Source organism: Actinoplanes sp. 13, from assembly GCF_056134165.1.
In genome coordinates this window covers 1-56,906 of the sequence record NZ_JBVYOQ010000025.1, presented here as the reverse complement: position 1 = coordinate 56,906, position 56,906 = coordinate 1, and the positions used below count along the sequence as shown (strand labels likewise).

Genomic DNA, 56,906 nt, shown 5'->3' with positions numbered 1-56,906 from the left:
CGACGGCAGCACCGCGGACATCCCGATCCAGATGAGCGACTGGACGCTCGGCGGCAACGCCGACGGCACCCCGTCGTACGGCAACGTCGTCGTCGCGAAGTCCGAGTACCGGCTGCGCGGCACCGACCGGGACAGCGCGGTGCCGTTCCTGTTCGCCACCGCCCCGTACCGCATCCCGGAAGGAAAGACCCTCGTCTCGGTGACCCTGCCGGCGCAGTCCGGCGACCCCGGTGCGGCGGGCCGCATCCACGTGTTCGCCGTGGCCGACGACGGCACGCCCCGCCCGCCGCTGACGCTGACGGCCGCGCCGGACCGGACGGCCACCGCCGGCCAGGAGATCACCTTCCCCCTGGGTACGACCACCGGCACCGCCGCCCGCGTCCAATGGGGCGACGGCACGGTCCCGCAGGACGCCACGATCTCGCCGGCCGGGGAGATCAGCGGGACGCACACGTACGCCCGGCCGGGCACCTACACCGTGCACGTCACCGCGTGGGACACGCTGTCCAGCCGTACCGCCACCTTCACCGTGACGGTCGGCGGCGGCGCGTCGGCAGCGGCCCGGACGACCACAGTCCCGGCCGCCGAGCAGCCCGCACCGCCGGCATACCAGCCGGAGGTGACCCTCTCGGTCACCGAAGGCCCCCGCGGCACGGCGATCACCGTCGACGGCTCCGGCTTCGCCCCGAACGAAACCGTCACCGGGGCGGTCGGCGCAGGGCCCGCCGTCACCCTGAGGGCCAACGCCGACGGCATCCTCACGGACGCGACCATCAGCGTCCCGGGAACGGCGAAGCCGGGAGCCACCGCGGTGACCGTGACCGGCAGCGACTCGGCGGCCAGGACCGAACAGCCGTTCACCGTGACCGGCTAGAAAATCCGAACCCGCCGGTGAGCGCGACCCGCTCACCGGCGGGCGGTCAGCTGATCGGGCGCGGCGGGTCCTGGAACGCGTCGACCGGGACCGCCGCGCCCACCGGCTCCGTCAGGTCGACCGTCCAATCCCGGACGACGGCCGTGTTCGGCACCGCCTCGCCGGCCGCCGGCGCGCGTTCCCGCACCCAGACCCGCAGTTGCAGCTGCCCGGCGTCGCGGGTCACGTCCACCCTGTCGATCGGCCGGGTGGCGTCGGCCAGCGCCGACACGGCGACCCGCAGGTGCAGCTGCCGGTCGGCCGGTTCCGCCGGCCGGGCCAGCGTCACCCGCATGGCCGGCACGACCCGGACCTGCGGCGGCGTGTCCGCCGACGGGCCGCCGCACGCGGCCAGGGCCACCGCGGTCAGCGCGCTGACCGCGGTGGCGATGCGCACCAGGAGCCGCACTCGTCCTCCGCCTCAGGAGAGGTTTCGTACCGCCTCGTACAGATTATGGACCCCGTCACCGAAGTACGGCCCATAGATCTTGGTGAGGTCGTTCCCCACGTGGTAGCTGTTGACGCTCACCGTGTAGCCCGAGTTTTGATTGAAGTCGGCCAGCCACGCCCCGCCGCTGGCGCCACCCTGCATCGTGCAGGCCAGCTTCAGGTCACTGTTGAAGATCGAACGGCGAGACGTCGCGCCGTCGCAGGTGATCAGGTCCTCGCCGTCGTACGGTGCGTTCAGCGGGAACCCGAAGTGCCACACCGACGGCGTGCCCGGCCCGTTGATCCGGATCCCCTGGCTGCCGGTCACGTCAGCGAGCCGCTGACCCCCGTTGGTGAACATCACGGCGGCGCCGACGTCGTAGCTGTTGTTGCCGTCGTTGATCCAGCCGTTCAGCGCCCACAGCTGCCGCGCCTGCCAGGTGCCGAGCGGCCGGTCGTCGTAGTAGTAGTCCGGGATGAACGTCCAGTTCCGGTCGTGCCAGGCGCCGCCGTTCCCGTCGTGCACACAGTGCCCGGCGGTGAACACCGTGTTGCGGGCCTCGGTCGAGACCACCACGCCGGAACAGTGCCACTCGGCGCCGGCGGCGTCGGTGTAGAGCACCTTGCCGTTGGTCAGCGACACCCAGTCGTGCCGCCGCGGCCAGGAGGTGCCGGTGGCCCCGGCGAGCGTCCGCATCTTCGTGTCGACGCGGGCCGGAGCCGGTTGCCGGGCGCCGACGTCGGTGCGGCCCAGCATCGACGTCTGCGCCGCCTGCCGGACGGCGGCCGGGTCGACGCCCCGGTCGGCGGACTTGGCCCGGGCGATCCGCTCCGGGCTCCAGTACTTGGCCAGCGCGGTCTGCGGGTCCGGCGACAGTGCCGCCGCCTCCGCGCTGAGCCGGACCGTCGTGGAGACGGCCTGGGCGGCCTTCGGCACCGCCGGCGCGGCCTGCGCGGCCGGCGCCGTGACCGCGAGAGCCGCGACCGTGGCACCGGCGGCACAGACCGCGGCGACGGTCCGTCTGGTGGCGTACGAGATGGTGGGCACTGAGCCTCCCCGTGTTCGGCACGTGCGCGCGGCGCTCGCCGCGCCCCCTCAACCTATGGGTATTCATCGATGACAAACGATCGTGTCGGCACCTCGACAGCGTGACGTCTGTCCACAGTGATCGGTGAGCGGGAGGCCCGTACGCCGGCGGACGTAGCGGTGGCTACGGCATACGGGCGACGCGCCCGGGCGGCGGATCGGCGACGGTGAGGACGCCACCCGAAGACTCTCGCTCAGCAAAGGACGCCACACCATGAGAATCTGGATCAGCGGCCTGCTGACCGCCGTCCTCGCCGCCACGCCCGCCACGGCGTCGGCCGCAGCACCCGCTGCCGCGTCGGCCGGCGGTGACGTCCACGCCGTCGTGCGGACCACTGCCGGCGCCGTGCGCGGCCTCGTCACGGCGGACCACCGCATCTTCCACGGCGTGCCGTACGCCGCCGCGCCGGTCGGTGCGCTGCGGCTACGGGCGCCGCGGCCGCATCCGCCGTGGCCCGGCGTCCGGGACGCGGTGCGGCCGGCGTCGATCTGCCCGCAGACGTACGCCTACCCGCCGGGCGCGCCGCCGCGGTACGACGGCTCCGAGGATTGCCTGTACCTCAACGTGCACGTTCCGCGGGGCGCCGCCCGCCCGCTGCCGGTCATGGTCTTCCTGCACGGAGGCAACTCGGGCGCGGGCAGCCACTACGACCCCCGGCCGGTCACCCGGGCCGGAGAGGTGATCGTCGTGACGGTCAACTACCGGCTGGGCGCCCTCGGCTTCCTGCTGCACCACGCCCTCACCGACCCGTACGCCGGCAATTTCGCCCTCGCCGACCAACAGGCCGCGCTGCGCTGGGTGCGCGCCAACATCGCGGCCTTCGGCGGCGATGCGGCCGACGTGACTCTGTGGGGCGAGTCGTTCGGCGGGTTCGGCGTGTGCGCCGACCTCGCCTCACCGCCGGCGCGCGGGCTGTTCGACAAGGCAGTCGTGCAGAGCGCCTCCTGCGGCAACGACGTGGTCACCCGTGCGGAGGCCGCCCGGCGTGGCGACCGCGCGGTGGCGGCGCTCGGCTGCGACCGGGCGCCGGACGTCGCCGCCCGCCTGCGCGCGCTGCCGGCGGAGCGGATCGCCGCCCTGCCCAACACCATTACCCACCAGCGGGACATCGCCGCCGCGCTGCCGTGGTTCTACACCGCCGGCACGCCGGTGTTGCCGCGGCAGCCGCTGCATGCCGCCGGGACCGGCGTGGCGCACCCGGTGCCGCTGATGCACGGGGGCACCCGCCACGAGATGCGCGGGGTCCTCGCCCGGCTGCTGAACCTCGAAGAGACCAGGCTGACCGCCGGCCGGTACCGGAGGATCGTCCACGAGCTGTTCGGCCGGGACGCCGCCGCGGTGCTGAACCGCTATCCGGCCGCGCGGTACGCGACGCCGAGTCTCGCTCTGGCGACGGTGCAGACCGACGAGGGCCGGACGGTGGGCACCTGCAGCCAATGGCCGTTCAACATCGTCCACCGGGCACCGGTGTACGCCTACGAGTTCGCCGAGGACTCCGGCGGCACCCTGGGCGACCTGCCGCTGGGCGCCTCCCACGGCGACGACGTCCGGTACTTCTTCGACTCGTACCTGTCCGGCGTGCCGGCGGCGAAGCTCCACCCGGGGCTCGCGGCCGAGTTGATCGCTCGATGGACGGCGTTCGCGCACACCGGGCGGCCCGGTCCCGGCTGGGCGCCGGACCGCCCGGGAATCGCGCTGTCACTGTCCAGCGACCAGGTCCGGCCGGTGAACGTGTACCGGGACCATCAGTGCCGGTTCTGGGCCGGGCTGGACTCTCGGTGACGGTGCCGGCCCGTACCTGCCTCAGGCTTTGCGGGCGACACCGCCGTAGTGCGGGACCGGTGGGGCGTCCTCGTCACCGGTGCCGGGCCGCCAGCGCGAGCAGCTGACGACGCCGGGCTCGACAAGGTCGAGACCACCGAACAGGCGCCGGACCTGCTCGGCGCTGCGCAGCACCATCTTTGCCGCCGGACCCTCGTTCCACAGCCGCAGCGCCTCGGCCATGGTCTCCCCGTTGATCTCCGTGGTGGGATGCGACATGGCCACGTAGCTGCCCGGGGGAAGCGCGTCGACGAGCCGGGCGACCAGATCGGCGGCCACGTCATCGTCGGGAACGAAGTTCAGGATGCCCAGCAGGGTCAGGGCGATCGGCTGGTCGAAGTCGAGGGTGCGGCGGGCGCCCTCGATGATCGCTTCCGGCTGGCGCAGGTCGGCGTCGAGGTAGTCGGTCCGGCCGTCCGGGTGGCTGGTCAACAGGGCCCGGGCGTGGACGAGCACCAGGGGGTCGTTGTCCACGTAGACCACCCGGCTGCTCGGGGCGATCGCCTGTGCGACCTCGTGAGTGTTGTTCGCGGTCGGGATGCCGGTGCCGACGTCGAGGAACTGCCGGATGCCCACTTCACCGGCCAGGTATCCAATCACCCGGCCCAGGTAGGCGCGGTCGGCGCGGGCCGACTCCACCATCTCGGGAACCATCTCGAGGATCTGATCGGCGACCGCCCGATCGACGGCGAAGTTGTCCTTGCCGCCCAGCCAGTAGTTCCACAGACGCGCGGAGTGCGGCACCCCGCTGTCCAGCTTCGAGATGGTGCTGTCCGACTCGGACATCGGTGCCCTCCGATCCGATACGCGAGGTGCGCGGCCAGAGACTAACCGGTTCGATCGACGCACGTCACCCATCACTCCACTGACTTCGCTACGCCGTCGTTGCGTAGGTTGCGTACGGCGACGGCATCCGCACCGGCGACCGGATCGTCCTGCCCGCCGGTCGCGGCCGGGCCGCCTTCGTCGACACCCGTGACGTCGGCGACGTGGCGGCCACCGTCTTCGCCGCGCCCACGGCGCACCGCCTCCGGGTGTATCCGCTCACCGGCCCGGAGGCACTCGACTTCGACGCGATCGCCGAGCGATCGGGTGGCCAAGACCACGATCTACCGGCGGTGGGCCAGTCAGCCGGCGTTGGTGCTGGACGCGTTCGGCGGCATTCTGCACGTGCCGCCGGACCCGGACGTCGGGACGCTGCGGGAAGACCTGGTGGACCTGCTCGCCGGCCCCGTCCTCCATCGGCGGGCAGTGTCTGCCGGTGCGGTCGGCACCACCTTCGCCGAGCGTGTCGTCGATCGTGTTCTTGCAGCATATCGACAGGCTTATTGACACGAGGCCATTGCATGTAAAGCATGGGGTCATGGACGTCGCCGTATCCGGTTGGCGCGACACCAAGCGCCCGCTGTGGCCCCTGGCCCTCGTGGTCCCCGCCCTCCCGTTCCTCGCCCTGCTCATCAGCTCCGCGACCGGCTCGGAGTGGGCGTGGTGGCTGACGCCGGTCGTCATCCTCGGCGTCATCCCGATCATCGACCTCGCCGTCGGCGACGACCGGGCGAATCCCCCGGAGGAGGCGGTCCCCGCCCTGCAGGCCTCGCCCTACTACCGGTGGATCACCTACCTGTTCCTGCCCGCCCAGTACGCCGCCCTCACGGTCGCCTGCGCGGCGTGGGCACGCGGCCCCGGCATTGTCGGCTCCGTCGGGCTGGTGCTCACCGCCGGGCTGGTCAACGGCATCGCCATCAACACCGCGCACGAGCTCGGCCACAAGCGGGAGAGCGTGGAGCGCTGGCTGTCCAAGGTCGCGCTGGCGCCGACCGGGTACGGCCACTTCTTCGTCGAGCACAACCGGGGGCACCACGTCCGGGTCGCCACCCCGGAGGACCCGGCCAGTTCCCGGCTCGGCGAGTCGTACTGGCGCTTCTGGCCACGGACCGTGCTGGGCAGCCTGCGCTCGGCCTGGCGCCTGGAGACGTCGCGGCATCGCCTGCGGCGGCGCAGCCCATGGACGGTGCGCAACGACATCCTCAATGCCTGGGGGATGACCGTGCTGCTGTTCGCCGGCCTGACCGCGGCCTTCGGCGTGCGGGTGCTGCCCTACCTCATTGCGCAGGCGGTGGTCGGCTTCTCCGTGCTGGAGGCCGTCAACTACCTGGAGCACTACGGATTGCTGCGCCGGCGCAACGCCGCCGGGCGCTACGAGAAGGTCGATCCCCGGCACAGCTGGAACAGCGACCGGCTCACCACCAACGTCTTCCTCTTCCAGCTCCAGCGGCACAGCGACCACCACGCGAACCCGCTGCGCCGTTATCAGACGCTGCGGAGCTTCGACGTCTCCCCGCAGTTGCCGGCCGGGTACGCCACCATGCTGCTGATCGCGTTGATCCCCCCGCTGTGGCGCCGCATCATGGACCGGCGCCTGCTCGCCCACTACGGCGGGGACGCCGGCCTCGCCAATACGGCGGTGGGCTACCAGCCACCTCCTGCGGACAGCGGGCCTCCCCGCTGAGAATCCGCGTGCACCGTCCGGTCCGCCAACCGGATGGGCCCGGCCGGTCGCGTGACCCCCGCGCGGCCGGCCGGGTGCGGAGCTGAGCGGCCCTACCGCGACCACGGGCAAGCTGATCAGGATCGGCGAGGCACGGCGGTGACGACGTGGACTGTCAACGAGGCGACGATCAATACGCCTACCCGGCAGCTGGTGACTAGGGTTGGCTGAGCCACGGGCCGCCGGCGGTGACGCCGGGCAGACAATCCCGGTCCGGTGGGTCCGCGGCCCGGGTTCCTTCTCCCGCATGCCGGGACCGGCCGTCGCGTGACGTGCGCCGAAGCTGTCGCCGCACCACCCACCGCGACCACCGGTGGTGGTCGCCGCCCATCAGCGTGTGCCGAAGGAGGTCCGAGTGGATGCGACGGAGGTCGCCGCCCGTGCGATCGATCTGTACAAGACGTACGGCAGCGGAGAAGCGCAGGTCATCGCCTTGCGCGGGGTGAACGTGGCATTGGAGCGCAGCCGGTTCACCGCCATCATGGGGCCTTCCGGGTCCGGCAAGTCGACGCTCATGCACTGTTTGGCCGGGCTGGACTCGGTCAGCCGCGGCCAGGTCTACATCGGCGAGACCCGGGTCACCGGCCTCGGCGACGCGGGCCTCACCCGATTGCGCCGCGACAAGGTCGGCTTCGTCTTCCAGCAGTTCAACCTGCTGCCCACCCTCACCGCCGCCGAGAACATCCTGCTGCCCCTGTCCATCGCCGGTCGTAAACCGGACCAGCAGTGGTACGACACCGTCATCGACACCGTCGACCTGCGTGACCGCCTCGGCCACCGTCCCGCCCAGCTCTCCGGTGGGCAACAACAACGCGTGGCCTGCGCCCGTGCCCTGGTCTCCCGGCCCGAGGTCGTGTTCGCTGACGAACCCACCGGCAACCTCGACAGTCGCTCCGGCGCCGATATCCTGTCCTTCCTGCGCAGGTCGGTACGCGATCACGGTCAGACCATCGTCATGGTCACCCACGATCCGAACGCCGCGAGCTACGCTGACCGCGTCATCTTTCTGACCGACGGCCAGATCGTCGACGAGATGCGCGACCCCACTGCCGAGGCGGTGCTCGACAGGCTCAAGGGCCTGGACACTCCCGCTGCCGCGGCGGTGACCTCCGGCGCGGTTCCGCCCGTTCCAGGTGAGCGCTGATGCTGCGCGCCAGCCTTCGCGGGCTGTTCTCCCGCAAACTGCGGCTTTCCCTGGCGTTGGTGGCAATCCTGCTGGGAACAGGCTTTCTGTCCGGGGCGTTCGTGCTCACCGACTCTCTGGGCGCGCGCTTCGAGAAGCTCTTCACCTCCATCAACGAGAACGTGGCCGTCCAGATCAGCGCGACCGAGGAGTCCACTGAGGACGGCGATCCGCCGCTACTGACTCAGGAGCAGCTCGACCGGCTACGGGTCCCCGGCGCGGCGACGGTCCAGGGCGACGTGAGCGCTCTGGGCGTGGTCCCGTTCGACGTGCGCGACGGCGACCCGGTCACGACCTCCGGGGCACCGCAGATCGGCGGCGGGGTCACCGGCGACGATCCGTTCGCGCTGGTCGGCATAACCGAGGGACGGTGGCCGGCGCAGGCCGGAGAGACGGCGATCAGCCGCTTCACCGCCGAGCAGACGCATGCCACCGTCGGTGACCGGCTCAAGGTCTACCTGCCGCGGGTCAACGAGGCCCGGGAGTTCTCGGTGGTTGGCGTCGTCACGTACAGCGGCGACCGAGACTCGCTGGCAGGCGAGACGCTCGTGCTGTTTCCGGAGGCACAGGCCCAGCAGATCTTCTACGGCCGGACCGCGGTGTACTCCGGGGCGTTCCTGGCCGCCGAGCAGGGCGTCTCTTCCGAGCAGTTGCGCGACCGGGTGGTCCCGCTGCTGCCCGCGGAGTTCGAAGCCATGACGGGGGAGCAGGCCAACGAGGAGCAGGCGAACGCGGTCAACGAGGGCCTGTCGCAGCTCAGCCGGTACTTCTTCGGCCCGTTCGCGGTCGTCGCGGTGCTCGTCGGCATCTTCCTGATCTTCAACACGTTCAACATCGTGGTCGCCCAGCGGGCCCGGGAGCTGGCCTTGATGCGCGCGATGGGGGCGAGCTGGGCGCAGGTGGCCGGCTCGGTGCTGGTGGAGGCCGTGCTGGTGGGCCTGGTCGGCGCCACCCTGGGCCTGCTGGCCGGCATCGGTCTCGGGTACGCGGGCAGCGCGCTGCTGACCGGCCTGCTCGGTGTCGACCTGCCGGGCGGCGGCGTGAGCGTCGGCGCGACCCCGATCGTGCTGGCGTACCTGGTCGGTGTTCTCGTCACGGTCTTCTCGGCGCTGGTGCCGGCGGTGAAGGCGTCGAGAGTGCCGCCGCTGGCGGCGATGCGCGAGGTCGCCCGGCCGGACAAGCCGCTGCGGACGCTCTCGATCGTGGGCGCCGCACTGGCGATGCCGGGGGCTGCGCTGGTGGGCTTCGGCCTGACCGGTGCGGGCGACCTGACGCTGCCCGCGCTGCTGCTCGGTGTCGGGCTGGTCTTCCTCGGCGTGGCGCTGCTGTCGCCGCTGCTCACCCGGCCGCTGGCCGGTCTCATCGGCCGGGCTGTCGGCTGGGGAGTCAGCGGCAAGCTGGGCGTCCGCAACGCGTTGCGCAATCCGCGGCGTACGGCGGTCACCGCGGCGGCCCTGATGATCGGCGTCACGCTGGTAAGCGCGGCCAGCGTGGTCGGCGCCTCGTTCAAGGCCACCATCGACCAGGAGGTCAACTCGTCCATCGGGGCGGACGTCATCGTGCAGACCAACCAGGCGCAGGGCCCGCCGACCGGCGAGACCGGTTTCTCGGCGGCGGCGATGCAGCAGGTCCGCGAGCTGCCCGAGGTGGAGCGGGCGCTGTCGTTGTTCGTCACCATCGACGCCGAGATCGAGGGGCAGACCAACCAGTCGCTGGGACTCGCGGCCGTCGACCAGGACTTCACGGTGGCAGCCGACATGTTCGGGATGTCGCCGGTCGCCGGCGATCTCGGCGTATTCGGCGAGGGCGAGTTCGTGACCGACGAGAACACCGCCGGCGCACGCGGCTGGCAGGTCGGCGACCAGGTGCCGATCACGCTGAGCAAGGGCGGCGAGCGGCAGTACCGGCTGGTCGGCACCTTCGAGAGCACGCCGATCCTGACCGGCACGCTGTTCCTGCCGCAGTCGTCGGTGGGCGCCTTCGCCGGGCCCCTGGCCAACCAGGGCTACGTCGACCTCGCCGAGAGCGCCGACGCCGCGGCCGTCACCGGGCTGATCGAGCAGATCATGTCGGACTTCCCGCTCGTCACCGTCGGCGACCGGTCCAGCCTCGTGGAACAGTTCAACTCGTTCGTCGACATCGCGCTGACGATCGTCATCGTATTGCTCGGTCTGGCGATCCTCATCGCCCTGCTGGGCATCCTGAACACGCTGCTGCTGAGCATCTACGAGCGGACACGCGAGCTCGGCATGCTGCGGGCGGTCGGGCTCAGCCGCTTCGGCGTCGTGCGCATGGTCGGCACCGAGTCGGTCGTGATGGCCGTTTTCGGCTGCCTGCTGGGGATCGTGGTCGGGCTGGGACTCGGGACCGCTCTGTCCGCGGCCTTGATCGACATCGACTTTCTCAGCACGATCTCCGTGCCATGGGTCAGCCTGGCGGTGTTCGTCCTGCTCGCCGCATTCGCCGGGGTGGCCGCCGCGCTGTGGCCGGCCTGGCGGGCGGCCCGGCTCAACGTGCTGGAGGCCATCGCGTACGAGTGATCCACGTTTCGTCCGCGCCGGCCCGCTGGTGCTTCCTCCCACAGCCGCACCGGTGTCGAACGCCGCCTCGTCCGGCCTGGCTTAACCGGCGTCGGTAAGGGGATAACGGGTTATCCCTGCGTAAGGAGCAACTGATGGAATACCGCACTCTCGGTGGCACCGGCACGATCGTGTCGACCCTCTGTCTGGGCACGATGACGTTCGGCAACGAAAGCAGCGAGGAGGTGTCATACGCCCAGCTCGACCGCTTCGTCGAGGCCGGCGGCAACTTCATCGACACCGCCGACGTGTACTCGCGCGGCGGGTCCGAGGAGGTCATCGGCCGCTGGCTCGCTGCCCGGCCCGGCGCACGCGACCGGCTCGTCATCGCCACCAAGGGCCGCTTCCCCATGGGCGACGACCCGAACTCGGCCGGACTGACCCGCGTGCACCTGTCCCGCGCGCTCGACGCGAGCCTGCGCCGCCTCGGCGTCGAGACCATCGACCTCTACCAGGCGCATGCCTGGGACCCGCTGACCCCGATCGAGGAGACGCTGGCGTTCTTCGACGACGCCGTGCGCGCCGGCAAGATCAGGTACGTGGGGGTCAGCAACTTCCTCGGCTGGCAGCTGCAGAAGGCGGCGATGATCACTCAGTTCCGCGGGCTGGCCCCGATCGTCACCCTGCAGCCGCAGTACAACCTGCTGGTACGGGAGATCGAGTTCGAGCTCGCCGACGTGTGCCGCAACGAGAACATCGGCATCCTGCCCTGGTCGCCGCTGGGCGGCGGCTGGCTCACCGGCAAGTACCGGCGCGACAGCACGCCCACCGGCGCCACCCGCCTCGGCGAGGACCCGGGCCGCGGCATGGAGGCGTACGGCCCGCGCAACTCCGACACCCGCACCTGGCACATCCTCGACGCGGTCCGGCAGGTGGCCGAGGCGCGCGGCGTGTCGATGTCGCAGGTGTCGCTCTCCTGGCTCGCCGACCGGCCGGCCGTCACCTCGGTGATCCTCGGTGCTCGCACCGTCGAGCAGCTCGACGACAACCTCGGCGCCGCGGGCCTGCACCTGTCGGAGAAGGAGACCGAGCTTCTCACCGAGGCCAGCATCCCCGTGGTCGGCGAATACCCGTACGGCCGGCAGGGCATCGCCCAGCGCGACCGCAAGATCTGAGCGGCCCGAACGGGAACGCCGCTAGGGGCGACCCGGCCGGCATCACCGGCCTGGTAGCAACGTGAACCACTACGTCAGCAGCGGTGGTTCACGACGGGCAGGTCCGGTGGTGTGCTCGCGTGGTGCGGTGAATCGGTACGAGAGCCTTGCTAACCGGCGCGGACGTGACGGAGCCTGAGAGCAGGGGGCCTATGGTGCGGATCGTGGACTGGAGCCGGCCGGCTTTTGCGTCGCGCTGGACCGGACACCCCGCCTTCGTGGGCCGGGTCCGGGAGCTGACGGTCATCCGGGAGTCCTGGTCGGCGGCGGCCGGCGGCGCCCGGCAGGCGATCCTCGTGGCGGGGGAGCCCGGCGCCGGGAAGTCGCGGCTGGTCGCGCAGGCGGCCGCGGCCGGGTACGTGGACGGTGCGGCGGTCCTGCTCGGCGCGTGCTCGCCGGACTTGAGCCTGCCGTATCAACCGTTCGTGAGGCCGATCGAGACTCTGTTGCCGGCGGTTTCCGACGAGGTGCCCGAGACCGGCGCGGATCCCGGGTCCGTACCGCCCAGTCACCGCAACCGGCTCATGGTCCTGGCCGGCCGGGTACCTGATCACCAGGTCGAACCCCCGCACCCGGAACGGCGCCGCGAACTGTACGACGCGGCCGTGGACGTGTTCGCCGCAGTCGCCGACCGGCAACCCGTGGTTCTCGTGTTGGAGGACATGCACTGGGCCGGTGAGGCCGCCGTGCAACTGCTGACCTACCTGGTGGAGCAGCTACCGGACGCGCGGATGCTGATCATCCTCACGTGGCGGAACACGTCGCCGGACCGTTCCGATCATCTGTCTCGTAAGCTGGCGCAGTTACGCCGTCTCGACGGCGTACATCAGCTCGAGCTGGGCGGGCTGGAGATCGCCGACATCACCGAGTACCTGCTGGCCGATACGGGAATCACGCCCGGAGAAGCTTCGACACTCGCCGTCGAGCTGCGAACACGTACCGGAGGAAACCCGTTCTTCCTCCGGGAGCTGTGGCGTGAGCTGGCGGCCCGAGGCGGAGCGGCTGCGCTGACCTCCGGGGACACGCCCGTCCCGCAATCGGTGCGCGACGCGTTCCAAGCCCGGCTCGACGCGTTCCCCGAAGCGCAGCGGCGCGTGATCGAGTTCGCCGCGGTCGCCGGCGACGTCATCGATGTCGACACGGTGAGCCGGGCCGCCGGCGCCACGGTCGAGCTGACCCTCGACACTCTGGACCGCGCCGCCGCGGGCTCGTTGACCGAACGGCGCCGGCCCGCCTCGTACCGTTTCGTGCACGCTCTGGCGCGGCAGAGCATCCTGGAGCTGACCACCCCCTCCCGCCTGACTTACGCCCACGCCCGGGTCGCCGCGGTGGTGGAGGGCCGGCAACCGCTCACTGACGGGCAGATCCAGCAGCTGGCCCATCACTACGCCCGCGCGTACGCTCTCGGCTTCCGTGACCAGGCGGTGCACTACCTGACCGAGGCCGCCGCAATCGCCGACCGTGGCCTCGCGCATGCCGATGCCGCGGCGCTTCTGGAGCAGGCGGCCGAGCTGACGGAGAAGCCACCACAGCGCGACGAACTGCTGCTGGAGGCGGCCCGCCGGTATGTCCTCGCCGCGGAGTTCACCCGTGCGCTCGCCCTCTACGAGCAGGTGGCCGCCCGCAGCGACGGCGCCCTCCTCCTGCGCGCCGCGATCGGCCTGGAAGAGGCCAGCTGGTGGATCGGGCGGCACGGGCAGCGAGCCGCCGATCTGCTGACGCAGGCGCTGGCCGGGGCGCCGCATGACGCGGCGTACCCGCGGGCTCTCGGCAGCCTCGGCCGGGCGCTGGCGTTCAGCGGCGCGATCAAGCAGGCCGAGCAGGTCTCGGCGCGGGCCGTGCAGCTGGCCCGGCAGCAGGACAACGACGAGTTGCTGGCGCACGTGCTGCTTTGCAGTCCCGAAATCGTCGCGCTCACCCTCGTCTCACCGTTGGTGTCCGCCGACTCGGAGCTGCGGCGGATGAGGTCGCTCTGGGCGCTGGCGGTGCGGGCCGGCAACGTGTCCTATCTGGCTCCGGGCGCCTACCACCGTGCCGTCCGGGCCTATCTTTACGGCGCGCTGGACGACGTGGAGGCCGCGCTCACGGATCTGGCCCACTATGCCCGGCTCACCGGTCAGCCGGTCCTGGAGTACCAGGCCGCCTGCATCACGTACGGCCGGCAGTTCGTCGAAGGCGCGTTCGCGGCGGCCGAGGACTCCAGCGTCCGAGCGTACGACCTGGGCCGGCGTGTGGGCAGTAGCAACACGGCGGGACCACACGGGCTGCAGATGTACATGCTGCGCCGGGAGACGGGTGGGCTCGACGAGATTCGTGATCTCGTCACCGGCGAGGAGGACCCGTCCCGGCACTGGGCGCCGGGACTGCTGGCCACCTACACCGAACTGGACCGGAAACCCGACGCGGCACGCCTGCTTCGGTGGGTCCTGGACGAGGACCTGCGGGGCTACCAGAGGTCGTCCTCCTGGCCCGGCGTGCTCGCCTTTCTCATCGAGGCCGCGGTGGCGGTCCAGGACGAGGCGGCGGCCCGGCGGTTGCGGCCGCTGATCGCCGAGTACACCGGATGCAACCTGATCTCCGGAGGGTTCGACGCCCTGTTCGGCAGCGCCGACCGCTATCTCGGCATGGTGGACTCGCTGACCGGCGCGCATGATCCTGCGGAGTCGTTCGCCGCGGCGGAGGCGATGGACACCCGGATGGCGGCTCCGGTGCACCGGGCTCATACCCTGGCCGAGCGACTGCGCCACGCCCGGCGCACAGGGCTGCGCGGGCCGCGGCTGCAGGCGCTGGCCGAGCAGGTCCGGCAGGCGGCGCGCCAGGCGGGTTCGACACGGATCCTGCGCGTGGCTGGTCCGCCGGCCGACGCCCGTGGTCGCGCGCCCGGGCCGGATGGGCTCACCCGCCGCGAGCGCGAGGTGCTCGAGTTGCTCGCGCAGGGGCTGAGCAACCGCCAGATCGCCACGAGGCTGTTCATCACTGAGAACACCGCCGCGAACCATGTGCGCAGCATCCTCCTGAAGACCGGCTCGGCCAACCGCACCCAGGCCGCCAGGTACGCGGCCGGCCACGGGCTCGTGTAGGCGCCCGGCTCAGCCGGCCGGGACCACCACACCGTACGGCTGCACCCTTCCGGTGAGTTCCTCGATCTTGTCGGCGGGAATGCCGGCGCGCGCGGCTGCCCGCCTGATGTGCTCCGCGCTCGGCGCCTCGTACAGGCAGAAGGTCTTCCGCAGATCGGCGGAGAGGAAGGAATGGAACCAGCGCACACCCTCCTCGTCGTTGATCCGGTTGACGCGGTCGGCCTCTTCGCTGTTGATCTCGAGTTTCTCGGCGTAGTTGCGTTCGACCATGAAGACGGGCATGACGGTCCTTCTCTCAGTCGGCCTGCCCTCCAGCACACCACCGGACGCCACCCGCCGGTATGACCAGATCTGACTATCCCCGCCCACCGTGGCATCACGGTCACACCTGGTCATGTGGGCGGTCCTCGTGGACTCCTAGCGTCGATGCCATAACGCCGGCCTTCGAGGACAGGAGAACACGATGGCGAGCATGGAAAAGCCGAAGCTGGAGATCACCCTGGAGTCCGACTCCGGGCAGGTCGACATCAAGGCCAGCGTCGATGTGGCGCTCACCGAGTTCGAGCAGCAACTCATCCAGCAGCTGGGGCTCCGGGTCAGGCTGCGGTGCGGGCTGTGGGGTGCCGACCCCGGCGACGACGATCTCCGGCACGTTCTTCCCGCCCAGCGGGTCCGCAACTCCCGGACCTTCACCTTCACCGATCGGATCCCGCGGAGCCGGCTCAACGAGGACGACGGTCAGCTCGGCATCAACGAGGGAGACGAGATCTACGCCCGTTTCCGGCTGCAGAGTCTGGATGGCACGGGGCTGATCAACGTGAACAAGGAGAGCCCTGAGGTGCATGGCCGGTTCTAGGTGCTGAGACGGCAGTCGCAATGAGACGACGGGAGGATCAATCATGAACGACGTTGCGACGGCCGGCACTGTCCCGGCGCCACCGACTGCCGCCCGGGACGCGGTTTTCGGCACGGCGATCTCGATCGTCGGTGCCGTGTGCGGAACGCTGATCACCGCGGTGTTCGACGGCTCACCGAATCAGAAGCTGGTCGGTGCGGTCATCGGCGCCGTGGTGGCCACGCTGTTCTCGGTGACCGGCCCCTACTTGCACCTGCGGGCCACCGTGGGCGTCGTGGTGACCGGCCTCGCGCTCCTGGTGACCTACAGCGGCGCGACGGTGACCGACCGGATCACCGGGGAGACCACCTTCCCCACGATCGAGTTGACGTCCGATCCGGTGCCACCTCCCTTCCCGAGGCCCTCGCGGAGCGCGGAGACCTGTGACGGCGCCCTGTGCATCAACGCGCCCGCCGAGGTGCGGCTCTGCACCGATGTGGGATGCAGGAGCAGCGTCACGGTGACGAACTCCGGCAGCAGACGGCTGAGTCTCACCGAGTTCGAACTGGACGGCCCGGCCGCGGCTGCCATCGGCTACGGCGACGACTGCGTGAATCGCAAGCTCGCTCCCGGCGCCAGCTGTACCTTCCCGGTCAGCTTGGTCGCGCCGCCGCACGGCACTGCCGATCTCGTGATCCACCAGAACCTCCGCGGACCGGCCACGCGGGTGACGCTGAAGCCGGATCCCGACGCCGACAAGCGGCCCAACCTGCGGATGTCGGCCAATGCCGGCTGTGCGGCCTCGCCGGGCGGGCCGGGGTGGATCGAGATCAGGACAGCGGTTCGCAACGATGGTCCCGGTGCCTTCGACGAGGCGGTGCCGGTGCGTGTGACCGAGCCGGGCGGAGCGACCCACGACTTCACGACGACCGTCGGCAAGGTTCTGCTCAACGTGCCGGCGGATAAGGCACAGCCGGGCGGCTCGCGCACCCTCACGGTGACGGTCGACCCGGACGACAACGTCAACGAGACGGACGAGAACAACAACGTTCGGCAGGTCGTGGTCACTTCGGCCGCGGAGGCGAGCGACGTGTCCTGCCGGACGGCGTAGCCGGGTCGATCGGTGGAGTGGGCCGAGCCCTTCGCCCTCCGGGGAAGAGCTCGGCCATCCTGCTGTTGCACACCGGTCCGCACTCGTGCCTGTGAGGCTTTCGGCGAAGTTCCGGCACCGCAGCCCGAGCGCGCCAGGACGTGTGTGAAGTAAGGGTGAGTATGCGGGCCGAACTTCACACACTGGAAGGGGTGGGAGCGGGCGCCGGATGTGGGCCGGGGGCGGGTGCCGGCTGCCCGGCCGGGCGGGGGTTGCGCAGGGCGCGGCCCGACCAGACCGCCGCGTTGACCGCCGCCCAAGCCGCGCCCAGGGCCACCGCCGCCACGGTCTCGCTGATCGGGCTCCATCCGAGGTAGATCCAGGCGCCACCGCAGAGCACGGTCACGACCGCGGCCCCGGTCCAGACGGTCACCTGCCAGGACCACGGCAACCTGCGGGCGACGAGCCACGCGAGCAGGCCCGCGGCGGAGGCGACCTGCGCGGTCTGCCCGGCGGACATGGTGGCGAGCGCGACCGCGGCGGCGTCCACCGGCAGGTGTCGGTCGAACTCGGCGGGGGAGGGGAAGACCAGGGTCTCCGCGGCCCGCCAGCCGGGTGCGACCGCGGCGGCGAGCACGCCGGCGAGGATCAGCGCGGGCAGGACCGGGCCGAGGGTCTCGAGCAGGCCTGCCCAGCCGGTGCTGGTCCGGAGCCAGCGGCCGACGGACACCAGCACCGCGACGGCGATCAGCACCTCGGGGACGACCGTGGTGGCGGTCTCCAGCGCGAACAGGTAGCCGTCGGACGTCCACTGGGACCGGGTCCACGCGGCGACCGCCTGGTCGGTGGCGGCCAGGCCACTGAAACGCACCACCGGCGGGATGACGGCGACGAGCAGCATGGCCAGCGTGGTGAGCAGGCCGAGGCTGAGCGCGGCGGCGATGACGGGGTGCAGGGGGCGGGGCAGCCATCGGCCGGGCAGGGCCACGGATCGTGCGATGGCGCGTACCAGATCAGGGTTTTGACCGAACCAACGGCCTGCCAGGATCAGACCGAGAATGAGCACGCAGATGGCCGCCAGCGCGCCGGCGGCACGCCCGGCGAGGGCGGCGAGGACGTCGTAGGAGGCGCCGGCCGCGTAGCTCGCGCCGACCATCCACACAGCCCAGAGAATCGCCGCCGGCGTGTGCCAGGCGGCGAAGGAACGGTGCGATACGCGTGACCGCGCTGCCAACCGGGGCATGAGGGTACGCGCACCGACCACCCATTGTCCGAGAAAGATCGCCCGACCACCGTGCCGGCCGAAGAGGCGCTCGGCGCGCTGCCCAGCGGGCCGGAACCGCCCGCCGGTGGCGTCCGGAGAGCCGGCGCGGGACAGGCGCCGCGCGGCCGACCGATAGGCGAGGTTGCCGCCCAGTACCGCCGATCCGGCCGCCACCGCGAAGGCCGGCCCGACCGGCACGATCCCGGCGTGGGCGAGCAGCCCCATCGCCACCAGGGCCGTCGCCGCCGGCAGCACCAGCCCGGCGACCAGCGCCGTCTCCGCCGTGACCAGGACGCCCACGACGGCGTAGACCAGGATCGGCGGCAGCCCGGTGAGCAGATCGTTCAGCACATTCGCAACGTAGGTCTTGGGGGATCGACGGGGATCGGTGATGCTCCCTAGGTATGCACCCGACTCTGCGCCGCCTCGACGACCTCGCCGCCCGGATCAGCGCCCTCGACGGCACGGTCGCCCTGCTCGCCCTCGGCTCGGCCGGCGCCCAGCTCGCCCGGCTGGACGATCACTCGGACCTGAACTTCCTGCTGGTCGTCGCGGCCGACGCGAAGTGGCGGCTGGTGGACCGCGCCGACTGGCCGGCCGGCCCGGAGCCGGTCGTCTACAGCTTCGCCCATGAGCGGGACGGGCGCCGGATCCTCTTCGCGGACGGCATCTTCGCCGAGTACCGCGTGCTGACCGTCGCCGAGCTGGCCCGCCTGCCGTTCTCCGGTGCCCGTGTCGTGTGGCGGCGCCCGGACGCCCCGCCCGGCCTGGCGGAGAGTCACGCGCCCCTGCCCCGGCCGCCGTACGACTCCGCGGAGTACCACCTGAACGACGCGCTGACCTCTCTCTATTCGGGGATGCGGCTGGAGTTGCGCGGGGAGCGGCTGGCCGCGTCCCGGCTGATCCAGACCCGGGCGCTGGACAACGTGATCGCCTTGGCGCGGCTCGCCAAGGACGAGGCGCCGTACCGGGATCCGTTCGATCCGGCGCGCCGGGTGGAGCGGACCTATGCGCTGCCGCTGGCCGCGATGGCGCCCGGGTACACCGGCAACGCGGCGGCCGCGCGGACGATCCTGGACTGGCTGGCCGAGCGTCATCGGTTCGACCCGGCGATCGGTGACCCCGTGCGAGAGCTCATCCGCCGTTCGGGGGATTATCGGTGACCTTCGGAGCGAGGAGGGTCTATGGATGTGACGCGGACGGTTCCCAAATCGAGAGCGGTGTTCCTCGACTTCCTGGAGCGGGCCGGGTGGTCGGCGGGCCAGGTGTTCGTGGCGACGCTGCTGGCCGGCGGCGTGGGCCGGGTCGGTCAGGTCGGCCAGCTGCCGTGGAAGCAGGCGCTCACGTTGGCGGTGAGCGCGTTCGTCGCCTCGCTGCTGCTGACCGCCCTGCAATACCTGGGGCGCTTCACCAACCTGGCGTTCTGGCCCGACCTGGTGGTGCGGCTCGGCAAGACGTTCCTCGGCGCGCTGACCGGGTCGATGGTGGCGGGCGTCTTCAACATCTTCGAGTTCGACTGGGCCGGTGCGGTGAACGTGGCCTTCCTGGCCACGCTCGCGTCGTTCGGCAAGGGTCTGCTGGCGCGGGAGCCGGCCGCGCCGAACGGGCAGGTCCCACCGGACGCCAGCCCGTCCACGCTGCCGACCGGGACCTATCGGGAAGCGGTCGACCACGCCCCGGCGCCGCCGACGATCGAGGCGACGAACCCGCCGGAAGGGACGCCAACCGCGCCACCGGCACAAGAAAAGGCTCAGTAACCGATCGGCAGGCCGGCGTAATTCTCGGCGAGTCCCGTCGCGCCGGCCTCGCTCGTCGCCACCCAGCGCAACTGCGACAGCTGCAGCTCGGCGTCGAACGGGTCGCCGGACGTGTGCAGCATGGTCGTCATCCACCAGGAGAAGTGCGTGCACCGCCAGACCCGGCGTTGCGCGTCGTCGGAGTACCGGTCGGCGAGCGCCGGGTTCTTCTCCTTGATCAGCGCGACCAGCGCCCGGCTGAGCAGGGCGACGTCGGCGATCGCCAGGTTGAGGCCCTTGGCCCCGGTCGGCGGGACGATGTGCGCCGCGTCCCCGGCCAGGTAGAGATTCTTGTGCCGCATCGGCGTCTGCACGTAACTGCGCATCGGCAGCACGCTCTTCTCGGTGATCGGGCCGGGGGTGAGTTTCCAGCCGTTCTGCCCGTGGCCCAGCCGTTGCGCCAGCTCGTCCCAGATCCGGTCGTCGGACCAGGATGCCGGGTCGGTGCCGTTGGGGACCTGCAGATAGAGGCGGCTGACGGTGGCCGAGCGCATCGAGTGCAGGGCGAAGCCGTTCGGGTGCCAGGCGTAGATCAGCTCGTCGGTGGAGGGTGCGACGTCGGCGAGGATGCCCAGCCAGGAGTACGGGTAGACGCGCTCGAAGACCTGAGCTGCCGGGACGGCGTGGCGGGAGGGGCCGAACGAGCCGTCGCAGCCGGCGATGACGTCGCAGTCGAGCCGGTGCTCCTTCCCCGAGCTGTCGCGGAAGACCACGAAATCCTCGCCGAGGGAGACGTCCGAGACCTCATAGATGATCTCTTGCCCGTCCGCCGCGCGCGCCGCCACGAGATCTTTCTGCACCTCCGTCTGCCCGTAGACCCACACGCTGCGCCCCGCGAGATCGACGAAGTCCAGGTGGTGCCGCTCGCCCGGCCACTGCAGATGGATGCCCCGGTGCTGGTCGCCCTCGGAACGGATCCGGCCGCCCAGCCCGGCCGACTCCAGCAGCTCGACGCTGGAGTGCTCGAGGATGCCGGCCCGGATCCGGGCCGCCACGTACGCCTCGGACCGCGTCTCGATGACCACCGACGACACCCCGCCCCGGGCGAGCAGATGGGAGAGGAGCAGGCCGGCCGGGCCGGCGCCGATGATGGCGACCTGGGTACGCATGCGTTCAGCCTTCGGCAGCCGCCCGTCCTCCGGCAAGACCCTGATTCCATCCAGTGGAAGCCGTCAGCGTCCGCCCGATCCCGCGGGCGGCCACCTGCAGCGCCGAGACCAGCCGGGGCAGCTGCCGGCGCAGGTCGGGCACCACGATCCCGAGCGCGGCCACCACGGTGTCCCCGGTGCGCACCGGCACCGCCACCGAGCACGCGCCCAGGCTCATCTCCTCGCCGGTCGTCGCATATCCCTCGGCCCGCGCCCGGCGCAGCTGCTCCAGCAGCCGGGCGGGCTGGGTGATGGTGTAGGCGGTGATCCGCGTCAGCTGGCCCAGCGCCTGCAGCCGCACCTCCTCCGGGGCGTACGCCAGCAGCACCTTGCCCACCCCGGTGGCGTGCATCGGCAGCCGTGACCCGACCCGGCTGACCACCGGCACCGACACGTGCCCGGCCAGCCGCTCGACGTAGAGGACCTCCAGGCCGTCCCGGACGGCGAGGTGCACGGTGGACAGGGTCGCCCCGTACAGATCGTGCAGGAACGGCGAGGCGGCCTGGCGCAGCCCGCTCTGCACCGGCGCGAGCAGCCCGAGCTGCCAGATCCGGCGGCCCACGACGTACTCCCCGTTCGGCTCGCGGGCCAGCGCGCCCCACTTCACCAGCTCGCCGACCAGGCGGTGCGCGGTGGCCAGCGGCATCCCGGCGCGTCCCGCCAGCTCGGTCAGGGTCAGGCTTCGGTGCTCCCCGTCGAACGCACCGAGCAGGTCGAGCGCCCGCGACGTGACACTGACGCCCATCACCGCTCCTTCCGCTGAACGGAAGAAGACTATCGCCGAAGGCGTGCCGAGCGCCTAGCGTCCGGAAAGTGAACACGGAGGCGTCCCAAGCAGACATCAACCGGGAGATCGAGGCGGCGGCCCGGCAGCCGGCCGGGCCCCAGCCCCGGCTCGACTACCCGACGTACCGCAGCAGCACCCTGCGGCACCCGAAGCAGCCACCCCAGCCGATCGACCCGGAAGCGGTCGAGCTGTGGGCGCCGGCCTTCGGGCACCGGGACGTCGCCGACGACGAGGCCGACCTGACCATCCAGCACTCCGGCACCCCGATCGGCGAGCGCATCGTCGTCGCCGGCCGGATCCTCGACGGCGACGGCCGCCCGGTGGCGAACCAGCTGGTCGAGGTGTGGCAGGCCAACGCGGCGGGCCGGTACCGCCACCAGCGCGACCAGCACCCGGCCCCGCACGACCCGAACTTCACCGGGGTCGGGCGCTGCATCACCGGGCCGGACGGGTCGTACCGCTTCCAGACGATCAAGCCGGGGCCGTACCCGTGGCGCAACCACGTCAACGCCTGGCGCCCCGCGCACATCCACTTCTCGCTGTTCGGCCTCGACTTCACCCAGCGGGTCGTCACCCAGATGTACTTCCCGGGTGATCCGCTGTTCGGCCTCGATCCGATCTATCAGTCGATCACCGACCCGAAGGCGCGGGAGCTGCTGGTCGCGCAGTACGACCACGACCTGACCACCCCGGAGTGGAGCACCGGTTACCGTTGGGACATCGTGCTCACCGGCACCCATCGCACGCCTCTCGAGACCGGAGACGCCGCATGAGCGCGGTCCCGGGCCAGACCGTCGGCCCCTTCTTCCACCTCGGCCTGCAGTTCCCGGCGATGAACGAGCTCGTCCCGCCGAGCCACCCGCGTGCCCTCCGGCTGCACGGCCGGGTCACCGACGGCGCCGGCGAACCGGTGCCGGACGCCGTCCTGGAGATCTGGCAGGCCGACCCGCGGGGCCACATCGTGCGCGAGCCGGGCTCGCTGCGCCGCGACGGCTGGACCTTCACCGGGTGGGGGCGCGCCGCCACCGACCCGGACGGCCACTATCAGTTCGCGACCCTGGAGCCGGGTGCGACCGAGCCCGGCCGGGCGCCGTTCTTCGCTGTCACCGTCTTCGCCCGCGGCCTGCTCGACCGGCTTTTCACCCGTGCGTACCTCCCCGACGACCCGGACCTGCTCGCCGCCGACACGCTGCTGGAATCGGTCGCGCCGGACCGCCGCTCCACCCTGATCGCCCGCCGCGAGCCGGGCGGCCTGGTCTTCGACGTCCGGCTCCAGGGCGACGGCGAGACCGTCTTCCTGGCCTACCCGAGGCTGCGGGACGCATGGTCCTGACGTGGTCCGGCCGGGCGGTCCGGCGCCGGCTTCCTTCTTCACCCCGCGGATGTACGCATTGAGCGACCTGCTGTGGCCCGGCGACGACCGCGCGGGTGACCTGTTCACCGACGCTGCCGTCGTCGCGGCGATGGTCCGGGTGGAGGCCGCCTGGCTGGACGCGCTCGTGACGCACGGCGTCGCCGGTCCCGAGGCCCGCGACCACCTGTCCGGCCTGGTCGGCCCCGCCGACGTGCCCGGCCTGGCCCGGGACGCCGAGTCCGGGGGCAACCCCGTCATCCCGCTGGTCAAGCTGCTGCGCTCCCGCCTCACCGACCGCAACCCGGCCGCCGCAGAGTGGCTGCACAAGGGCCTGACCAGCCAGGACGTTCTCGACACCGGCCTGGTGCTGTGCCTGCGCGAGGTGCTGCTGCGCGTCCGCGACGACCTCGCCGCACAGGTTCCCGCCCTCGTTCGCCTCGCCGGCGAGCACCGGGACACGACGATGACCGGGCGGACGCTGACCCAGGCCGCCGTACCGATCACTTTCGGCCTCAAGGCCGCCGGCTGGCTGACCGGCGTGCTGGACGCCCGGGACCGCCTCGCCACGGTGCGCCTGCCGCTGCAGCTCGGCGGCGCGGCCGGCAGCCTGGCCGCGCCGGTTGCCCTGGCCGGTTCGCCGGCCGTGGTCCGCGACCTGATCGAGGCGACCGCGGCCGGTCTCGGCCTGCCGGTGCGCGAACCCTGGCACACTGCCCGGGCCCCGCTGACCAGCGCCGCGGACGCCCTCGTCACCTGTACCGACGCGTGGGGACGGATCGCCAACGACGTCCTGGTCGCGGCCCGCCCGGAGATCCACGAACTCACCGAGGGCGCGGTCGAGGGCCGCGGCGGCTCGTCCGCGATGCCGAACAAGCAGAACCCGGTCCTGTCGATCCTGGTGCGCCGGGCCGCGCTCGCCGGCCCGGCGCTGGCCGCCACCGTGCACACCGCCGCGGCCGCCGCGGTCGACGAGCGGCCGGACGGCGGCTGGCACCTGGAGTGGGCCACCCTGCGCACCCTGGCCCGGCGTACCGTCACCGCCGGGTCGCAGACCGCCGAACTGCTGGCCGGTTTGCGGGTGGAGACCGCCTGGATGACCGCCAACCTGACCGCCGCCCGGCCCGGTGTCGACGCCGAACAACGCTCGGTCTCGCCGGGCGCCGCGCCGGACGAGCCGTACCGCGGCGCCACCGACCAGATCATCGACGCGGTGATCGCCCGGGCCGGGAAGGACCTGTCGTGCTGACCCCCACCACCTTCACCGAGGCGCCCGGGCAGCCCCTGCTGCTGCTCGGGTCCTCGCTGGGCACCAGCGTGGCCGCCCTCTGGGCACGTTGCGCCGAGCGGCTCCACGGCCGTTACCACGTGGTGGGCTTCGACCTGCCCGGGCACGGCCGCAGCGCCCCCGCACCCGGCCCGTTCCGCATCCCCGATCTGGCCGCCGAGGTGGTGGCGCTCGCCGACCGGCTCCGGCCGGGCACGCCCTTCCGCTACGCCGGCGACTCGATCGGCGGGGCCGTCGGCCTGCAACTGCTGCTCGATCACCCGGAGCGGGTCACCGCCGCCGCACTGCTCTGCACCGGCGCGAGGATCGGCGAGCCGCAGATGTGGCACGAGCGCGCCGGGCTGGTCCGTGCCGAGGGCATCGGCGCCGTGGTGGCCGGCGCGATCGGCCGCTGGTTCGCACCCGGCTTCCCGGATTCCGCGCCGTCGGTGGCCGGGCCCCTGCTCGCCGACCTGCGCGCGACCGACGCCGAGAGCTACGCGCAGGCCTGTGAGGCGCTCGCCGAGTTCGACGTCCGCGCCCGGCTCGCCGAGATCACGGCGCCGGTCCTCGCGGTGGCCGGCGCCCTGGACCGGCCCACCCCGCCGGACGGGCTGGCCGCGATCGCCGGTGGTGTGCGCGACGGCCGCCTGATCGTCCTCGACGGCGTCGCGCACCTCGCCCCGGCCGAGTCGCCCGAGGTCGTCGCGTTCCTCCTCGACCAGCACCTCGACGAGCAGCGCGCGGCCGGTCTCCGGGTGCGCCGTGAGGTGCTCGGTGCCGCGCACGTGGACCGGGCCACCGCCGGCACCACCGGGTTCACCCGCGACTTCCAGGACCTGATCACCCGGTACGCCTGGGGCGAGATCTGGACCCGGGACGGTCTCGCCCGCCGCGACCGCTCGCTGATCACGCTGACCGCCCTGATCGCCCTCGGTCACCACGAGGAGCTGGCCATGCACGTCCGGGCGGCGCGGACCAACGGGCTCACCGACGATGAGATCAAAGAGGTGATCCTGCAGACCGCGATCTACTGCGGCGTGCCGGCCGCCAACACAGCCTTCCGCATCGCGCACCGCGTCCTCGAGGAGCTTCAGTGACCGACTCGTTCGTCTACGCCGCCGTCCGCACCCCGTTCGGCCGCTACAACGGCGCCCTGGCCGGGGAACGCCCGGACGACCTGGCCGCCACCGCCCTGACCGCCGTGCTGGCCAAGGCGCCGAACCTCGACCCCGGCCGGATCGACGACGTCTACTGGGGCAACGCCAACGGCGCCGGCGAGGACAACCGCAACGTCGGCCGGATGGCGGTGCTGCTCGCCGGCCTGCCCACCTCGGTGCCGGCGAGCACGGTCAACCGGCTCTGCGGGTCCAGTCTGGACGCCGCGATCATCGGCTCCCGGGCGATCGACAGCGGGGACGCCGAGGTCGTGGTGATCGGCGGCGTGGAGTCGATGACCCGCGCGCCGTGGGTGCTGCCGAAACCGTCCCGGGCGTACCCGGCGGCCAACCTGGAGGCGGTGTCCACCACGCTCGGCTGGCGCCTGGTGAACCCGAAGATGCCCGCCGAGTGGACCGCCTCGCTGGGGGAGTGCAACGAGCAGCTGGGGGAGAAGTACGGCATCTCCCGCGAGCGGCAGGACGCGTTCGCGGTCCGCTCCCACCAGCTCGCCGCCAAGGCGTGGGACGAGGGTTTCTACGCCGGCCTGACGGTGCCGGCCGGTGACCTGACCCGGGACGAGGGCATCCGCGCCGACAGCAGCGTGGACAAACTGGCCGCGCTCAAACCGTCGTTCCGCAAGGCCGGCACGATCACCGCGGGCAACGCGTCACCGCTCAACGACGGCGCCGCCGCTGTGCTTCTCGGCTCCGCCGCGGCCGCCCACCAGATCGGCTTCGACCCGATCGCCCGGATCGCCGGCCGGGCCGCGCACGCCGTCGACCCGCAGGACTTCGGGTTCGCCCCGGTCGAGGCCGCCGAGAAGGCGCTGCGCCGGGCTGGGATCGGCTGGTCCGACGTGGGCGCCGTCGAGCTGAACGAGGCGTTCGCGGTGCAGTCGCTGGCCTGCGTCGACGCCTGGGGCGTCGATCCGGAGATCGTCAACACCCGCGGCGGGGCCATCGCCATCGGCCACCCGCTCGGCGCGTCCGGCGCCCGCATCCTCGGCACCCTGGCCCACGTGCTGCGCGAACGCAACGAGCGCTGGGGTGTCGCCGCCATCTGCATCGGCGTGGGCCAGGCCCTCGCTGTCGTTCTGGAGAACAACACCAAGTGAGAACCACCATAAGCAGCGCGCGGGAGGCCGTCTCGGCCGTCCGGAACGGCGACACCGTCCTGGTCGGCGGGTTCGGGATGGCCGGCATGCCGGTCGCGCTGATCGACGCGCTGATCGAGCACGGCGCGGGCGATCTCACGATCGTCAGCAACAACGCCGGCAACGGCGACACCGGGCTGGCGGCGCTGCTTGCCGCCGGCCGCGTACGCAAGATGATCTGCTCGTTCCCCCGCCAGGCGGATTCCTGGGTCTTCGACGGCCTGTACCGGGCCGGCAAGATCGAGCTGGAGGTCGTCCCGCAGGGCAACCTCGCCGAGCGGATGCGCGCCGCGGGCGCGGGCATCGGCGCCTTCTACGGCCCCACCGGCGCCGGCACGATGCTCGCGGAGGGCAAGGAGACCCGGATCATCGACGGCCGGGAGTACGTCCTGGAGCATCCGATCCGCGGCGACGTGGCGCTGATCCGGGCGCACGTCGCCGACCGCCTCGGCAACCTGGTCTACCGCAAGACCGCCCGCAACTTCGGCCCGGTGATGGCCACCGCAGCCCGCGTGACGATCGCCCAGGTCTCCCGGATCGCCGAGGTCGGCGAGCTGGACCCGGAGGCCGTGGTGACGCCGTCGATCTATGTGAGCCACCTGGTGGAGGTGCCCTGATGCTCGACAAGGACGAGCTCGCCCGTCTCGTCGCCGGCGACATCCCGGACGGGTCCTATGTGAACCTCGGCATCGGGCAGCCCACCGCGATCGCCCACCACCTGAAACCGGACAGCGGCGTCATCCTGCACACCGAGAACGGCATGCTCGGCATGGGCGAGGTGCTCCCGGCCGACGAGGCCGACTGGGATCTGACCAACGCCGGCAAGCAGCCGGTGACCGAGCTGCCCGGCGCTGCCTACTTCCACCACGCCGACTCGTTCGCCATGATGCGCGGCGGCCACCTGGACGTCTGCGTGATGGGCGCCTTCCAGGTCTCCGCCGCCGGCGACCTGGCCAACTGGCACACCGGGGCTCCCGACGCGATCCCGGCGGTCGGCGGAGCGATGGACCTGGCAGTGGGCGCCAAGGAGGTCTGGGTGATGATGACGCTCTTCACGAAGACCGGAGAGCCCAAGCTGGTCGGTGAATGCACCTACCCGTTGACGGGTAAGAGGTGCGTCACGCGGGTCTACACCGAGCTGGCGACCTTCCACCTCAGCTCGGAGGGAGTCCGGGTCGCCGACACGTTCGGCATCACCGTCGACGACCTGGCGGCCCGCTTGGACGTGACCCTGACACGTCCATGAACAACGGGTGCCGGCGGTCCGACGACGTGCCGCCGGCACCCGTTTCGAAAAGTCTCGGTCTTACGTTTCGCGGCATCCATCGCGGGCATCGATAACTCGCATGAGCGACACGTCGACGCGTCACCCGGGCGCCGTGAAGCAAGCGGTCCATGCGGGTGCTCGGGATCATCGGCGCCGTGTTCCTCCTCGGCCCGGCTCTCGCCGAGGCCGCGCAACGGCGGAACCCGAAGGCTGACACGTTGGTCTGGCGATCTTCCTCCCGCCGGCGAAGCGCCGCGGGCGGATGTGAGGACTCCCCTCCTGGGGTGGACAGGGAGATGACGGGGAACGAGGTGGGGCCGCCTCGTTCCCCGTCGGGGGGGTTCACAGCACGTGCGTGGACGGAGCCGAACCACGCGGTCTAGCTTGGCCTCCGTTTCTGGTGGGGATGTGATGGGGGATAGGGAGCGCGGGGACTTGGGAGCGCTCCCATTAACACCAATGTAACCGACTCCATCGATATGCGCGAGTGTTACACGGTCGCTGCGCAGCCGACCGTCGGCGTGGCCGCGGCGCCCGAGGCCAGGAAGCCGAAGCTCGTGCTGCCGCCCGCGGCAACCGCGCCGTTGTAGCTGACGTTCGTCGCCTGAGCCGTGTTGCCGCTGGTGATGAGCGACGCGTTCCACGCCTGCTGGATGGGGGAGGCGCCCGGATAGGTGAGCGTCACGGTCCAGTTCTTGATCGCGGCACTGCCCGCGGTCACCTTCACCTCACCCTGGTACCCGCCGCCCCACGACGACGTCACCGCGAAGGTCGCGGAGCAGGTGCCGGAGACCGGGGTGGACGGCGAAGCCGACACCGACGGCGAGGTCGACGGCGAGGCGGACGGGGACGACGACGGCCAGGTCGACGGGGACGTCGTGGGGTCGGTCGCGCCGCCGAAGTTCACGTCGCTGCAGAAGTAGTACGACTGGTCGGAGTGGCTGGCCTGCCAGATCGTGTAGACGATGGCCCGGCCGGACCGCCCGGAGACGCTGACCGGGATGTTCTGCTGCACGCCGTTCGACAGCTGCTGGGTCCACTGCGCCGCCGGGGTGTTCGGCAGCGAGGTGACCAACTGCAGGTCGGACCACTTCAGCGCGGTGGTCACCGGGTTGTACCCGGGCCGCGACACGTACACGCGGACGTAGTCGGCGCCGTGCCGGGCACCGTCGAAGAGCGACACCGTGAACGAGTTGCCGACGTTCGTGGCCTTCCAGTTGCCGACGGCGTCCATCGCGTCGTACCGGCCGTTCTCGGCGCTGCCGCCGCTGCACAGCTTGCCGTCCGGGATGCCGCCCTGGTGGTTGCCGGCCAGGCCCTCGCGGTAGAGGCCGTTCCAGTTCCACATGGCGTTCGGGTTGGCCTGCCAGGCCTGCCAGCACATCGGGTCCTCGGTCTGCATGGCCGGGTCCTGGAACTTCGACCCCCAGCGCTCGAAACAGCCGTAGTTGCGCGAGGCGGGACCGACGACGTTGCCGTGCGCGGCCGCCGGGCCGGTCTGCACGGCGAGGACGGCGATGGTAGCGGCCACGGCGGCCACCAAAGCGGAGATGAAGAACTTCAATCGTACGGATGGGGACATGTGGGCTCAGCACTCCGTGAGCTCGGGACCGTTCCGCTTCGAAGGCGGACAGCCGTCATCGTCTGGACGCGGCGGAAGTGCCCCTACTTCCGCGTACCGCGTGGCTCCGGCGGCAGTGCTGTGTGAGCCCCAGCCTCGCTCACCAATCGAATCAAGTCAATTGTCGATCACGCGTCAGGCGTGCCCCTTGGTCCAGTTCTCGCCCTCGTCGGTGCCGCTGCACAGGCCCGGGCCCGGATCGATCGCGACGCACACCCGGAACTCCACCGCCCGGCCCTCGGCGAATTCGTGATCGAAACGGGTCGACGTGCCGACTGTGCCGGGGCCCACATGCGTGCCGGTCTGCAGGGTGCCGTCGCGCCGGACGTACTTGTACTCCGCGTACACCCGCCCGCCGTGGTCCGCGCGCTTGGTGAGGGTGAAACTGTCGCCGAGGGACACGAAGCGGGCCTCGGTCAGCACCCGGCTGTCCTGGTCGTAGACCGTCGCCAGGGCGTCCGCCGCCGCGGCGGCGCCCGGGGTCAGGCCGATCGCCAGCACCACGGCCGCCGGAACGGTGATCCGTCGCAGGATGGTCATCATCGCCTCCAGGTCGATCGGGTACGACACGGGCACGTCCGCGTCGCCCAAGCCGGAGGTATGTCGGAAATACCCCAACAGGCGGTGCATTAATCGGATGCCGGGCCGGCGGAACCCTCCTACGGTGGCGGGATGTCCGCTGAAGCCGCCCGCGCGGCCGAGATCCTGACGCAGCTGTCCAACCCGGCCCGGCTGACCGCCTTCGCGGAGCTGGTGAAGGCGGGGAACAACGGCGCCACACTCTTCGAGTTGTCGATCCACCTGGACCTGCCGAAATCCGAGGTCGGCGAGGTCTGCGGCCGGCTGGTCGGCGCCGGGCTGGCCACCGGAACCGGCAACGGCACCTTCCGGGCCCGCGCCGAGGTGCTGCGCGAGGCCGCCCAGGCGCTCGGCCGCACCCAGCCGATCGCCTCGCTGCTCGCCGGGTACCCGCAGCTGAAGTCGTATTTCGCGCACGGCCGGCTGAGCAGTCTGCCGCCCACGATGAGCGAGCGTTACCAGCAGGCCGGCGAGCTGTTCGCCCGGTTCCTGGCCGTCGACGGCGTGCTGACCGAGGACGAGGTGAACCGGCGGATCGCCGTGGTCGCCGACGACGTGGCCGCGGTGCGCCGGATGCTGGTCGAGACGGGGTGGCTGGAGCGCGACCGCGCCGGCACCAGTTACGGCTCCGGCCGCACCCTGCCCCAGCCTGCCTGACCCACACCGAGCCGAAAAGCAGTGTGTGAACTTGCGGTTCGTATCGAGCCGCAAGTTCACACGCTGGGGGCTGGTGTCAGTCGCGGGTGATGTCGAGCGGGGTGGCGTCGCGCGGCACGATCGCCGGCATCGCCACGGCGAGGACCGCCGCCACCACGCCGAGCAGGCCGATCGCCGGCCGCAGCCCGCCGACTGCCGCACCCACCCCCGTGATCAGGACCGGGGACAGGAACTGGCCGATGAACAGCGTGCCGGTCCACAGCCCGGTGCCCCGGCCGCGCTCGGCGAACCCCAGCCCGTTGGTGGCCCAGGTCAGCAGCGTCGGCAGCAGCAGGCCGGTGCCCGCGCCGGTGAGCACCGCGCCCACCGTGATCACCGGGACCGAGCCGCTGGACCAGATCACCAGGAATCCGGCGGCGGAGAACCCGAACGCGATCGGCAGCAGCGTGCGCGGGGTGTGCTTGGACAACCGGCCGAACGATCCGGCCGCGACCGCGGTCGCCAGCGACATCAGCGCGCTGAGCGCCCCGATCGTCGCGGTCGCGGTGACCCCGGCCTCGTCCAGCAGGAACGACAGCTCCACGATCAGGGCGTAGAAGACGATGCCGCCGGCCAGCGTGACGAGGCACGGCACGCGGAGCCGGCGCCAGGGGATCGGTGGGAGCTTGGTGGTGCGCGGCGCGGCGGCCGGTTGCCAGATCAACAACGCCATGGGTACGGCCAGCAGCGCGGCGACGCTGTAGAGCCAGAACGGGACGCGCCAGCCGCCCGCGCCGAGCGCCCCGCCGAGTCCGAGGAAGACCGTCGCCGACACCGAGGCGAGCAACGTCTGCAGGGCGAGGTACCGGCTGCGCCGCGGCCCGGACCAGTAGTCGGCGACGAGCGTGGTGCAGCAGGTCATGATCGCCGCTTCGCAGAGCCCGACCAGGACCCGGCTGCCGATGATGGTGCCCAGCGAGTCGAGGTGGAGCGGCGCCGTCCCGAAGATCGAGTACCCGATCATCGCCGCGATCAGCACCCGTTTGCGGTCGATCGCGTCCGCGATGACGCCGGCGAACGGCGCGGTCAGGCCGATGATCAGGGCCGGGACGGTGAGCACGATCGGCACCAGCACGTCGGCGCCGGCGACGCCCGCGAAGTGGTCGGTCATCCGGGGCAGCACCGGGGCGATCAGCACGGCGCCGAGGACGGAGAGGCAGCTTCCGGCGAGCAGGAGCACCAGCTGGGCCAGGCCGGCCTGGCGTGGCGGTGCGGAGGTGGCGACAGACATGGCGTGGCCTTCCAGAACGGGATCCCGGTGGTCCAGGTCACACTCGGGTGGCCCCGACTATCGGGGGCGCGCCACCATCAGCGGAAGACGGTTCGGCTGATGCCGGTCATCAGTCGCGCTTATGGCGCCGGCGGCCACAGCTCGTCGGCCACCTCCACGAGGACCTGCCGAAGCCAGACGTGCGCCGGGTCGTTGTGATAGATCGGGCTCCACCAGAACGCCTCGGCCACCGGCACCAGCTGGAACGGGCAGGCCGCGATCCGCACCCCGGCGACCGGCGCCAGCAGCTCAGCCAGCCGCTCCTGGATCAGTGCCACCCGGCGGGTCCCGGCGACCAGGAAGGGCATCTGCAGGAAGCCGTCGACCACCACGTCCACCCGGGCCTCGATGCCGAGCATCCGCAGCTGCCGGGACGCCCCGGCGAACGCGGTCGGCCCGTTGAACAGTGCCACCCACGGCAGTTCCCGGAGCTGGTCCACCGCCAGCTGTTCCCCGACGTCCGGGTGGCCGGCGTCCACGATGCACACCCACCGGTCCTCGAACAGGTCCAGGCACGGCAGCCCGGTCACGAACCCGTGCGGGATGAACATCCCATCCACCGCGCGCAGCGTCTCCACCGCGTGGTCGACGGCGTGCGGGGTGGTCTGCTGCAGGTGCAGGCGGACGCCGGGGGCCACCTCGGCGAGCCGGCGGGCGAGCAGCGGCCCGAGGATCGTGGCGGCGTAGTCCGAGGTGACGATGGTGAACTCGCGGTCCAGCGTGGACGGGTTGAACTCCGCGGTGGCGTCGAAGACCCGGCGTACCCCGGCCAGCGCGGGGCCGGTGAGGTCCGCGACGCGGACGGCCAGCGGCGTCAGCTCGTACCGGTTGCCGGCGCGGGCCAGCAGCGGATCGCCGAAGTGCCGCCGCAACCGGCTCAGCGCGCCGCTCACCGCGGGCTGACTGACGCCGAGCCGTTCCGCTGTCCGGGTCACGTTTCGCTCCTGGAGCAGGGCGTCGAGCGTGAGCAGCAGGTTCAGGTCGAGATTCGCGAGGACCCGGTCGACCGCCATGCCGCCACTATAAGTCCGGCCGATGACGGCTATCGCCAAGTCGAGCTTCCCTGATACCTGCCGGAGCGAGCACAGTGGGCGCCATCACACGAAACAGAGGGGAAACCGCGATGCCGGCAGCGCGAAACGTTCTGGTGGTGGGTGGCGGCGCGGCCGGCGCCGCGGCGGCGATCCTGCTCGCCGAAGGTGGCGTCGAGGTCGACCTGGTCGATCTGAAACCGGATGTGGCCGCGGTCGGCTCCGGCATCACCCTGCAGGGCAACGCGCTGCGGGTGCTGCAGAAGCTCGGCGTCTGGGACCGGGTCGCCGCCGAGGGGTTCGCGTTCGACACGCTCGGTCTGCGCGCCCCCGACCCGGCCGGCTCGCTGATCGCTGAGCTCACCGACATCCGCACCGGCGGGCCCGACCTGCCCGCCACGCTGGGGATGTACCGGCCCACGCTGGCCCGGATCCTGATCGACCGGGCCGCCGAGGCCGGTGCCGAGATCCGGTTCGGCGCCCGGCCGGTGGATCTCGACCAGGACGGCGGGTCCGTCTCGGTCACCTTCGCCGACGGCGCCATCGGGCGGTACGACGTGGTGGTCGGCGCCGACGGCATCCGGTCCTGGACGCGCCGGGCGGTCGGCATCGACCTGCAACCCGAGCCGGTCGGCATGGGCATCTGGCGCACCTTCACCCGCCGCCCGGAGAGCGTCACCCGCACCGACCTGTTCTACGGCGGCCCGGCCTATATCGCGGGATACTGCCCGACCGGCCCGGACACCCTCTACGCCTACCTGGTGGAGGACGTGCGGGACCGGTCCGGTCTGACCCCGGACGAGGCCCTCGCGACGATGCGCGGGCTCGCCGGGGCGTACCACGGGCCGTGGGACGAGATCCGGGAGCACCTGACCGACCCGGCCACCGTCAACTACACCGCCTTCGAGAGCCACTTCCTGGACGGGCCGTGGAACCGCGGCCGCGTCGTGCTGATCGGCGACGCCGCACACAGCTGCCCGCCCACCCTGGCCCAGGGCGCCGCCCAGGCGTTCGAGGACGCGTCCGTCCTGGCCGAGCTGCTCCTGCGCGACGACGCGGTCACCGCCGACCTGTGGTCCGAGTTGACCGCCCGCCGCAGCGACCGCGCCCGGACGGTCGTCGAGGCCTCCCTGCAGCTGGCCCGCTGGCAGCTCGCTCACGAGCGCGGTGACGTCCCCGGCCTGATGGCCCGCGTCGCCCACCTGGTCGCCGAGCCGGCCTGACTTCGAGGAAGAGACATGAACGACGAGCGACTCATCACCCACCTGCGGCACGTCGACCTGGCTGTGCCCGACTACGACCGGCAGCTCGCGTTCTACACCACGATGTGGGGCCTGGACGCGGAAACCACCGACGAGGGCCTGGCCTTTTTGGCCGCGGCCGGCTCGCCCGAGCAGTATTCGGTGCGCCTGCGCCGGGCCGCCGAGAAGCGCCTCGACCTGATCGCGTTCGGCGCGGCGCACGAGGGCGACGTGAACGCGCTCGCCGAGCGCCTCGGCCGGGCCGGTGTGCGGCTGGTCTGCGAGCCGGGCAAGCTGCTCACCCCCGGCGGGGGGTACGGCTTCCGCTTCTTCGACGTCGACGGGCGCACCGTCGAGGTCTCCTCCGACGTCGAGACCCGGCAGCACCGCAAGGTCGCCGAGGGCGAGGCCGTCCCGGTCAAGCTCTCGCACGTGGTGCTCAACTCGCCGAACCCGGAGGCGACCGTGGCCTTCTACTCCCGGCACCTCAACTTCGCGCTCTCGGACACCCTGATGCACCCGCGGATGGGCGAGATGATGTGGTTCCTGCGCACCAACCGCCGGCACCACAGCCTGGCGGTCGCCCGTGGGCCGCACGTCTCGCTGCACCACGCGTCGTTCGAGATGCGCGGCATCGACGAGTACATGCGGGGGACCGGGCGGCTGCTGCGCGGCGGCGTCGAGAAGGTGTGGGGGCCGGGCCGGCACATGGCCGGCAACAACACCTTCAGCTACTTCCTGGACCCGCACGGGAACACTGTCGAATACACCACCGAGCTCGAACAGCTCGACGAGGACACCTGGCACCCGCACCTCTACGACTTCTCCGACCCGATGGTCAGCGACCAGTGGGGGACGGCCAACCCGATGAACGAGTTCGTGGCCCGGCAGTCGTTCAACGACGTGGACCGGGGCGTGTTCGTCGCCCCGCCGGTGTGACGCGATGCGGATCGCGACGTTCCGGCACCAGGGCCGGGTCAGGACGGGCGTGGTGGCCGGCGAGGACGTGCTGCCCGTCGCCGGTGACCTCACCATGCTGCAGATCATCGAGCGGGGCCTCAGTGCCGTCGAGACGCTCGAGGCCGTACCCCTCGCCGAAGTGCGCCTGCTGGCGCCGCTGCAACCGCGGTCCCTCCGCGACTTCGTCGCGTTCGAGGAGCACGTCGAAGGCGTGCGGCGCAGCATCGACGGTGCCGGCGGCGTGCCCGAGGCGTGGTACGACGCACCGACGTTCTACTTCACCAACCCGCACCGCATCTACGGCCCGGACGACGACGTGCCGTTCCCGGCCCGCTCGGTGGACCGCGACTTCGAACTCGAGGTCGCCGCGATCGCCGGGCCGGACCAGACCGTCTTCGGCTACACGGTCCTCAACGACTGGTCGGCTCGTGACCTGCAGAAACGCGAGATGCAGGTGAGCCTCGGACCGGCCAAGGGCAAGGACTTCGCGAGCAGTCTCGGCCCGTGGATCGTCACCGCCGACGAGCTCGACGGCCGCAAGGACGGCGACGGCTTCCTGGACCTGTGGTGCACGGCCACCGTCAACGGCGCCGAGATCGGCCGTGACCTGCTCAGCAACATGGGCTGGACGTTCGAGACGATGCTCGCCCACGCCGCCCGGGACAGCCGGGTGCTGCCCGGCGACGCGCTGGGCTCCGGCACCGTCGGCAACGGCGGGTGCCTCGCCGAGCTGTGGGGCCGCAACGGCAGGCAGGATCCGCCACCGCTGCGCCACGGCGACGTCGTGACGCTCACCGTCGAGGGCCTCGGCAGCCTGACCAACCGGGTCACCTCCACGGCGCCCACCGAAGATCTCCCGCGAGTCCGTCGGCGGGACCCGGCGACGGCGCGGAAAGAAAGGCAGTCCTGATGTTCGAGTACTTTCCCGGCAACTACGTCTGGAACCTGGGCGTGGTCGCCACCCTCAACAGCGGCGGCCTGATCGACGAGGTGGACCGCGCCTGCCGGCCGATCCGCGACCTCGCCGCGCAGGGCTCGGACGTCGGCACGAAGGAGTTCCTGGCGTCCTGGGCGGCGGTCGCCGAGGACCTGGCGACCCGGGCCGCCGCCGACGAGGCGGCCGGTCACCTGCGCACGGCCGGCCAGAAATACCTGCGGGCCACCAACTACCTGGCGCAGGCCGAGCGGATGCAGAGCGCCAAGGCGCCGGACCGCGACGTCTTCTACCGGCGGTGCCTCGCCCTGCAGCAGAAGGCGTTCGACCTGATCGACCCGGCCACCACCCGGGTCGCGGTCCCGTTCGAGGGCGCGCTGCTCCCGGCGTACTTCACGAAGGCCACCGACCGGGCGCCGGTGATCATCATGTTCAACGGGCTGGACTCGACCAAGGAGCACATGTACGCGTCGGGATTCCCGCGGGAGATGGCCGCCCGCGGCATCTCCACGCTGATGGTCGACACCCCCGGCAGCGGCGAGGCGCTGCGGCTGCTCGGCCTCACCTCCCGGGTGGAGAGCGAGGACTGGGCCCGGGCCTGCGTGGACTACCTGCTGACCCGCGACGACGTGGTGGCCGACCGGATCGGGCTGGTCGGGTGGTCGCTGGGCGGCTACTACGCGCCGCGCGCCGCCGCCTTCGAGAAGAGGCTCGCGCTCTGCGTGGCCTGGGGCGCCAATCACGACTGGGGCGCGGTGCAGAAACGGCGCCTGGAGCGCGAGGGCGAGAACCCGGTGCCGCACTACTGGGACCACGTGCTCTGGGTGTGGGGCGAGACCGACCTGGACGTGTTCATCAAGAAGGCCGAGGCGGTCAACCTGGACGGCGTCGTCGAGCAGATCACCGTGCCGTTCCTGATCGCGCACGGCGAGAACGACCGGCAGATCCCCCTCGCGTACGCCCACCGGTCGTACGAACAGGCGGTCAACGCGCCCCGCCGCGACCTGCGGATCTTCACGGCGGCCGAGGGCGGCGCCGAGCACATCGGGCTCGACCACTTCGCGCACGTGCAGACGTACATCGCCGACTGGATCGTGGACGTGCTCGCATGATCGACCGAACCGATCCGGCGGGCGCCATCGCGGCGGCGGCGAAGCGCTGCTCCAACTGGGGCCGGTGGGGCGCCGGCGACGTGCGCGGCACGATGAACTTTCTGACCCCGGACAAGCGCGTGCAGGGCGCCTCGCTGGTGCGCCGCGGCGTCTCGTTCTCGCTGTCCCAGTCCTTCGACGCGAACGGCCCGCAGAAGGGCTGGCGGCGCCGCACCAACCCGGTGCACACCATGCTCGACACCGGCACCGACGCGGTCGCCGGTGTGCAGGGCTTCCCGCACGGCATCGGCGGCGCGGACGACGTGATCGCCATGCCGCTGCAGTGCTCCACGCAGTGGGACGGGCTCGGCCACATCTTCGACCACGGGCAGGCTTGGAACGGCCGTCCCGCCGACAAGGTGGTGACCAGCCTGGGCGACGCGGTCACCGGCATCGAGACGGTCGCCGACGTGATCGCCGGACGGGGTGTTCTGCTCGACGCCGGGCGCCTGCTGGGCACGGACGGCGAGCTTCCCGACGGCTTCGCCGTCACGCCGGAGCATCTCCAGGCCGCGATCATCTCCCAGCACGTCGAGGTCGGGCGTGGTGACATCGTCCTGGTACGCACCGGACAACTCACCCGGGCCCGTCGTGAGGGGTGGGGCGACTACGCGGGCGGACCGGCGCCCGGCCTGTCGTTCACCACCGCCGACTGGCTGCACACCTCGGAGATCGCCGCGATCGCCACCGACACGTGGGGCTTCGAGGTGCGGCCGAACGAGTTCGACGACGCGTTCCAGCCGCTGCACCAGGTGTGCATCCCGCACATCGGGCTGTTCCTGGGCGAGATGTGGGACCTGGACGCGCTCGCCGCCGACTGTGCCGCGGACGGCATCTACGAGTTCTGGCTGACGGCCGCCCCGCTGCCCATCACGGGCGCGGTGGGCTCCCCGGTCAACCCCATCGCCGTCAAGTAACCCAGGCCGGCGCCACCCCGCGCCCCTCCCACCCCGCATGCGCCACGCCGCCCTGCCCGCGCGCCCTCACCCCGCGGCGCCCGCTCTGCGCGCGGCGCCCGCTCTGCGCGCGGCGCCCGCTCTGCGCGCGGCGCCCGCTCTGCGCGCGGCGCCCCGCCCGTGCGCTGCACCGGCCGCGCCAGCCGTGGGGCCAGCCGCGTAAGTCCTGGACTCGTGTTGTGGGCGGGCCGTCGGCGCGGTCCTGGGAGCCGGCTGGCTGGGGCCGCCCTACGGCCTTGGGCGGCAGCGGGTCGCGAGCCTGCGGGAGCGACGCACCGCCCGGCGGTCGCGTCGCGGGCCGGCATGGCAGCCGGTCGCGCTGACTCTCGGGGACCGGTCTGTCTCGTACTCAAAAGTGTGTGAATTTCGGGTTCGAATCGAGCCGAAAGTTCACACACTCGCGTGCTGGGGCGGTCAGGTGGTGGCGGGGACCGCGGGACGGCGGTGGCGGGTCACCCAGCGCTCGAAGATCAGGGTGCTCAGCGGGGGGATCGAGGAGGCCAGTCCGAAGAAGGTCCGCCAGAGCGACCAGCGCTCGGCCCGTGCCACCCACAGCGTGGCTGCCAGGTAGGCGACGAACAGCGCCCCGTGCAGGCGGCCGAACAGCCAGACGCCCGCCTCGGTGGTCTCCGGGACGTACTTCAGGTACATGCCGATCAGCAGTCCGGTCCACGAGATCGCCTCGGCGATCGCGGTGATCCGGAAGATGCGGAACGCGTCCACCGACTTCTCCCTCGTCGTTCTTCTCGCGCCGAGGTTATCGGGTTGAAGATGAACGTTAGCTGTGGGGATCATTCATCTCTTTCCGGGGTATTTTGGCTGAAGTGCATGCATGACCTGGAGGGGGAGCCATGCCGGACACCGCGGAGATCACCAAGGAACGGCCGGCCCGGGCGGACGCCGGCCGGGCGGAGCCTCTGAGTCGTCACGAGCTGTACGCCCTGGCGAAGGAGAAGCAGATCCCCGGCCGTTCGAGGATGTCCCGGGACGAGCTGGCCGAGGCCCTCGGCGAGAGCTGACACTGGTGCCGTGGAACACCGTGAACGGATGCGACCGTGCCGCCGGTGCGGTCACCCCACCCGGGTCGACCGGATGGTGCAGGGATACGGGCGCAACTGCGCCGCGCAGCTGGGCCTGATCGGCGGGACGGTCGACACCGGGCACACCGGCCCCGACCTGCTCGACCTGATCGAGGTGGAGCCCGCGGACGAGTGCGACGGCTGGGACCGGCCGGCCGACGCGGGTGTGCCTATCGCACGCCGACGCCGGCCAGCGTGAGGTACTGCGACGTGTCGTCGCCCGGTTCGGCGCCAGGGTCCGGGCGCCACTGCGGGCCGTAGACGAGGCCCGGCTCGACCAGCTGCCAGCCCTCGAAGAACCTGCCGACCTGCGCCTCGCTGCGGGGGATGAGTGCGGTGCCGGTGCGGTTGTAGAGGTCGGCGACCCGGGTCATCGCCTCCGGGCGGGCGCTGGTGGTCGCGTGCGAGATAGCGAGCAGGCTGCCCGGCGCCGCGATCCGGTGATATGCCCGCATGGCGTCGTCGAGGGCCGGGCTGTCGGCGACGAAGTGCAGCACGGAGAGCATCAGGACGGCGACCGGTTCGTCGAGGTTCAGCAGCGCCCGGGCCGCGGGCTCGGCGAGCAACTGGTCGGGCAGCTGGAGGTCGCCGTGCAGGACCGCGGTCTGCGGGTCGCCGCCGAGCAGGTGCTGGGCGTACAGCACCGCGGTGGGGTCGATGTCGACGTAGACGACCCGGGCGCCGGGCATCGTGGCCTGGGCCACCTCGTGCACGTTCTGCTCGGTCGGGATGCCGGAGCCCAGGTCGAGGAACTGGCGGATGCCCCGCCCGGCGGCGTACCGGACGGCGCGGCGCAGGAACGCCCGGTTGGCGCGGGCGGTCGCCGGCAGTTCGGGGACCAGTTCGACGGCGCGGGCGGCGACCGCGCGGTCGGCTTCGAAGTTGTGGGTGCCGCCGAGGAACGCGTCGTAGATGCGGGCAGCGCTCGGGCGGTTCGGGTCGATCGCGGTCGGCGGTTCGGGCGTCGTCACCAGGCAACGATGCCCAGATTCTCCATCCTCATACCCGGAATATCCGAATAGACGTACTTTAAGGGTGGGAGGTAGCGGTGGCGTCACGTGAGATCCCGGGGCTCCTGCTCGACACCGCCCCGGACGCGATCGTGGTCAGCCGGTCGGACGGGATCATCACCCTGGCCAACCGCCGGGCGCACGACATGTTCGATTACCCCGCCGGAACGCTGGCGGGACGCTCGGTCGACGAGCTGGTGCCCCCCGAGGTGCGGGACCGGCACCCGGAGCAGCGTGCCCGGTACCTGAACGACGGGCACCAGCCGCTGCGCAGGCTTCCGCTGCGCGGGCTGCGCCGCGACGGCAGCGTGTTCGCCGTCGAGGTCTCGCTGTCCGCGGTGACCGGGCCCGACGGCGAGACGTACGTGACGGCGGTGCTGCGCGACGACACGGCGCAGCGGGAGGCGGCACGGACCCGGGCGCTGCTCGCCTCGATCGTGCAGTCGTCGCACGACGCCATCGTGACCACCGACCTTGACGGGCGGGTGCTGTCCTGGAACCCGGGCGCCGAGATCCTCTACGGCTACCCGGCCGCCGACATGATCGGTAAACCGATCGACGAGATCATCCCGGTGATGCGGCGCACCGACGAGGAGCAGATCCGGCTGCTGGTCCGCCTCGGCGGGCGGGTGGACCGCTATCGCACGCTCCGGCAGAACTCCAAGGGCGAGACCGTCGCGGTGTCGATGCTGATCTCCCCGCTGCTGGACGAGCGCGGCACCATCTTCGGTACCACCAGCATCGGCCGCGACATCAGCGACCGGGAACGCGCCGAGGCCCGGGTGCAGGCGTTCCTGGACGCCGCGCCGGACGCGATGCTGGGGGTGGGCGAGGACGGCGAGGTGGTCCTGGTCAACGCCGAGGCCGAGCGGCTGTTCGGGCATCCCCGGTACGACCTGCTGCACATGCCGTTGCGGCAGCTGCTGCCGGACGGCCTGCCCCCGGTGTCGGCGGTCCTGCGCACCGGCGGGGACAGCACGCCGCTGGACACCGAGCGGGCCTTCGCGGGCGCGGACGAGCCGATCGACCATCGCTGGGCGTCCCGGCGCGCGCTGCACCGGGACGGGGCCGAGCTGCCCGTCGACATCGCGTGCAGCGCCCTGCACACCGACTCCGGCACGGTGATCGTGGTGGTGGTCCGGGACATCACCGAGCGCCTGGCGGCCGAGCAGGAGCGGCGCCGGCTGCGCGAGGAGACCGACCGGCAGCGGCTGGAGGCCCGGATGCAGCAGGCCCAGCGGCTGGAGAGCCTCGGGCAGCTGGCCGGCGGCATCGCGCACGACTTCAACAACCTGCTCGCGGTGATCCTGAACTACGCCTCGTTCATCGTCGAGGACGCCGCCGGCAGCCCACCGGCCGTGGACGCCGAGCAGATCGCCCGGGCCGCGCGGCGCGGCAGCGACCTCACCCACCAGCTGCTCGCCTTCGCCCGGCGGGAGGTGATCCGGCCGCGACCGCTGAACCTGAACACGGTGGTCACCGAGGTGCATCAGATGCTGGAGCGGTCGCTGGGTGAGCACATCACCCTGACCGTACGCACTACGGCCGGCCTGCCGTCGGTGATGGCCGACCCGGGCCAACTGGAACAGGTCCTGGTGAACCTGGCGGTGAACGCCCGCGACGCGATGCCCACCGGCGGCCGGCTCACCATCGACACCGCCCTCGTCGCGGTGGACGCCGACCACGCCGCCACTCTCTCCCCGGGCCGGTACGTGCGCCTGCGCGTCTCCGACACCGGCACCGGCATGCCGAAGGAGGTGATCGACAAGGCGTTCGAGCCGTTCTTCACCACCAAGCCGAGCGGGCAGGGCACCGGGCTCGGGCTGGCCACCGTCTACGGCATCGTCACCCAGGCCGGCGGCACCGTGCAGATCTACTCCGAGCCGGGCATCGGCACCACCTTCACGATCCTGCTGCCCGCCACCGAGGTGCAGGCCGTCGCGGCGCCCGCGGAGGAGTCGGCGGCCGGGCTGACCGGGCACGGTGCGACCGTGCTGGTGGTCGAGGACGAGGCCGCGCTGCGCGAGGTGACCTGCCGGATCCTGCGGCGCGGCGGTTACACGGTCCTCGCCGCGGGCGGCGGCGAGGAGGCGCTGCGGATCGCCGCCGACCACCCGGTCGACGTGCTGCTCACCGACGTCATCATGCCGGGCATGCTGGGCAAGGACCTGGCCGCGGCGGTCAGCAAGGCCTGGCCGCAGACCAAGGTGCTCTTCATGTCCGGGTACGCCCAGCCGGTGCTCACCACCCACGGCACCCTGTCGTCGGAGGTGCACCTGCTGGAGAAGCCGTTCACCAGCTCGGAGCTGATGCGCGCCCTGCACGACGAGCTGCAGGCCAAGCCCTAGCCGGTCATGAGAATCCCGAGGCAGGCGCCGAAGGCGAGCAGCACGGCGACGGCCAGCAGGACGAGCGCGGCGGCCAGGCCCGGATAGCGCTGCGGCGGGGCCCCGATCGCGCCGTCCAGGAACTTCAGCAGCGGCGCCCGGTACTCCAGCTCGACAGTCCGGCCGGGTGCGGCGACCACGGTGGTCTCGGCGGCGCCGATCCGGGACGGCACCAGGTAGGGCACGTGCACGTGCACCAGGTGCGGCCCGAGCGTCACCGCGGTCACCACCCGGCCCCAGGCGGCCGGGACTGCCTGCCCGTCCACCTCGAGCACCGGGGTGAACAGGCCGAGGAGCAGGGCGAGAGGCGCGTACTTCAGCGTGACGGCGATCTGCGAGCCGCCGTCGCCGCGCGGGGTATCGACCGGCGGCAGCCCGGGCAGGACGGGCCGGTGCGGCGGCGCTTGGACAGCCAAGGCAGAGCCTTTCGACAGGTCGCCCGGGCAGAATACCGCCGCCTCGAGGTCCGATGTGGACGCGGCGCGGTCGGCGCAAGATCCGGTGAAGTCCGGCGATTTCACAGCGGCCGTTCAGCGGGTGTTGTTATTTTCCCCCTCCTGACAGGGTTTTGAAGCGGGAGAAAACTGTGGTCTTCAAGAAGTTGCTGGGCGCCATCGGGGTCGGCGGGCTCAGCGTGGACACCGTGCTGTCCAACCCGAGCACCTACCCGGGCGCGCAGCTCACCGGCCAGGTCAACCTGGTCGGCGGCAAGCAGGACCAGGACATCGAGCACATCACGCTCGGCCTGGTCACCCGGATGGAGGTGGAGGGCGGCGGCGGTGACTATTCGGCCGTGGCCGACTTCCTGCGGGTCCCGGTCACCGGCCCGATGCGCCTCTCCGCCGGCCAGCAGCTCTCCCTGCCGTTGCGCATCGACATGCCGTGGGAGACCCCGATCACCGCGGTCTACGGCCAGCCGCTGCGCGGCATGGTGATGGGCGTGCGCACCGAGGTGGCCATCGCCCGCGCCATCGACAAGGGCGACCTGGACCCGGTGCACGTGCACCCGCTCCCCGTCCAGCAACGCATCCTCGACGCGTTCCAGCAGCTCGGGTTCCAGTTCAAGTCGGCCGACCTGGAGTACGGGCAGATCTACGGTGTCCACCAGACGCTGCCGTTCTACCAGGAGATCGAGTACTACCCGCCCGCGCAGTATTCGCACGCCGGCATCAACGAGGTCGAGCTGACGTTCGTGACCAGCCCGCACAGCGTCGAGGTCGTCCTCGAGTTCGACAAGCGCGGCGGCCTGTTCACGCCGGGCCACGACTCGTACGGGCGGTACACGGTCTCGCACGCCGACGCGGACTCCACGGACTGGCGCCAGGTGGTCAGCGGGTGGGTCAGCCAGGCGGTGGACCGGCGCAAGTCGATGCCGGGCTTCGGCGGCGGGCACGGCGGGGGATACGGGCAGCCGGCGTACGGCGCGCCCGGACACGGTCCCGGTTACGGCCAGCCGGGGTACGGGCAGCCGGGATACGGCGGTCACGGCCACCACGGTCACTACCGCGGCCACGGCCGGGGTCACGGCGGCATGGGCGGCGCGGCGATGGGCGTGGCCGGCGGCCTCGCGGCCGGCTACCTGATGGGTGAGGCGATGGAGGAGGGCGCCGAGGCCCTCGACTTCGGCGGCGACGAAGAGTGACCTGACGGTTCAGCGGAGCGGAGCGAGGAAGACTCTCGCTCCGCTCTTTCCTTATCTGGTACGACCTGGCGGAATCTGGTACGACCTGGCGGAGTCCCGTGGCCACACGCGAGCCGGCACCGGTGCGAGCCTTTGCCGCGACCGCCGGGCGGAGCTGCCCACTCCCTGCCGGACCGCTGGTCAGCAGGTGGTCGCGGCGACCGGGACGCCCCCGTCGTACTGGCCGATGCGCACCGAGTCGACGCCGGCCAGGCCCTTCACCGCGGTGTACGGGGCGCAGTCGAAGTCGCGGCCGGTGGTCTCGGTGACCACCACGCGGGGCATCGACTCCGGAGTCACCGACGGCGGCAGGGCGTCGCCGGAGTCCGTGTACGTCTTCCGGAGGTCCGCGTAGTTCTCCTCCGGGGTCCGTACCCGAACCTCCCGGCCGGGGGCAGTCCTGCTCACCTCGGCGCGGACCGCCTCGACCTGCTCCGCGGACGCCGCCGCGTCGAGGAGCACGCGAACCTCGTAGCGGCTGACCGGCACATGCCGCCAGCCGGCGAGCAGCAGCACCGCGACGGCCACCGCCACCCCGGCCAGGAGGGAGCCGGCCGAGACGGCGAGGTGGACGGGCCGCAACCGTCGCGGTTTCGCGGGCGTCGGCGCGTATCCGTGCGGGGCCGGGGCTGCGGGCGCCTGCCCGTGCGGGGCCGCAGCCGCGGGCGCCTGCCCGTAGGGCTCGGGGGCGGTCATCGGCACCCGATCACGGACGATCGGCCGGTGCCGCCGTGCACCCAGGTCACGTTCACGCTGGACACCTCGGGGCTGTCCTTGACGCCCGCCAGCACGGCGCAGTCGAAGCTCCGGCCGCTGGTGGAGAGGATCAGCTGCTCCCCGCCGTCGGCGGGAGTCACCGACTCCGGCAGCTCACCGTTCTCAGCCTCCCACTCCTTGCGGAAGCTCTCGAACAGCTCCTCCTTGGTCCGCACCCGCAGCTCACCTTCCGGAAGGGCTTTCCCCAGCGTCGCGCCGATCTCGTCCCGGCGCTCCACAGTGGTCCCGGCCTCGATCACAACCGTCACTTCGTAGCGGTGAACCGGGACGTGCCGCCAGCCGGCGAGCAGCAGCACCGCCACAGTGACCACCACGCCGACCAACAACGAGACACCGGCGACGGCCACATGCACCGGCCAGGCACGCCGCGGCGGCGCAGCGGGACCCACAGAGTCGATCACGGTGGCCCAACCTATCCCAGCGGCCGAGTCTCCGCCTCCCCGCCCGACTCCGCTGCCCAGGTGAATGCGATGAGGTCCTGCTCCGGAGTGCCGATCGACCGACGGTGAGCCACGTATTTCGCGATGGGTGCGGGATCCACGTTCTGCCGCCCCTGGATCAGCCGTGCCAGGTCAGAAGGCTCCACGCCCCGCCAGCCCAGGTCTTCGAAATCGGCCAGATTCCGAAGAAGATTGTTGATCAACGAAGTCTGGACGGGTAGCCCGGCGAACGCCCGCACCATTTCCGGAGTGGCGGAGTAGGAATTCACCTGCAGCGAGAGGAACTGCTCCGCCGGATCGGTCAGGACCGCCGCGGGGGTCAAGTCGGGACGTTGTTTCTGGATCTGCCGGAGCAGTAGGTGGGTGAGTGCGTCTTCGACGTCCGCCACATCCGTCAACGCGTGAAGGAATTGCGGGTCGTCGAGGAGGAACGGGCATCGGCACGCCAGAGCCGCCAGCGTGCGTGTACCGTCGAGTGCACCGTCCGAGCATCCGAGTGCCAGGGAAACGAGTTCCTGGACAAGACGGGGGTCGAGGTAAGCGCCGTCTCTCACGAGCCCGTCGATCAGTATCTCGGCGAACTGGAAGTCAAGCTCGTCGCGGTGCCTTTCCGCGAGGCCGAGCAGGTTCCGATACATCCTTTCGTCGTAAGGTGTGAGTCGCTCCAACGGCGGAACCGGCCATATGGTTTCCCTCGTTCGGACCGCCTGGAGAAGCATGTCACGATGGTCGGCCGACTGGATTCCGGCATGGCTGATCGTGTATTCGCCGGTCCGTAGTTGCACCTCCGTGACGAAGTCCGCGATGAGGGCTGCGGCTGCCGCCTCAGGCGAGCCACCCGTGAAACTGTCACCGGCGTAGATGACGGTGTCGTTGTCGCGGGCGAACGTGTTGAGGACGCTTCTCTTGCCGTCGTCGTCGAGTCCGGCCTGCCACAGGCGGACCGTCGACGTCCAGTATTCGCTCGTGGTGAACTCATCGATCAGAAAGCCGTCGTCCGCCGAGACCGCCAGCAGCATCGCGAGGTTCGCCGTGTAGGCGGCCAGGCCGTTGACCACGTCCTGCGGGGTGGCGGCGTACCGGCTCACGTCGGACCGGAGGCGGTGTTTGCGAGCCCGGTTGAAGAGATATCCGATGGTGCTCCGCAACGCCTCTCCGCTCGATGCCGGCAGCATCTCCCGGAGAAACTCGACGATCGGTTCACGGGTGCTCAGTGCGCGATGGCTGAGCAGTGCGAAAAGCAGATCGTCGTCCAGTGACTCGAGACGATGCCGGACGTGGAGGCGTTCCCAGTCGGATGCCAGATCGCTCAGGGCCTGCGTCACGTACTCGGCCACCAGGTACTCGCCGAAGGTCGCGTGCAGGAACTCGTAGCTCCGCATCCCCGCGCCCTGCTCGTCCTCCCGCGCCTTGGCCACGTGGATGAAGAAGAACGCAGCCACCGTGGCCTTCGCCCTGGTCAACGGTTCCACCAGGCCGACCGCCCCGCCGGGCGCCTCCACCGGCGCAAGGATCCGCAGATCGGCGCCGAGCTCCTCCTCGGTGATGAACTGACGTCCCCGGGTGAACATGGCGAACGCCGCGATCGACAGATCCCGTCGCAGCGACTCCTCCCGGTGAGACTGTTCCGCCGGGCTCAACGGGACCAGCGCCTTGTCCCGGATCTGCCGGGTGATGAAGGCGTCGAGCAGGTCCCGGTACAGCTCCGAGCTGGACAGGTTCGCCTCACCCAGCCGATGCTCCGGGCTGCTCGCCGCATAGATGGCGAGCAGGAAGAGCAGCAGCGGCTGCCGGGCCAGCTCGTTGGCGAGGACACTCTCCGCGGCGAGCGGCCGGAAGCCCTCCGAGCCGGCGTTGGCCCGGTTCCACACCTCGGTCCACCGCTCGATCTGATCGTCGGCGAAGTCCTCCAGCCGCAGCAGCGTGGCACCCGTCGGCACTCGCACCCGGTCCATCACCAGGTGGCGGGAGGTGATGATGGTGATCACCGCGTTGCCGTCGAGCCACTCGTCGCGCTGGAAGTCGGTGACCCGCTCGATGTAGTCGGTCTGCGTGGTCCCGGTCGCCTGGATCAGCTCGTCGAGACCGTCGAAGATGACCACCTTGGTCTTCGGGGACTCACGGCAGAGGACGCCCCAGTCGAGTGATTCGCGCACCGTCGACTCCAGCGCCTTCTCGATCTGGCGGTGGGGATTCGCGTCGGCGGGCGCCCGGCGCAGCTTCACCAGGATCGTGGTGAAGGAGCCGGCCGGGATGCGAGCCGCCACGACCTCACTGAGCAGCGTCTTCCCCGCACCGGGGTGGCCCAGGATGATCAGTGGTTGGCGGGCGCTGGCCGGTGTCGCGAGGTGTTCGGTCAAGAAGTGCGCCAAGTCGGTGTGTACGGGAGCGTCGTTCCACCAGAGGTCGTCGGCCGGGCGGTCGTCCTTGCCCATGGTCGCGATCCGGAAGTGCGGGCTGACGAAGCCCTCGCGGACTGTGGGGAACTCCAGACCCGCCGTCGGTGTGCGCCAGATCGACTCGTCGAGGATGCTCCTCGCCCGGCGAGCGAGTTTGCGTTCGATGTCGGTGACAGCGGCCCGGACCGGATCCAGGGACTCCAGCCGCTCGTGCAGCCCGGCCATGGAATCCGTCAGGGTGGCGACCTGCGAAGAGACCGCCGACACCGCGTCCAGCTGAATCCAGATCGCGAACTCCGGGATGTCCGCCGCGAACCGCACGAATCGCTCCCGATAGATCTCTTGGGCATGGGTGACGACGTCGACCATCTCCGCCGCGGCGCTGCCGATGCGCTCCCAGGTCTCGAGTCCCTCCAGGAAGTTCAGCAGCGACTTCGCGAGGCGATAGAACGACTCCGTGATCAGGTGCAGGTTGGCCTCGAAACCGCGCACCGGAGTCGGCATCGGCAGGACACCGGTCTCCAGCTCGCGCGGGAACGGCCCGCCACCCGCGCGCCCGGCGACCCGGCGCTTGTCGTCGTCGGTGAGGTCGAGCCCGACCGTCTCGGTGAACGCGTCGAAGAAGGCCGAAAGGCCCAGCACCGTGTGCGCCGCTTCCAGCAGCTCGAGGTGGCGTTTCCCCACCGCACCCTTGATCCGGCCGGATGCGGCGCCGGTCATCTCCCGGATCAGCCGCACCGCCTCGTTCTTCGGGTCGACCAGTGCCAGCGACCCGCCCGCGGTGAACGGCGCGGCCACGAAGATCAGGCCACCGAGCAGGTTGTCGAGCTTCTTCACACGTTCGTCGTCGCGGGCCACGATGCGCAGCGCCTCGGCGTAGCTCATCGGCGGGATGCGGCTCACGGGATTCCTAACGCCGATGTGGACGGTCTGTCATCGACCCTGGCAGCGGTGCGGCGGCCCTGTCAACGACAGCCCCGCTGCCGAGGGGACAGGCAGACGGCCCTGCGGATGCGCAGCCCGGGTCGGGAGCTGGGGTGCGTTGCGCGCCCGAAGTCGCCACGCGGGGGGCCGCCGGCTGCGGGCGTGCGGGCGGGGGGTGAGGGTGGGTCGCGCTTCAGCCCGGCGGGCGCGCTGCGGCCTGGACCAGCAGGGAGGTCGCGGGGTGGCCGGGGACTGTGCGTAGGTCGTACCAGCAAAGGAGGCGCAGGTGAGGCGCCTGCCGGAAGCATATCCCACTCACTCTATGGGAAATGTATGTGACGGGGGTCACAAAAGCACTGACGGCGGGTGGGGCGGACGTCTACGTTCAGAGGCATGAACCGGAGCAAGCGCCTGACGCGGCGCCGCTTCGTCGACCATCTCCGGGTGTGTACCTGCGCCTGTTGAGTGCGACGGCGAGGCTGCCGCCGCCCGACTGATCTTCCGAGCCGCCGGCATCGTTGCCGGGCGCTCCGTCCTTCCGCCCACGCCGCGCGTCCGACGACCGCCGGCGCGACAGAACCTGCCCGGCCGCCGGCTGCGCCTCGCGCTGCCCGGCCGATGAGACGCGACCTCTTCCAAGGAGTTCCCATGGCCACCCGCAGATCATTGTTAGCCGGCGTCCTCGCCGCGTCCCTCCTGGCCGGCTGTGGCTCCTCGGGGAGCGCCGCGGCCGCCGGTGAGCAGGTCAAGGAGTTGCGCTACCAGGGGTCGGTGGGCGCGGTCACGCCCGCCGAGCTGGCCGAGAGCCTCGGTTATCTGGGCGACGTCAAGCTCAAGTGGATCGGCAACACGATCAGCGGCCCGCAGGACATCCAGGCCACCACGACCGGGGACATCGACTTCGGCGGCGCCTTCAACGGGGCGATCGTGAAGCTGAAGGCGTCCCGGGCGCCGATCACCGCGGTGGTCGGCTACTACGGGTCGGACAAGGACAGCTACATCGGCTATTTCGTGCCGCAGGACAGTCCGATCCGGACGGCGCGGGACCTGATCGGCAAGAAGATCGGCGTCAACACGCTGGGGGCGCACTCCGAAGCGGTGATCAAGACCTACCTGACCCGCAACGGGCTCACCCCGGCGGAGATCAAGCAGGTCGAGCTGGTCGTGGTGCCGCCGGTGAACACCGAGCAGTCGCTGCGGCAGGGCCAGATCGACGCCGGCGCGCTCAGCGGCACGCTGCGCGACAAGGCCCTCGAACGCGGCGGGCTGCGGCCGCTGTTCACCGACTTCGAGCTGCTCGGCGCGTTCACCGGCGGCAGCTACGTGCTGCGCGACGACTTCATCAAGAAGAACCCGGACACGGTCACCACGTTCGTCACCGGCGTGGCCAAGGCGATCGAGTGGTCCAAGACCGAGAAGCGCGAGACCGTCGTCGCGAAGTTCCAGGAGATCCTGGCGAAGCGGGCCCGCAACGAGGACGACTCCGCGCTGAAGTACTGGAAGAGCTACGGGGTGACCAGCCGCGGCGGCGTCATCGCGGACACCGACTTCAGCGTCTGGATCGACTGGCTGAACAGCACCGGCGAGCTGAAGAAGGACGACCTGAAGCCGGCCGACCTCTTCTCGAACAAGTACAACGGGGTGGCCGCCGCATGATCCGCTTCGAAAGCGTGAGCAAGAGCTTCCACTCGCGGGGGGTCACCACCACCGCGCTGACCGAGATCGACCTGACCGTGTCGGCGGGCGAGTTCCTGGTCATCGTCGGTCCCAGCGGCTGCGGCAAGTCCACGCTGCTGGACCTGCTCGGCGGGCTGGCCGAACCGACCAGCGGCCGGATCCTGGTGGACGGCAAGCCGGTCACCGGGCCGGGGCTGGACCGCGGCATCGTCTTCCAGCAGTACGCGCTGCTGCCCTGGCGCACCGCGCAGGCCAACGTCGAGTTCGGTCTGGAGGCCAAGCACGTGCCCCGCCGGGAACGCGCCGAGCGGGCCCGCGAATACCTCGACCTGGTCGGCCTGCGCGGCTTCCAGGACCGTTATCCGCACGAGCTGTCCGGCGGCATGAAACAGCGGGTGGCGATCGCCCGCAGCCTCGCCTTCGACCCGGACGTGCTGCTGATGGACGAGCCGTTCGCGGCGCTGGACGCGCAGACCCGGGACGGGCTGCAGGACGAGCTGCTGCGGATCTGGGAGAAGACGGGCAAGACCGTCGTGTTCATCACGCACGGCATCGAGGAGGCGGTCTATCTCGGTCAGCGGGTGGCCGTGATGACGTCACGGCCGGGACGGATCAAGCAGATCGTCGACATCCCGCTGACCGCCCGGACAGCCGGCGAGGACCTGCGGTCGGATCCCGGGTTCGTCCATCACCGCCACGAGATCTGGAAGCTGCTGCGCAGCGAGCTGGAGGCCACCCGTGTCTAGCGTCACGCAGGTCGTACCCGCTGCGATCTTCTCCGCCCCGCCGCTGAGAAAGATCGCCCGGTTCGCCGCCGCCGTCCTCACCCGCGTCGTCGCGATCGCCGCGCTCGCGGCGATCTGGGAGGTCTTCCCCCGCCTCGGTGTGGTCGACGCGGTCTTCCTGCCGCCGCTGTCCGAGGTGCTCACCGCCTGGTGGGATCTGCTGGCCTCGGGCGAACTGTGGAACCACACCTCGGCCAGCCTCGGCCGGTCGGTGGCCGGCTTCGGGCTGGCGGTCGCCGCCGCCGTGCCGCTGGGCCTGCTGATCGGCTGGTACACGCCGGTGGCGAACCTGCTGAACCCGCTGCTCGAGGTGTTCCGCAACACCGCGGCGCTGGCCATCCTGCCGGTCTTCGTGCTGATCCTCGGCCTGGGCGAGACGTCCAAGGTGGCGATCATCTTCTACGGCTGCACCTGGCCGATCCTGCTGAACACGGTCAGCGGGGTCCGCACCGTCGACCCGCTCCTGATCAAGTCGGCCCGATCCCTCGGACTCGGCCCGCTGCGCCTGTTCCAGAAGGTCGTGCTGCCGGCCGCCGTGCCCACCATCTTCACCGGCATCCGGCTGGCCGGGGCCGCCTCGATCCTGATCCTGATCGCCGCCGAGATGGTCGGCGCCAAGGCCGGGCTCGGCTACCTCATCAACTACGCCCAGTACAACTTCGCCGTCGCCGACATGTACGCCGGGATCATCACGATCTCCGCGATCGGCCTCGTCGTGAACCAGCTTCTGATCGTCACCGAGCGCCGCTTCTCCACGTGGCGCACCAACTGAGGAGGTTTCGACCATGTCAGAAATCAAGAGGATCGGCGGCCGCATCGGTGCGGAGGTCAGCGGAGTCGACCTGAAGCAGCCCGTCGACGAGGGCACCGCCAAGGAGATCCACGACGCGCTCGTCGAGCACAAGGTGCTCGTCTTCCGCGGCCAGCATCTCGACGACGAGCAGCACCAGCGCTTCGCCTCCATCTTCGGTGATCTCACGCTGGCGCACCCGACCGTCCCGTCCGTGGACGGCCAGGCCAACGTCCTGGAGGTGGCCGCCGGCGAGGGGGCCAGGGCGAACGCCTGGCACACCGACGTCACGTTCGTGGTCGCCCCGCCGAAGGCCACCACGCTGCGCAGCCTGGTCATCCCGCCGTACGGCGGCGACACCCTGTTCTCCAACACCGCTGCCGCGTACGCCGACCTGCCCGAGCACCTGCGCCTGCTCGCCGACCGGGCCTGGGCCGAGCATTCCAACGCCTACGACTACGCGGAGCACCCGCAGTTCCGCTCGCAGGAGGTCGAGGAGTACCACAAGGTCTTCGTCTCCACCCGGTACCGCACCGCCCACCCGGTGGTCCGCGTGAACCCCGACTCCGGGCGGCCGAACCTGTTCATCGGCAACTTCGTCACCGGCATCCTCGGCCTGTCGAAGACCGAGTCCCGCGACATCCTGCGGCTGCTCCAGCACTACGTGACCCGGCCGGAGAACACGCTGCGGCACAAGTGGCAGGTCGGCGACATCGTGGTCTGGGACAACCGCAGCACCCAGCACTACGCCGCCGACGACTACGGCGACCTGGCCCGCAAGCTGCACCGCGTCACCGTCGCCGGCGACGTGCCGGTCGGCCTGGACGGCACCAAGAGCTACATCCTGGAGGGCGACGAGGCCACCCACTACACCCCCCAGGTGCAGTGATGACCCGTCCCGGGCAGTTGCACCTCAACGCCTTCCTGATGAGCGTCGGCCACCACGAGGCGTCCTGGCGGCTGCCGGAGAGCGACCCGTACGCCGACCTCGACGTCGAGCACTTCAAGAACCTGGCCCGGATCGCCGAGCGGGGCCGGCTCGACTCGGTGTTCCTGGCCGACGGGCCGGTGCTCTGGGATCAGGTGGGCCGCCGGCCGTCCGGCGTCCTCGAACCGACCGTGCTGCTCACCGCGCTGGCCGGGGCGACGTCCCGGATCGGCCTGATCGCCACGGCGTCGACCACCTACAACGAGCCGTACAACCTGGCCCGCCGGTTCGCCTCGCTGGACATCGTCAGCGGTGGCCGGGCCGGCTGGAACATCGTCACCACGGCCGGGCTGGACGCCGCCCGCAACTTCAACCTGGACCACCTGCCGGCGCACCGCGAACGGTACGAGCGGGCCGCCGAGTTCGTCGACGTCTCGCTGAAGCTCTGGGACTCCTGGGACGACGAGGCGATCCTCGCCGACAAGGAGCGGGGCGTCTGGGGCGACGACGACAAGATCTACCCGGCCGCGCACCAGGGCCGGTTCTACTCGGTGGCCGGGGCGCTCAACGTGCCGCGGTCCGCGCAGGGGCACCCGGTGCTGGTCCAGGCCGGGTCGTCGGAGAACGGGCGCAACTTCGCGGCGAAGTACGCCGAGGCCGTCTTCACCGCGCACCAGACGCTCACCGACGCGCAGGAGTTCTACGACGACCTGAAGCGGCGGGCGGCGGAGCACGGCCGCGACCCGGACCACGTCAAGATCCTGCCCGGCATCGTGCCGATCATCGGTGCGAGCCGGGAGGAGGCCCGCGAGCTCGAAGCCGAGCTGGAGCGCCTGATCCGCCCGGAGTACGCCGTGGTGCAGCTCGCCGGGCTGCTCGGCATCGACCCGGGTGAGCTGAAGCTCGACGAACAGCTGCCGGCCCAGCTGCCCGAGGAGGAGCAGATCGAGGGCGCCAAGAGCCGCCGCACCCTGGTCGTCAACCTCGGCCGCCGGGAGGGCCTGACCGTCCGCCAGCTGATCGCCCGGCTCGGCGGCGGGCGCGGGCACCTGACCTTCGCCGGCACCGCGGTGCAGGTCGCCGACCAGATCGAGCAGTGGTACGAGTCCGGCGCCGCCGACGGGTTCAACATCATGCCGCCGGTCCTGCCGTCCGGTCTCGAGGCCTTCGTCGACCAGGTGGTGCCGATCCTGCAGGAGCGCGGGCGGTTCCGCACCGAGTACACCGGGCGCACCCTGCGGGAGCACTACGGCCTGCCCCGGCCGGCGAACCGCAACACCGCCGGCCACCGGCAGGTGGTCCCGGCCCCGTGACCTCGTCGGCACAGCGCCCCGGTGACGACTCCGTCGCCGGGGCGCGGGCTCCGGTCGTACCCCGTCGTGCCGAAGCCCTCCTCGGCGGTCTCTGCCTGGCCACCGCCGCCTACTCCGTGCTCCAGTCGCTGGTGGTCCCGGCGCTCGGCGTGTTCCAGCGCGAGCTGGAGGTCACGCCCGGTGGCGCCGCGTGGCTGCTGACCGCGTTCCTGCTGAGCGCCTCGGTCTCCACGCCGGTGCTCGGCCGCCTCGCCGACGTGCACGGCAAACGCCGGGTCCTGCTCGCCTCGCTGACCGCGATTAGCCTCGGCGCCCTCGTCTCGGCAGCCGCCACCACGCTGCCGGTGATGGTCGCCGGCCGGGTGGTCCAGGGCCTCGGCGGGGCGGTCTTCCCGCTCTGTTTCGCCCTGGTCCGCGACCACCTGCCGGCCCACCGGCGGCCACGCGCCTTCGTCGTGATCTCTACGGTGATGAGCGTCGGTGGCGCTGCCGGGACCATCACGGCCGGCCCGATCCTCGCCGTGCTCTCCTCGCGGTGGCTGTTCCTGATCCCCGCCGTCGTCTCCGCGCTGGCGATGATCCCGGTGCTCCTGCTGCTCCCGCCCGCCCGGCCCGCGGGCGGGAACACCACGATCGACTGGTACGGCGCCGCCCTACTCGCCACCTGGCTCGGCCTCCTGCTGCTCGCCCTCAGCACCGGCTCCCCGTGGCCCGCCCCCGTGGCCGCCGCGCTCGCCGTGATCTGGTGGCGCGCCCAGCGCCGGGCCGCCCACCCGCTCGTCGACCTGCGCACCCTCGCCCTGCCGACGGTGCGGGCGACCAACGCGGCCACGTTCCTGCTCGGGTTCGGGATGTTCGGGTCCTGGATGCTGATCCCGCTGCTCGCCGCCGACCGGCTCGGCGCCGGCCCCACGCAGGTGGGGCTGGTGATGCTGCCGACCGCGCTCGGCAACCTGCTGGTCATGCCGGTGCACCGCCGCCTGACCGCCCGGCAGGGCCCGCGGGCGGCCCTGGCCGCCGGCATCGCGACCGCCGGCACGTCCTACGCGGGGCTGGCGATCTGGCACGCGAGCCTGATCCAGGTCGGTCTCGGGGTGCTGGTGATGGGCGCCGGGATCGGTCTCGCCTTCGCCGCGGTCGGCGCCCTGGTGGTCGAGGCGGTCCCCAGCGAGCAGACCGGGGTGTCGGCGGCGGTCAACACCGTGATGCGCACGGTGGGCGGAAGCTTGGGCGCGGCGGTCGGGGGCGCGGTGCTGACCTGGTCACCGGGGGAGTCGTCTTATGTGACCGCGCTGCTGCTGTACGCGACGGCACTGGCCGGAGCCCTGATGTGCGCCGTCCGGGTGCCGCGGCCGGTCAGATCGGCGCCGACTGCTTCCGCGCCTGCGTCACATCAGCCATCAGCCGATCCCACTGCTCGTCCTGCTGGAACCGCGCCAGCCGCACCGACTTCGCCGCCCGTGCCGACGTGTACTCCCACCACGCCGCCACCCGCACCGGCCACAACCCGACCCGGACCGCTCCCGCGATGAAACACCGGTGCGCCAGCAGCGTGGCGGCCAGCATCTCCGGTTCCAGCTCCACCTCCGGATCGTCGATGGCCTTCCCCAGCATCCGCACGTCCCGGTGCATCTCCGAATAGGCGACCAGGCTCGGCATCGCCGGCACCATCAGCTCGTCCTCCGGGTCCACCACCGAGTCCGCGTAGACGGGGGTGAACACCACGTCGTCCACCGTCACGATCAGCGGCAGCACCTCGCGCCGCCGCTTCAGATCGATCTGTACGGCCGGCGCACCGGTCGGCACCATCACGTCATAGGCTTCGATGACGTCCCGCAACGCGATCCGGACCGTGTCACCGATCGCCGGGACGTGCACCGTCACCAGCCCAGGCCCGTAGTCGACCTCGGTGCCCGGCACCTCACGCACCAGATCGGCGAGCTCATCAGTCCGCATGCGCTCGTTATATCGTCCCGCCGCACCTTTCACCCGCCTGCCGCGGCCTCAGCGTCTCACTTTCGCCTTCCTTCTTCGGTACGACCTCGTCGAGCACTCGCCGATGTGGCCGCGATCTTGCTGCCGGGCAGGCCGCGGCGGGTTCCGGCTGAAGACTCCGGTCGCCCTGCGACCCTCCCCGCCATCCTGTCTCCAGGCTCGTTCACGCGTCCCCGCGGATGTGACGGGCGTCGCGGGCACCCCGGGTTGGCATCGCGTGACGGGGGTAGTAATGTTTTCCGAGCCGCCAGGGAGACGGGCGAGCGAGCGGGACCCGTGAGGGGCTCGAGCCGGCCGTCCTGACGGAAATCCTAATGTTGATCGCGCGGTCGTCGATCGTGCGGTTTCGTGGGGTGCCCATTCGATTG

General features: G+C 71.3%; 53 protein-coding genes and 1 pseudogene (1 of these 54 running past the window's edge). 35 read left to right on the top strand and 19 right to left on the bottom strand.

The genetic code is table 11. The features are described 5' to 3' along the window. Positions 1–874, top strand: partial view of a GH92 family glycosyl hydrolase gene (locus tag AC0NH5_RS33600; RefSeq protein ID WP_474410976.1) — the 3' portion only. The gene continues 4,469 nt to the left of window position 1, outside the view; 874 of the gene's 5,343 nt are visible here — the last part of the coding sequence; the start codon falls outside the window, past its left edge; the stop codon is at positions 872–874. Between the two features lie 46 nt (positions 875–920). On the opposite strand, the gene AC0NH5_RS33595 is transcribed toward AC0NH5_RS33600, so the two are convergent. Together AC0NH5_RS33595 and AC0NH5_RS33590 are read right to left on the bottom strand one after the other, a co-directional pair. After that, on the bottom strand, positions 921–1,322 hold the full coding sequence (locus AC0NH5_RS33595) for a hypothetical protein (RefSeq protein WP_474410975.1): 402 nt from the start codon (positions 1,320–1,322) through the stop codon (positions 921–923). 12 nt (positions 1,323–1,334) lie between these two features. Beyond that, entirely contained in the window at positions 1,335–2,390 is a 1,056-nt protein-coding gene (locus AC0NH5_RS33590; protein WP_474410974.1) for a trypsin-like serine peptidase, read from the bottom strand. Positions 2,391–2,643: 253 nt separating this feature from the next. On the opposite strand from AC0NH5_RS33590, the gene AC0NH5_RS33585 reads away from it, so the two are divergent. Further along, on the top strand, positions 2,644–4,212 hold the full coding sequence (locus AC0NH5_RS33585; RefSeq protein ID WP_474410973.1) for a carboxylesterase/lipase family protein: 1,569 nt from the start codon (positions 2,644–2,646) through the stop codon (positions 4,210–4,212). Between the two features lie 21 nt (positions 4,213–4,233). Here the strand turns inward: AC0NH5_RS33585 and AC0NH5_RS33580 are convergent, their stop codons facing one another. Both AC0NH5_RS33580 and AC0NH5_RS33575 read right to left on the bottom strand, forming a co-directional pair. Continuing rightward, positions 4,234–5,037, bottom strand: coding sequence for an SAM-dependent methyltransferase (locus tag AC0NH5_RS33580; RefSeq protein ID WP_474410972.1), 804 nt, complete (start codon positions 5,035–5,037; stop codon positions 4,234–4,236). A gap of 71 nt (positions 5,038–5,108) precedes the next feature. Then, positions 5,109–5,351, bottom strand: a complete 243-nt coding sequence (locus tag AC0NH5_RS33575; protein WP_474410971.1) for a hypothetical protein — start codon at positions 5,349–5,351, stop codon at positions 5,109–5,111. On the opposite strand from AC0NH5_RS33575, the gene AC0NH5_RS33570 reads away from it, so the two are divergent. The 6 genes from AC0NH5_RS33570 (at position 5,344) to AC0NH5_RS33545 (ending at position 14,795) form a co-directional block, all read left to right on the top strand. Then, positions 5,344–5,583: a TetR family transcriptional regulator C-terminal domain-containing protein gene (locus tag AC0NH5_RS33570; protein ID WP_474410970.1), complete on the top strand. Its 240-nt coding sequence runs from the start codon at positions 5,344–5,346 to the stop codon at positions 5,581–5,583. The two genes, AC0NH5_RS33575 and AC0NH5_RS33570, sit on opposite strands and share 8 nt — an antisense overlap. A gap of 31 nt (positions 5,584–5,614) precedes the next feature. Continuing rightward, positions 5,615–6,760 (top strand): alkane 1-monooxygenase, encoded by a 1,146-nt coding sequence (locus AC0NH5_RS33565; protein WP_474410969.1) that lies wholly within the window; start codon positions 5,615–5,617, stop codon positions 6,758–6,760. A gap of 394 nt (positions 6,761–7,154) precedes the next feature. Further along, entirely contained in the window at positions 7,155–7,943 is a 789-nt protein-coding gene (locus AC0NH5_RS33560; RefSeq protein WP_474410968.1) for an ABC transporter ATP-binding protein, read from the top strand. After that, complete coding sequence (locus AC0NH5_RS33555; RefSeq protein WP_474410967.1) at positions 7,943–10,522, top strand: ABC transporter permease; 2,580 nt, start codon at positions 7,943–7,945, stop codon at positions 10,520–10,522. The genes AC0NH5_RS33560 and AC0NH5_RS33555 overlap by 1 nt, the downstream gene beginning before the upstream one ends. A 134-nt stretch (positions 10,523–10,656) precedes the next feature. Further along, positions 10,657–11,676: an aldo/keto reductase gene (locus AC0NH5_RS33550; protein WP_474410966.1), complete on the top strand. Its 1,020-nt coding sequence runs from the start codon at positions 10,657–10,659 to the stop codon at positions 11,674–11,676. Between the two features lie 203 nt (positions 11,677–11,879). Further along, a complete protein-coding gene (locus AC0NH5_RS33545) occupies positions 11,880–14,795 on the top strand; it encodes a helix-turn-helix transcriptional regulator (RefSeq protein ID WP_474410965.1) in 2,916 nt (971 codons plus the stop codon). A gap of 9 nt (positions 14,796–14,804) precedes the next feature. Here the strand turns inward: AC0NH5_RS33545 and AC0NH5_RS33540 are convergent, their stop codons facing one another. Beyond that, positions 14,805–15,077, bottom strand: coding sequence for a DUF4242 domain-containing protein (locus AC0NH5_RS33540; protein WP_474410964.1), 273 nt, complete (start codon positions 15,075–15,077; stop codon positions 14,805–14,807). Positions 15,078–15,258: 181 nt separating this feature from the next. Here AC0NH5_RS33540 and AC0NH5_RS33535 point away from each other — a divergent pair, with 181 nt between their 5' ends. Continuing rightward, entirely contained in the window at positions 15,259–15,651 is a 393-nt protein-coding gene (locus AC0NH5_RS33535) for a hypothetical protein (RefSeq protein ID WP_474410963.1), read from the top strand. 43 nt (positions 15,652–15,694) lie between these two features. Further along, complete coding sequence (locus AC0NH5_RS33530) at positions 15,695–16,741, top strand: CARDB domain-containing protein (RefSeq protein WP_474410962.1); 1,047 nt, start codon at positions 15,695–15,697, stop codon at positions 16,739–16,741. Between the two features lie 175 nt (positions 16,742–16,916). Here the strand turns inward: AC0NH5_RS33530 and AC0NH5_RS33525 are convergent, their stop codons facing one another. After that, a complete protein-coding gene (locus AC0NH5_RS33525) occupies positions 16,917–18,335 on the bottom strand; it encodes a DedA family protein (RefSeq protein WP_474410961.1) in 1,419 nt (472 codons plus the stop codon). A gap of 53 nt (positions 18,336–18,388) precedes the next feature. Between AC0NH5_RS33525 and AC0NH5_RS33520 the strand changes: the two genes are divergently transcribed. Then, positions 18,389–19,147, top strand: a complete 759-nt coding sequence (locus AC0NH5_RS33520) for a hypothetical protein (protein WP_474410960.1) — start codon at positions 18,389–18,391, stop codon at positions 19,145–19,147. Between the two features lie 21 nt (positions 19,148–19,168). Beyond that, complete coding sequence (locus AC0NH5_RS33515; RefSeq protein WP_474410959.1) at positions 19,169–19,741, top strand: holin; 573 nt, start codon at positions 19,169–19,171, stop codon at positions 19,739–19,741. Here AC0NH5_RS33515 and AC0NH5_RS33510 read toward each other — a convergent pair. Further along, positions 19,735–20,889 (bottom strand): 4-hydroxybenzoate 3-monooxygenase, encoded by a 1,155-nt coding sequence (locus AC0NH5_RS33510; RefSeq protein WP_474410958.1) that lies wholly within the window; start codon positions 20,887–20,889, stop codon positions 19,735–19,737. The two genes, AC0NH5_RS33515 and AC0NH5_RS33510, sit on opposite strands and share 7 nt — an antisense overlap. Positions 20,890–20,893: 4 nt before the next feature. Continuing rightward, entirely contained in the window at positions 20,894–21,673 is a 780-nt protein-coding gene (locus AC0NH5_RS33505; RefSeq protein ID WP_474410957.1) for an IclR family transcriptional regulator, read from the bottom strand. Positions 21,674–21,741: 68 nt separating this feature from the next. Here AC0NH5_RS33505 and pcaH point away from each other — a divergent pair, with 68 nt between their 5' ends. The 7 genes from pcaH to AC0NH5_RS33470 are packed head-to-tail and all read left to right on the top strand — an operon-like array spanning position 21,742 to position 27,893. Beyond that, positions 21,742–22,488 (top strand): protocatechuate 3,4-dioxygenase subunit beta, encoded by a 747-nt coding sequence (gene pcaH, locus AC0NH5_RS33500; RefSeq protein WP_474410956.1) that lies wholly within the window; start codon positions 21,742–21,744, stop codon positions 22,486–22,488. After that, positions 22,485–23,048 (top strand): protocatechuate 3,4-dioxygenase subunit alpha, encoded by a 564-nt coding sequence (gene pcaG / locus AC0NH5_RS33495; protein ID WP_474410955.1) that lies wholly within the window; start codon positions 22,485–22,487, stop codon positions 23,046–23,048. Before pcaH ends, pcaG begins: the two co-directional genes overlap by 4 nt. Before the next feature lies 1 nt (position 23,049). Continuing rightward, positions 23,050–24,315: a lyase family protein gene (locus tag AC0NH5_RS33490; RefSeq protein ID WP_474410954.1), complete on the top strand. Its 1,266-nt coding sequence runs from the start codon at positions 23,050–23,052 to the stop codon at positions 24,313–24,315. Next, on the top strand, positions 24,309–25,433 hold the full coding sequence (gene pcaDC / locus AC0NH5_RS33485) for a bifunctional 3-oxoadipate enol-lactonase/4-carboxymuconolactone decarboxylase PcaDC (protein WP_474410953.1): 1,125 nt from the start codon (positions 24,309–24,311) through the stop codon (positions 25,431–25,433). The genes AC0NH5_RS33490 and pcaDC overlap by 7 nt, the downstream gene beginning before the upstream one ends. Further along, a complete protein-coding gene (locus AC0NH5_RS33480; RefSeq protein ID WP_474410952.1) occupies positions 25,430–26,608 on the top strand; it encodes a thiolase family protein in 1,179 nt (392 codons plus the stop codon). The genes pcaDC and AC0NH5_RS33480 overlap by 4 nt, the downstream gene beginning before the upstream one ends. Then, positions 26,605–27,264, top strand: a complete 660-nt coding sequence (locus tag AC0NH5_RS33475) for a 3-oxoacid CoA-transferase subunit A (protein ID WP_474410951.1) — start codon at positions 26,605–26,607, stop codon at positions 27,262–27,264. Before AC0NH5_RS33480 ends, AC0NH5_RS33475 begins: the two co-directional genes overlap by 4 nt. Then, positions 27,264–27,893, top strand: a complete 630-nt coding sequence (locus tag AC0NH5_RS33470; protein WP_474410950.1) for a 3-oxoacid CoA-transferase subunit B — start codon at positions 27,264–27,266, stop codon at positions 27,891–27,893. Before AC0NH5_RS33475 ends, AC0NH5_RS33470 begins: the two co-directional genes overlap by 1 nt. 511 nt (positions 27,894–28,404) lie before the next feature. Here the strand turns inward: AC0NH5_RS33470 and AC0NH5_RS33465 are convergent. Together AC0NH5_RS33465 and AC0NH5_RS33460 are read right to left on the bottom strand one after the other, a co-directional pair. Beyond that, positions 28,405–29,445: a lytic polysaccharide monooxygenase auxiliary activity family 9 protein gene (locus tag AC0NH5_RS33465; protein WP_474410949.1), complete on the bottom strand. Its 1,041-nt coding sequence runs from the start codon at positions 29,443–29,445 to the stop codon at positions 28,405–28,407. A 225-nt stretch (positions 29,446–29,670) separates the two neighbouring features. Next, entirely contained in the window at positions 29,671–30,126 is a 456-nt protein-coding gene (locus AC0NH5_RS33460) for a hypothetical protein (protein WP_474410948.1), read from the bottom strand. Between the two features lie 81 nt (positions 30,127–30,207). Here AC0NH5_RS33460 and AC0NH5_RS33455 point away from each other — a divergent pair, with 81 nt between their 5' ends. Beyond that, on the top strand, positions 30,208–30,771 hold the full coding sequence (locus AC0NH5_RS33455; protein ID WP_474410947.1) for a DUF2087 domain-containing protein: 564 nt from the start codon (positions 30,208–30,210) through the stop codon (positions 30,769–30,771). 76 nt (positions 30,772–30,847) lie between these two features. On the opposite strand, the gene AC0NH5_RS33450 is transcribed toward AC0NH5_RS33455, so the two are convergent. Together AC0NH5_RS33450 and AC0NH5_RS33445 are read right to left on the bottom strand one after the other, a co-directional pair. After that, positions 30,848–32,041: an MFS transporter gene (locus AC0NH5_RS33450; RefSeq protein ID WP_474410946.1), complete on the bottom strand. Its 1,194-nt coding sequence runs from the start codon at positions 32,039–32,041 to the stop codon at positions 30,848–30,850. A 119-nt stretch (positions 32,042–32,160) separates the two neighbouring features. Further along, complete coding sequence (locus tag AC0NH5_RS33445) at positions 32,161–33,093, bottom strand: LysR family transcriptional regulator (RefSeq protein ID WP_474410945.1); 933 nt, start codon at positions 33,091–33,093, stop codon at positions 32,161–32,163. Positions 33,094–33,203: 110 nt separating this feature from the next. Here AC0NH5_RS33445 and AC0NH5_RS33440 point away from each other — a divergent pair, with 110 nt between their 5' ends. Genes AC0NH5_RS33440 through AC0NH5_RS33420 form a run of 5 tightly spaced genes read left to right on the top strand, consistent with a single transcriptional unit; the run spans position 33,204 to position 38,314 of the window. Beyond that, a complete protein-coding gene (locus AC0NH5_RS33440) occupies positions 33,204–34,334 on the top strand; it encodes an FAD-dependent monooxygenase (RefSeq protein ID WP_474410944.1) in 1,131 nt (376 codons plus the stop codon). A gap of 15 nt (positions 34,335–34,349) precedes the next feature. Continuing rightward, on the top strand, positions 34,350–35,291 hold the full coding sequence (locus AC0NH5_RS33435) for a VOC family protein (protein WP_474410943.1): 942 nt from the start codon (positions 34,350–34,352) through the stop codon (positions 35,289–35,291). Positions 35,292–35,295: 4 nt separating this feature from the next. Continuing rightward, positions 35,296–36,222: a fumarylacetoacetate hydrolase family protein gene (locus AC0NH5_RS33430; RefSeq protein ID WP_474410942.1), complete on the top strand. Its 927-nt coding sequence runs from the start codon at positions 35,296–35,298 to the stop codon at positions 36,220–36,222. Then, entirely contained in the window at positions 36,222–37,358 is a 1,137-nt protein-coding gene (locus tag AC0NH5_RS33425; protein ID WP_474410941.1) for an alpha/beta hydrolase family protein, read from the top strand. The genes AC0NH5_RS33430 and AC0NH5_RS33425 overlap by 1 nt, the downstream gene beginning before the upstream one ends. Next, positions 37,355–38,314, top strand: coding sequence for a cyclase family protein (locus AC0NH5_RS33420; protein WP_474410940.1), 960 nt, complete (start codon positions 37,355–37,357; stop codon positions 38,312–38,314). Before AC0NH5_RS33425 ends, AC0NH5_RS33420 begins: the two co-directional genes overlap by 4 nt. Before the next feature lie 453 nt (positions 38,315–38,767). On the opposite strand, the gene AC0NH5_RS33415 is transcribed toward AC0NH5_RS33420, so the two are convergent. Next, positions 38,768–39,076, bottom strand: coding sequence for a DUF3817 domain-containing protein (locus tag AC0NH5_RS33415; RefSeq protein ID WP_474410939.1), 309 nt, complete (start codon positions 39,074–39,076; stop codon positions 38,768–38,770). A 128-nt stretch (positions 39,077–39,204) separates the two neighbouring features. On the opposite strand from AC0NH5_RS33415, the gene AC0NH5_RS33410 reads away from it, so the two are divergent. Further along, a complete protein-coding gene (locus AC0NH5_RS33410; protein WP_474410938.1) occupies positions 39,205–39,372 on the top strand; it encodes a Rho termination factor N-terminal domain-containing protein in 168 nt (55 codons plus the stop codon). A 10-nt stretch (positions 39,373–39,382) separates the two neighbouring features. Continuing rightward, entirely contained in the window at positions 39,383–39,631 is a 249-nt protein-coding gene (locus AC0NH5_RS33405) for a hypothetical protein (RefSeq protein WP_474410937.1), read from the top strand. On the opposite strand, the gene AC0NH5_RS33400 is transcribed toward AC0NH5_RS33405, so the two are convergent. Beyond that, positions 39,603–40,403 carry an SAM-dependent methyltransferase gene (locus AC0NH5_RS33400; protein WP_474410936.1) on the bottom strand — a complete coding sequence of 267 codons (801 nt, stop codon included), beginning with the start codon at positions 40,401–40,403 and terminating at the stop codon, positions 39,603–39,605. The two genes, AC0NH5_RS33405 and AC0NH5_RS33400, sit on opposite strands and share 29 nt — an antisense overlap. A gap of 77 nt (positions 40,404–40,480) precedes the next feature. Here AC0NH5_RS33400 and AC0NH5_RS33395 point away from each other — a divergent pair, with 77 nt between their 5' ends. After that, positions 40,481–42,790, top strand: a complete 2,310-nt coding sequence (locus tag AC0NH5_RS33395) for a PAS domain S-box protein (protein WP_474410935.1) — start codon at positions 40,481–40,483, stop codon at positions 42,788–42,790. Here the strand turns inward: AC0NH5_RS33395 and AC0NH5_RS33390 are convergent. After that, positions 42,787–43,245 carry a hypothetical protein gene (locus AC0NH5_RS33390; RefSeq protein ID WP_474410934.1) on the bottom strand — a complete coding sequence of 153 codons (459 nt, stop codon included), beginning with the start codon at positions 43,243–43,245 and terminating at the stop codon, positions 42,787–42,789. The two genes, AC0NH5_RS33395 and AC0NH5_RS33390, sit on opposite strands and share 4 nt — an antisense overlap. Positions 43,246–43,415: 170 nt before the next feature. Here AC0NH5_RS33390 and AC0NH5_RS33385 point away from each other — a divergent pair, with 170 nt between their 5' ends. Then, complete coding sequence (locus tag AC0NH5_RS33385; RefSeq protein WP_474410933.1) at positions 43,416–44,471, top strand: sporulation protein; 1,056 nt, start codon at positions 43,416–43,418, stop codon at positions 44,469–44,471. A 180-nt stretch (positions 44,472–44,651) separates the two neighbouring features. On the opposite strand, the gene AC0NH5_RS33380 is transcribed toward AC0NH5_RS33385, so the two are convergent. From AC0NH5_RS33380 to AC0NH5_RS33370, 3 genes are read right to left on the bottom strand one after another with little or no spacing between them, the layout of a single operon-like run. Further along, positions 44,652–45,206: a permease-like cell division protein FtsX gene (locus AC0NH5_RS33380; protein ID WP_474410931.1), complete on the bottom strand. Its 555-nt coding sequence runs from the start codon at positions 45,204–45,206 to the stop codon at positions 44,652–44,654. After that, on the bottom strand, positions 45,203–45,688 hold the full coding sequence (locus AC0NH5_RS33375) for a hypothetical protein (RefSeq protein ID WP_474410930.1): 486 nt from the start codon (positions 45,686–45,688) through the stop codon (positions 45,203–45,205). Before AC0NH5_RS33375 ends, AC0NH5_RS33380 begins: the two co-directional genes overlap by 4 nt. A gap of 11 nt (positions 45,689–45,699) precedes the next feature. Then, a complete protein-coding gene (locus AC0NH5_RS33370) occupies positions 45,700–49,029 on the bottom strand; it encodes an NACHT domain-containing protein (protein WP_474410929.1) in 3,330 nt (1,109 codons plus the stop codon). Positions 49,030–49,698: 669 nt separating this feature from the next. Here AC0NH5_RS33370 and AC0NH5_RS33365 point away from each other — a divergent pair. The 6 genes and pseudogenes from AC0NH5_RS33365 to AC0NH5_RS33340 form a co-directional block, all read left to right on the top strand. Further along, positions 49,699–50,706 (top strand): ABC transporter substrate-binding protein, encoded by a 1,008-nt coding sequence (locus AC0NH5_RS33365; RefSeq protein WP_474410928.1) that lies wholly within the window; start codon positions 49,699–49,701, stop codon positions 50,704–50,706. Beyond that, the gene (locus AC0NH5_RS33360) at positions 50,703–51,473 is read left to right on the top strand and encodes an ABC transporter ATP-binding protein (RefSeq protein ID WP_474410927.1); all 771 of its coding nucleotides are present in this window, start codon (positions 50,703–50,705) and stop codon (positions 51,471–51,473) included. Before AC0NH5_RS33365 ends, AC0NH5_RS33360 begins: the two co-directional genes overlap by 4 nt. Next, on the top strand, positions 51,466–52,284 hold the full coding sequence (locus AC0NH5_RS33355; RefSeq protein WP_474410926.1) for an ABC transporter permease: 819 nt from the start codon (positions 51,466–51,468) through the stop codon (positions 52,282–52,284). The genes AC0NH5_RS33360 and AC0NH5_RS33355 overlap by 8 nt, the downstream gene beginning before the upstream one ends. A gap of 13 nt (positions 52,285–52,297) precedes the next feature. Continuing rightward, positions 52,298–53,191 (top strand): TauD/TfdA dioxygenase family protein, encoded by an 894-nt coding sequence (locus tag AC0NH5_RS33350; protein ID WP_474410925.1) that lies wholly within the window; start codon positions 52,298–52,300, stop codon positions 53,189–53,191. Then, positions 53,191–54,543, top strand: coding sequence for an LLM class flavin-dependent oxidoreductase (locus AC0NH5_RS33345; protein WP_474410924.1), 1,353 nt, complete (start codon positions 53,191–53,193; stop codon positions 54,541–54,543). The genes AC0NH5_RS33350 and AC0NH5_RS33345 overlap by 1 nt, the downstream gene beginning before the upstream one ends. Further along, a pseudogene (locus tag AC0NH5_RS33340) lies at positions 54,540–55,868 on the top strand (MFS transporter); the annotation flags it as partial. The gene AC0NH5_RS33345 and the pseudogene AC0NH5_RS33340, both read left to right, overlap by 4 nt. Positions 55,869–55,899: 31 nt before the next feature. On the opposite strand, the gene AC0NH5_RS33335 reads toward AC0NH5_RS33340, so the two are convergent. After that, positions 55,900–56,499 carry a hypothetical protein gene (locus AC0NH5_RS33335; RefSeq protein WP_474410923.1) on the bottom strand — a complete coding sequence of 200 codons (600 nt, stop codon included), beginning with the start codon at positions 56,497–56,499 and terminating at the stop codon, positions 55,900–55,902. Positions 56,500–56,906 lie beyond the last annotated feature (407 nt).

Bases quoted from the DNA above. Each gene is read 5' to 3' on its own strand.
- AC0NH5_RS33530 (WP_474410962.1), top strand. From the start codon at position 15,695: ATGAACGACGTTGCGACGGCCGGCACTGTCCCGGCGCCACCGACTGCC.
- AC0NH5_RS33470 (WP_474410950.1), top strand. From the start codon at position 27,264: ATGCTCGACAAGGACGAGCTCGCCCGTCTCGTCGCCGGCGACATCCCG.
- AC0NH5_RS33440 (WP_474410944.1), top strand. From the start codon at position 33,204: ATGCCGGCAGCGCGAAACGTTCTGGTGGTGGGTGGCGGCGCGGCCGGC.
- AC0NH5_RS33350 (WP_474410925.1), top strand. From the start codon at position 52,298: ATGTCAGAAATCAAGAGGATCGGCGGCCGCATCGGTGCGGAGGTCAGC.
- AC0NH5_RS33580 (WP_474410972.1), bottom strand. From the start codon at position 5,037: ATGTCCGAGTCGGACAGCACCATCTCGAAGCTGGACAGCGGGGTGCCG.
- AC0NH5_RS33430 (WP_474410942.1), top strand. From the start codon at position 35,296: ATGCGGATCGCGACGTTCCGGCACCAGGGCCGGGTCAGGACGGGCGTG.
- AC0NH5_RS33535 (WP_474410963.1), top strand. From the start codon at position 15,259: ATGGCGAGCATGGAAAAGCCGAAGCTGGAGATCACCCTGGAGTCCGAC.
- AC0NH5_RS33425 (WP_474410941.1), top strand. From the start codon at position 36,222: ATGTTCGAGTACTTTCCCGGCAACTACGTCTGGAACCTGGGCGTGGTC.
- AC0NH5_RS33555 (WP_474410967.1), top strand. From the start codon at position 7,943: ATGCTGCGCGCCAGCCTTCGCGGGCTGTTCTCCCGCAAACTGCGGCTT.
- AC0NH5_RS33380 (WP_474410931.1), bottom strand. From the start codon at position 45,206: ATGACCGCCCCCGAGCCCTACGGGCAGGCGCCCGCGGCTGCGGCCCCG.
- pcaG (WP_474410955.1), top strand. From the start codon at position 22,485: ATGAGCGCGGTCCCGGGCCAGACCGTCGGCCCCTTCTTCCACCTCGGC.
- AC0NH5_RS33365 (WP_474410928.1), top strand. From the start codon at position 49,699: ATGGCCACCCGCAGATCATTGTTAGCCGGCGTCCTCGCCGCGTCCCTC.
- AC0NH5_RS33505 (WP_474410957.1), bottom strand. From the start codon at position 21,673: ATGGGCGTCAGTGTCACGTCGCGGGCGCTCGACCTGCTCGGTGCGTTC.
- AC0NH5_RS33420 (WP_474410940.1), top strand. From the start codon at position 37,355: ATGATCGACCGAACCGATCCGGCGGGCGCCATCGCGGCGGCGGCGAAG.
- AC0NH5_RS33345 (WP_474410924.1), top strand. From the start codon at position 53,191: ATGACCCGTCCCGGGCAGTTGCACCTCAACGCCTTCCTGATGAGCGTC.
- AC0NH5_RS33455 (WP_474410947.1), top strand. From the start codon at position 30,208: ATGTCCGCTGAAGCCGCCCGCGCGGCCGAGATCCTGACGCAGCTGTCC.
- AC0NH5_RS33520 (WP_474410960.1), top strand. From the start codon at position 18,389: ATGCACCCGACTCTGCGCCGCCTCGACGACCTCGCCGCCCGGATCAGC.
- AC0NH5_RS33335 (WP_474410923.1), bottom strand. From the start codon at position 56,499: ATGCGGACTGATGAGCTCGCCGATCTGGTGCGTGAGGTGCCGGGCACC.
- AC0NH5_RS33410 (WP_474410938.1), top strand. From the start codon at position 39,205: ATGCCGGACACCGCGGAGATCACCAAGGAACGGCCGGCCCGGGCGGAC.
- AC0NH5_RS33510 (WP_474410958.1), bottom strand. From the start codon at position 20,889: ATGCGTACCCAGGTCGCCATCATCGGCGCCGGCCCGGCCGGCCTGCTC.
- AC0NH5_RS33450 (WP_474410946.1), bottom strand. From the start codon at position 32,041: ATGTCTGTCGCCACCTCCGCACCGCCACGCCAGGCCGGCCTGGCCCAG.
- AC0NH5_RS33540 (WP_474410964.1), bottom strand. From the start codon at position 15,077: ATGCCCGTCTTCATGGTCGAACGCAACTACGCCGAGAAACTCGAGATC.
- AC0NH5_RS33565 (WP_474410969.1), top strand. From the start codon at position 5,615: ATGGACGTCGCCGTATCCGGTTGGCGCGACACCAAGCGCCCGCTGTGG.
- AC0NH5_RS33515 (WP_474410959.1), top strand. From the start codon at position 19,169: ATGGATGTGACGCGGACGGTTCCCAAATCGAGAGCGGTGTTCCTCGAC.
- AC0NH5_RS33445 (WP_474410945.1), bottom strand. From the start codon at position 33,093: ATGGCGGTCGACCGGGTCCTCGCGAATCTCGACCTGAACCTGCTGCTC.
- AC0NH5_RS33550 (WP_474410966.1), top strand. From the start codon at position 10,657: ATGGAATACCGCACTCTCGGTGGCACCGGCACGATCGTGTCGACCCTC.
- AC0NH5_RS33585 (WP_474410973.1), top strand. From the start codon at position 2,644: ATGAGAATCTGGATCAGCGGCCTGCTGACCGCCGTCCTCGCCGCCACG.
- AC0NH5_RS33435 (WP_474410943.1), top strand. From the start codon at position 34,350: ATGAACGACGAGCGACTCATCACCCACCTGCGGCACGTCGACCTGGCT.
- AC0NH5_RS33360 (WP_474410927.1), top strand. From the start codon at position 50,703: ATGATCCGCTTCGAAAGCGTGAGCAAGAGCTTCCACTCGCGGGGGGTC.